The sequence below is a fragment of the Catellatospora bangladeshensis genome, assembly GCF_016862575.1.
Taxonomy (GTDB): domain Bacteria; phylum Actinomycetota; class Actinomycetes; order Mycobacteriales; family Micromonosporaceae; genus Catellatospora; species Catellatospora bangladeshensis.
The window spans coordinates 328633-385410 of the sequence record NZ_BONF01000009.1 but is presented as its reverse complement, the minus strand read 5'-3'; the positions used below and the strand labels follow the sequence as shown (position 1 = coordinate 385410).

52 protein-coding genes (2 of these 52 cut by a window edge) are annotated in these 56778 nt (G+C 72.1%); 32 read left to right on the top strand and 20 right to left on the bottom strand.

The window, feature by feature from the left end; genetic code table 11:
• Positions 1-767, bottom strand: partial view of a M23 family metallopeptidase gene (locus tag Cba03nite_RS09190; protein WP_203744055.1) — the 5' portion only. 64 nt of this gene lie to the left of the window's left edge; only the first 767 of its 831 coding nucleotides appear in the window; it begins with the start codon at positions 765-767; the stop codon falls past the left edge of the window.
• Between the two features lie 297 nt (positions 768-1064).
• Here Cba03nite_RS09190 and Cba03nite_RS09185 point away from each other — a divergent pair, with 297 nt between their 5' ends.
• Positions 1065-1916 (top strand): DUF3152 domain-containing protein, encoded by an 852-nt coding sequence (locus Cba03nite_RS09185; protein ID WP_203744053.1) that lies wholly within the window; start codon positions 1065-1067, stop codon positions 1914-1916.
• A 5-nt stretch (positions 1917-1921) separates the two neighbouring features.
• Here Cba03nite_RS09185 and asnB read toward each other — a convergent pair whose 3' ends face one another.
• On the bottom strand, positions 1922-3817 hold the full coding sequence (gene asnB / locus Cba03nite_RS09180) for an asparagine synthase (glutamine-hydrolyzing) (RefSeq protein WP_203744051.1): 1896 nt from the start codon (positions 3815-3817) through the stop codon (positions 1922-1924).
• Positions 3818-3985: 168 nt separating this feature from the next.
• Between asnB and Cba03nite_RS09175 the strand changes: the two genes are divergently transcribed.
• The 3 genes from Cba03nite_RS09175 to Cba03nite_RS09165 are packed head-to-tail and all read left to right on the top strand — an operon-like array spanning position 3986 to position 7203.
• Complete coding sequence (locus tag Cba03nite_RS09175; RefSeq protein WP_203744049.1) at positions 3986-4678, top strand: response regulator transcription factor; 693 nt, start codon at positions 3986-3988, stop codon at positions 4676-4678.
• Entirely contained in the window at positions 4675-6351 is a 1677-nt protein-coding gene (locus Cba03nite_RS09170; RefSeq protein ID WP_203744047.1) for a sensor histidine kinase, read from the top strand. The genes Cba03nite_RS09175 and Cba03nite_RS09170 overlap by 4 nt, the downstream gene beginning before the upstream one ends.
• A gap of 15 nt (positions 6352-6366) precedes the next feature.
• Positions 6367-7203: an alpha/beta fold hydrolase gene (locus Cba03nite_RS09165; RefSeq protein ID WP_203744045.1), complete on the top strand. Its 837-nt coding sequence runs from the start codon at positions 6367-6369 to the stop codon at positions 7201-7203.
• Between the two features lie 22 nt (positions 7204-7225).
• Here Cba03nite_RS09165 and Cba03nite_RS09160 read toward each other — a convergent pair whose 3' ends face one another.
• Positions 7226-8290 carry an oxidoreductase gene (locus Cba03nite_RS09160; protein WP_203744043.1) on the bottom strand — a complete coding sequence of 355 codons (1065 nt, stop codon included), beginning with the start codon at positions 8288-8290 and terminating at the stop codon, positions 7226-7228.
• A 61-nt stretch (positions 8291-8351) separates the two neighbouring features.
• On the opposite strand from Cba03nite_RS09160, the gene Cba03nite_RS09155 reads away from it, so the two are divergent.
• Positions 8352-8693 (top strand): MerR family transcriptional regulator, encoded by a 342-nt coding sequence (locus Cba03nite_RS09155; protein WP_203744041.1) that lies wholly within the window; start codon positions 8352-8354, stop codon positions 8691-8693.
• A gap of 144 nt (positions 8694-8837) precedes the next feature.
• On the opposite strand, the gene Cba03nite_RS09150 is transcribed toward Cba03nite_RS09155, so the two are convergent.
• Positions 8838-9827 carry an NAD(P)-dependent alcohol dehydrogenase gene (locus Cba03nite_RS09150; RefSeq protein WP_203744039.1) on the bottom strand — a complete coding sequence of 330 codons (990 nt, stop codon included), beginning with the start codon at positions 9825-9827 and terminating at the stop codon, positions 8838-8840.
• A 105-nt stretch (positions 9828-9932) separates the two neighbouring features.
• Entirely contained in the window at positions 9933-10622 is a 690-nt protein-coding gene (locus Cba03nite_RS09145; RefSeq protein WP_239125578.1) for a TetR/AcrR family transcriptional regulator, read from the bottom strand.
• Positions 10623-10699: 77 nt separating this feature from the next.
• Here Cba03nite_RS09145 and Cba03nite_RS09140 point away from each other — a divergent pair, with 77 nt between their 5' ends.
• Both Cba03nite_RS09140 and Cba03nite_RS09135 read left to right on the top strand, forming a co-directional pair.
• A complete protein-coding gene (locus Cba03nite_RS09140) occupies positions 10700-11122 on the top strand; it encodes an MmcQ/YjbR family DNA-binding protein (protein WP_239125577.1) in 423 nt (140 codons plus the stop codon).
• A gap of 176 nt (positions 11123-11298) precedes the next feature.
• A complete protein-coding gene (locus tag Cba03nite_RS09135; protein WP_203744182.1) occupies positions 11299-12522 on the top strand; it encodes a multidrug effflux MFS transporter in 1224 nt (407 codons plus the stop codon).
• Positions 12523-12538: 16 nt separating this feature from the next.
• Here the strand turns inward: Cba03nite_RS09135 and Cba03nite_RS09130 are convergent, their stop codons facing one another.
• Positions 12539-13450, bottom strand: a complete 912-nt coding sequence (locus tag Cba03nite_RS09130; protein ID WP_203744035.1) for a hypothetical protein — start codon at positions 13448-13450, stop codon at positions 12539-12541.
• A gap of 53 nt (positions 13451-13503) precedes the next feature.
• Entirely contained in the window at positions 13504-14673 is a 1170-nt protein-coding gene (locus tag Cba03nite_RS09125) for an endonuclease (RefSeq protein ID WP_203744033.1), read from the bottom strand.
• Between the two features lie 321 nt (positions 14674-14994).
• On the opposite strand from Cba03nite_RS09125, the gene Cba03nite_RS09120 reads away from it, so the two are divergent.
• Positions 14995-15639, top strand: a complete 645-nt coding sequence (locus Cba03nite_RS09120) for a SnoaL-like polyketide cyclase (protein WP_203744025.1) — start codon at positions 14995-14997, stop codon at positions 15637-15639.
• A 57-nt stretch (positions 15640-15696) separates the two neighbouring features.
• On the opposite strand, the gene Cba03nite_RS09115 is transcribed toward Cba03nite_RS09120, so the two are convergent.
• Genes Cba03nite_RS09115 through Cba03nite_RS09095 form a run of 5 tightly spaced genes read right to left on the bottom strand, consistent with a single transcriptional unit; the run spans position 15697 to position 20176 of the window.
• On the bottom strand, positions 15697-16500 hold the full coding sequence (locus Cba03nite_RS09115; RefSeq protein ID WP_203744024.1) for an S-methyl-5'-thioadenosine phosphorylase: 804 nt from the start codon (positions 16498-16500) through the stop codon (positions 15697-15699).
• Positions 16497-17351: a hypothetical protein gene (locus Cba03nite_RS09110; RefSeq protein WP_203744023.1), complete on the bottom strand. Its 855-nt coding sequence runs from the start codon at positions 17349-17351 to the stop codon at positions 16497-16499. Before Cba03nite_RS09110 ends, Cba03nite_RS09115 begins: the two co-directional genes overlap by 4 nt.
• A 15-nt stretch (positions 17352-17366) precedes the next feature.
• Entirely contained in the window at positions 17367-18431 is a 1065-nt protein-coding gene (locus Cba03nite_RS09105) for an ABC transporter permease (protein ID WP_203744022.1), read from the bottom strand.
• A complete protein-coding gene (locus Cba03nite_RS09100) occupies positions 18428-19336 on the bottom strand; it encodes an ABC transporter ATP-binding protein (RefSeq protein WP_203744021.1) in 909 nt (302 codons plus the stop codon). The genes Cba03nite_RS09105 and Cba03nite_RS09100 overlap by 4 nt, the downstream gene beginning before the upstream one ends.
• Entirely contained in the window at positions 19337-20176 is an 840-nt protein-coding gene (locus Cba03nite_RS09095; RefSeq protein WP_203744020.1) for a galactosyltransferase-related protein, read from the bottom strand.
• A gap of 137 nt (positions 20177-20313) precedes the next feature.
• Between Cba03nite_RS09095 and Cba03nite_RS09090 the strand changes: the two genes are divergently transcribed.
• From Cba03nite_RS09090 to Cba03nite_RS09025, 14 genes are read left to right on the top strand one after another with little or no spacing between them, the layout of a single operon-like run.
• On the top strand, positions 20314-21096 hold the full coding sequence (locus Cba03nite_RS09090) for a nucleotidyltransferase family protein (protein ID WP_203744018.1): 783 nt from the start codon (positions 20314-20316) through the stop codon (positions 21094-21096).
• Positions 21093-22223 (top strand): glycosyltransferase, encoded by a 1131-nt coding sequence (locus tag Cba03nite_RS09085; protein ID WP_203744016.1) that lies wholly within the window; start codon positions 21093-21095, stop codon positions 22221-22223. The genes Cba03nite_RS09090 and Cba03nite_RS09085 overlap by 4 nt, the downstream gene beginning before the upstream one ends.
• Before the next feature lie 5 nt (positions 22224-22228).
• The gene (locus Cba03nite_RS09080) at positions 22229-23992 is read left to right on the top strand and encodes a B12-binding domain-containing radical SAM protein (protein WP_203744014.1); all 1764 of its coding nucleotides are present in this window, start codon (positions 22229-22231) and stop codon (positions 23990-23992) included.
• A 28-nt stretch (positions 23993-24020) separates the two neighbouring features.
• Positions 24021-24329, top strand: coding sequence for an Os1348 family NHLP clan protein (locus tag Cba03nite_RS09075; RefSeq protein ID WP_203744012.1), 309 nt, complete (start codon positions 24021-24023; stop codon positions 24327-24329).
• Between the two features lie 29 nt (positions 24330-24358).
• A complete protein-coding gene (locus Cba03nite_RS09070) occupies positions 24359-25285 on the top strand; it encodes a radical SAM protein (protein WP_203744010.1) in 927 nt (308 codons plus the stop codon).
• Positions 25285-25962 carry a hypothetical protein gene (locus Cba03nite_RS09065; RefSeq protein ID WP_203744008.1) on the top strand — a complete coding sequence of 226 codons (678 nt, stop codon included), beginning with the start codon at positions 25285-25287 and terminating at the stop codon, positions 25960-25962. The genes Cba03nite_RS09070 and Cba03nite_RS09065 overlap by 1 nt, the downstream gene beginning before the upstream one ends.
• Positions 25959-27206, top strand: a complete 1248-nt coding sequence (locus Cba03nite_RS09060; RefSeq protein ID WP_203744006.1) for a DUF6365 family protein — start codon at positions 25959-25961, stop codon at positions 27204-27206. Before Cba03nite_RS09065 ends, Cba03nite_RS09060 begins: the two co-directional genes overlap by 4 nt.
• Entirely contained in the window at positions 27203-28405 is a 1203-nt protein-coding gene (locus tag Cba03nite_RS09055) for a DUF6365 family protein (RefSeq protein ID WP_203744004.1), read from the top strand. The genes Cba03nite_RS09060 and Cba03nite_RS09055 overlap by 4 nt, the downstream gene beginning before the upstream one ends.
• Positions 28402-29817: a hypothetical protein gene (locus tag Cba03nite_RS09050; protein ID WP_203744002.1), complete on the top strand. Its 1416-nt coding sequence runs from the start codon at positions 28402-28404 to the stop codon at positions 29815-29817. Before Cba03nite_RS09055 ends, Cba03nite_RS09050 begins: the two co-directional genes overlap by 4 nt.
• A complete protein-coding gene (locus Cba03nite_RS09045) occupies positions 29814-30722 on the top strand; it encodes a radical SAM protein (RefSeq protein WP_203744001.1) in 909 nt (302 codons plus the stop codon). Before Cba03nite_RS09050 ends, Cba03nite_RS09045 begins: the two co-directional genes overlap by 4 nt.
• A gap of 4 nt (positions 30723-30726) precedes the next feature.
• A complete protein-coding gene (locus tag Cba03nite_RS09040) occupies positions 30727-31410 on the top strand; it encodes a hypothetical protein (RefSeq protein WP_203744000.1) in 684 nt (227 codons plus the stop codon).
• Positions 31411-31415: 5 nt separating this feature from the next.
• Entirely contained in the window at positions 31416-32636 is a 1221-nt protein-coding gene (locus tag Cba03nite_RS09035; protein WP_203743999.1) for a DUF6365 family protein, read from the top strand.
• Positions 32637-32649: 13 nt separating this feature from the next.
• Entirely contained in the window at positions 32650-33843 is a 1194-nt protein-coding gene (locus tag Cba03nite_RS09030) for a cytochrome P450 (protein WP_203743998.1), read from the top strand.
• Complete coding sequence (locus tag Cba03nite_RS09025; protein ID WP_203743997.1) at positions 33840-34655, top strand: SAM-dependent methyltransferase; 816 nt, start codon at positions 33840-33842, stop codon at positions 34653-34655. Before Cba03nite_RS09030 ends, Cba03nite_RS09025 begins: the two co-directional genes overlap by 4 nt.
• A 10-nt stretch (positions 34656-34665) precedes the next feature.
• Here Cba03nite_RS09025 and Cba03nite_RS09020 read toward each other — a convergent pair whose 3' ends face one another.
• From Cba03nite_RS09020 to Cba03nite_RS09010, 3 genes are all read right to left on the bottom strand, one after another.
• Complete coding sequence (locus Cba03nite_RS09020; protein WP_203743996.1) at positions 34666-35403, bottom strand: AfsR/SARP family transcriptional regulator; 738 nt, start codon at positions 35401-35403, stop codon at positions 34666-34668.
• Positions 35404-35622: 219 nt separating this feature from the next.
• Positions 35623-36669 carry a questin oxidase family protein gene (locus Cba03nite_RS09015; RefSeq protein ID WP_203743995.1) on the bottom strand — a complete coding sequence of 349 codons (1047 nt, stop codon included), beginning with the start codon at positions 36667-36669 and terminating at the stop codon, positions 35623-35625.
• Positions 36670-36714: 45 nt separating this feature from the next.
• Entirely contained in the window at positions 36715-37743 is a 1029-nt protein-coding gene (locus Cba03nite_RS09010; RefSeq protein WP_203743993.1) for a LacI family DNA-binding transcriptional regulator, read from the bottom strand.
• A gap of 186 nt (positions 37744-37929) precedes the next feature.
• Here Cba03nite_RS09010 and Cba03nite_RS09005 point away from each other — a divergent pair, with 186 nt between their 5' ends.
• From Cba03nite_RS09005 to Cba03nite_RS08975, 7 genes are all read left to right on the top strand, one after another.
• Complete coding sequence (locus Cba03nite_RS09005) at positions 37930-39831, top strand: glycoside hydrolase family 127 protein (RefSeq protein ID WP_203743991.1); 1902 nt, start codon at positions 37930-37932, stop codon at positions 39829-39831.
• 87 nt (positions 39832-39918) lie between these two features.
• Positions 39919-41208, top strand: coding sequence for an ABC transporter substrate-binding protein (locus Cba03nite_RS09000; RefSeq protein ID WP_203743989.1), 1290 nt, complete (start codon positions 39919-39921; stop codon positions 41206-41208).
• Between the two features lie 69 nt (positions 41209-41277).
• Positions 41278-42237 (top strand): carbohydrate ABC transporter permease, encoded by a 960-nt coding sequence (locus Cba03nite_RS08995; protein WP_203743987.1) that lies wholly within the window; start codon positions 41278-41280, stop codon positions 42235-42237.
• A gap of 10 nt (positions 42238-42247) precedes the next feature.
• Positions 42248-43057, top strand: coding sequence for a carbohydrate ABC transporter permease (locus tag Cba03nite_RS08990; RefSeq protein WP_239125574.1), 810 nt, complete (start codon positions 42248-42250; stop codon positions 43055-43057).
• Between the two features lie 162 nt (positions 43058-43219).
• On the top strand, positions 43220-46531 hold the full coding sequence (locus tag Cba03nite_RS08985; RefSeq protein ID WP_239125573.1) for a discoidin domain-containing protein: 3312 nt from the start codon (positions 43220-43222) through the stop codon (positions 46529-46531).
• Positions 46532-46737: 206 nt separating this feature from the next.
• Positions 46738-47574 carry an MEDS and STAS domain-containing protein gene (locus Cba03nite_RS08980; RefSeq protein ID WP_203743985.1) on the top strand — a complete coding sequence of 279 codons (837 nt, stop codon included), beginning with the start codon at positions 46738-46740 and terminating at the stop codon, positions 47572-47574.
• Complete coding sequence (locus Cba03nite_RS08975; protein WP_203743983.1) at positions 47571-48560, top strand: anti-sigma factor RsbA family regulatory protein; 990 nt, start codon at positions 47571-47573, stop codon at positions 48558-48560. The genes Cba03nite_RS08980 and Cba03nite_RS08975 overlap by 4 nt, the downstream gene beginning before the upstream one ends.
• 260 nt (positions 48561-48820) lie before the next feature.
• Here the strand turns inward: Cba03nite_RS08975 and Cba03nite_RS08970 are convergent, their stop codons facing one another.
• The 5 genes from Cba03nite_RS08970 to Cba03nite_RS08950 all read right to left on the bottom strand — a co-directional run bounded on the left by Cba03nite_RS08970 (position 48821) and on the right by Cba03nite_RS08950 (position 54263).
• Entirely contained in the window at positions 48821-49255 is a 435-nt protein-coding gene (locus Cba03nite_RS08970; RefSeq protein ID WP_203743981.1) for a hypothetical protein, read from the bottom strand.
• Between the two features lie 51 nt (positions 49256-49306).
• Positions 49307-50053, bottom strand: a complete 747-nt coding sequence (locus Cba03nite_RS08965; protein ID WP_203743979.1) for a hypothetical protein — start codon at positions 50051-50053, stop codon at positions 49307-49309.
• A 9-nt stretch (positions 50054-50062) separates the two neighbouring features.
• Positions 50063-50833 carry a phytanoyl-CoA dioxygenase family protein gene (locus Cba03nite_RS08960; protein WP_203743977.1) on the bottom strand — a complete coding sequence of 257 codons (771 nt, stop codon included), beginning with the start codon at positions 50831-50833 and terminating at the stop codon, positions 50063-50065.
• A 107-nt stretch (positions 50834-50940) separates the two neighbouring features.
• Entirely contained in the window at positions 50941-53466 is a 2526-nt protein-coding gene (locus Cba03nite_RS08955; protein ID WP_203743975.1) for an ABC transporter permease, read from the bottom strand.
• On the bottom strand, positions 53466-54263 hold the full coding sequence (locus Cba03nite_RS08950; RefSeq protein WP_203743973.1) for an ABC transporter ATP-binding protein: 798 nt from the start codon (positions 54261-54263) through the stop codon (positions 53466-53468). The genes Cba03nite_RS08955 and Cba03nite_RS08950 overlap by 1 nt, the downstream gene beginning before the upstream one ends.
• 160 nt (positions 54264-54423) lie before the next feature.
• Here Cba03nite_RS08950 and Cba03nite_RS08945 point away from each other — a divergent pair, with 160 nt between their 5' ends.
• The 3 genes from Cba03nite_RS08945 to Cba03nite_RS08935 all read left to right on the top strand — a co-directional run.
• Positions 54424-55701 (top strand): sensor histidine kinase, encoded by a 1278-nt coding sequence (locus Cba03nite_RS08945; RefSeq protein ID WP_203743972.1) that lies wholly within the window; start codon positions 54424-54426, stop codon positions 55699-55701.
• A complete protein-coding gene (locus Cba03nite_RS08940; RefSeq protein WP_203743970.1) occupies positions 55698-56360 on the top strand; it encodes a response regulator in 663 nt (220 codons plus the stop codon). The genes Cba03nite_RS08945 and Cba03nite_RS08940 overlap by 4 nt, the downstream gene beginning before the upstream one ends.
• A 101-nt stretch (positions 56361-56461) precedes the next feature.
• Positions 56462-56778 carry the start of a hypothetical protein gene (locus Cba03nite_RS08935; RefSeq protein ID WP_203743968.1) on the top strand. Its footprint extends 700 nt past the window's final position, so 317 of the gene's 1017 nt are visible here — the first part of the coding sequence; it begins with the start codon at positions 56462-56464; the stop codon falls past the right edge of the window.

Below are 56778 nucleotides of genomic sequence, written 5' to 3'. Positions count from 1 at the left end.
ACGGGTATCCCGGAGGCGGCGGCATTGCTGTCGCCGCCGAGGACCACCGCCCGCGGCTTGTTGGTGCCCTGGGGGACGACGAGATACCAGTTGCCTCTCACGTTCGCGATGAACACTTCATCTACCTCCTGGTCGGGTGGGTTCGGGTTGGCGACGTCTCCGGCGTAGGTCTCGAAGTCCACCGTCGCGGCGAAGTTCGTGGGGCTGCCCGTGTTCAGCCAGAGACTGGTGTGCACATGTGGCCCGACACCGCTGTCGCTGCCGTTCGCCGAGGCGCCGGAGTAGGCGATGGTCTGGCCGCGCGACACACGCTGACCGGTGGAGACGCTGATCCGCGACAGGTGCAGGTGCCGGGTGTAGTTGCCGTCGTCATGGGCCATCCCCACGACGCGGCCGGTCGCGGTGGAGGTGTCTGTCTTCACGAAACGGATCGTGCCGCTCGCGGCGGCCATGACGGGCGTGCCGATGCCGACCGCGTAGTCGGTGCCCGGCTCGCCCGAAGGCGGCGTCCGGTTCCGGTGGTCCTGCCAGGAACTCGAGATCCGGACGATTCCGCACGGACGCTGGTAGCTGCCGGCGGCCTGAGCGGAGTCGGGCAGCAGCGCGAAGGCGGCCGACACCCCGGACGCCGCCAGCGCGGCGCTGGTGAGGAATCCCCGTCTCGAAAGTCCCCGCAGGTAGGCGATGCCATCTAGCTCCTCGGGCCGCAGCTCGCCGTGGCCGACGTCCCGAGGAGGGTCAGGGGAAGGCCGTTCACTGAGGATCATCAATGCAACCTAAGGCTGCTTCCGTTTCAGGGCAAGGGTTTCCGCAGGTTCTTTCAGGACCAAGGCCTGTCCCCGCAGTTTCCTTTCAGGCGGATTCCAGGACGAAGTAGAGGAAGCACATGAAGCGCCCGGAGCCCACTACCAGTTGCCGAGGCCGCGTGGGTGCCCCGAACAGGCACGGGCTCGGGCAGGTGGGCCGGGATCCGGCCTCCCGTCCGCTGTTGACCAGGCAAGACGCCATCAGTGCCGGATCGGATCTTCAAAAGTTCTTGATCAGCCGGTGCCTAGCGTGCCCGCGTGACTTCGCAGACCGATCAGGCTTCCCGAGGTGCCCGGACGGGGCAGCGGCGCCGTACCCGCGGCACGGTGGGCCGGTGGTGGGCCGTGCTGTTGCTGCTCGGCGGGGCGGTGCTGGTCGGGTTCGGGTTGCTGCGCGGGACGGCCGGGCCGGCAGCCGTCCCCGTGCCCGTCCCGCCGAGCGAGGCGGCGAGCCCGTCCCCGAGTGCCGCCCCGCGCACCTCTCCGTCACCCGCGCCGGTGTACCGGCTGGACGGGGAGTTCCCGGCGTCGGGGCCGGGCACGTGGCGGTACGCCGGTGGGCGCAGCAAGGTGTTCGGCAGCGCGGGCGGGCTGCGCCGGTTCCGGGTGGCCGCCGAGACCAACGTCGCCGATGCCGAGCTGGCCGGGTTCACCCGCACCGTCGAGCAGACGCTCGGCGATCCCCGCAGCTGGATCGGCAGCGGTGAGCGGCGGCTCCAGCGGGTGGCCGGCGGGTCGGCGTACGACTTCACGATCCTGCTCGCGACCGGGGAGACCACCCGCCGCCTGTGCGCGACCGGCTACATGGACACCCGCGTCGACGGCGTCTCCTACACCTCGTGCCGCCTGCCCGGCCGGGTCGTCATCAACCTCAACCGCTGGCGGCTGTCCGTGCCCGACTACGTCGACGGCGGCACCGAGCTGTCGGTCTACCGCGCGTACGTCATCAACCACGAGGTCGGGCACGAGCTGGGGCGCAACCACGAGAAGTGCCCCGGCAAGGGCAGGCCCGCCCCGACCATGCAGCAGCAGACGTTCGGCCTCAAGGGCTGCACCGCCAACCCCTGGCCCTACCTGGACGGCAGGCGCTACACCGGGCCGCCGGTGTGACGGCCTCACCGGGCCGCGCCCGCGACGGGCACCGGCCGGGCCGTCCCGGCGAACGGGTCGATCGAGCGCTCGACGAAGATCGCGTGCCACAGGCAGAACATCAGCACGGTCCACACCTTGCGCGAGTGGTCGGCCTCCCCGCGCTGGTGCGCCACGAGCAGGCTGCGGGCGTACGCCAGATCCAGGTGCGCCCCGGCCGCGGAGCGGGACAGCAGCTCGTGCGCCCAGTCGCCGATGTCGCCGCGCAGCCACACCCGGGCGGGCGTGGCGAAGCCGAGTTTGCGCCGCTGCGCGACGGGCGCCGGGAGCAGGCCCGCCACGGCGGCCCGCAGCAGCCGCTTCGTCTGGGGACTGTCGGGGGAGACCCGCAGCGCGGCGGGCACGCTCGCGGCGGCCTCCCACACCCGCTGGTCCAGGAACGGCACGCGCAGCTCCAGCGAGTGCGCCATGGACATGCGGTCGGCCTTGGTGAGGATGTCGCCGGGCAGCCAGGTGTGCAGGTCGACGAGCTGCATCCGGCTCACCGGGTCGAGGTGCGCGGTCTCGGCGTACACCTCGTCGGTCACCGCCGTGCGCGGGACCGCCGGCCGCCCGTGCAGCAGCCGCGCCTTCTGCTCGGCGTCGAAGATCCGGGCGTTGCCGTAGTAGCGCTGCTCCAGCGGGGTGGTCGCCCGGTCGAGGTAGCTCTTGCCGCGCACCCCCTCCGGCATCGCCCGCGACACCTGCCGCAGCGTGCCCTGCACGGCGCGGGGCAGCCGCTGCACCGGCGCCGTCGCGAACGGCTCGCGGTAGATCTCGTACCCGCCGAACAGCTCGTCGGCGCCCTCACCGGACAGCACCACCCGCACCTGCCGGGACGCGGTGCGCGCCAGGAAGAACAGCGGGATCAGCGACGGGTCGGCCAGCGGGTCGTCCAGGTGCCAGGCGATGCGCGGCAGCTCCCGCAGCACGTCGGCGGCGGTGACCACGGTCGGTGTGAAGCGCAGCCCCAGGCCCTGCGCGGTCTCCGCGGCCAGGTCCAGCTCCGAGTATCCGGGGATGTCGAACCCGGCGGAGAACACCTGCAGGTCCGGCTTCACCTCGCTGGCCAGCGCCACGACCGCGCTGGAGTCGACGCCGCCGGACAGGAACGCCCCGACCGGCACGTCGGCGACCATGTGCGCCCGCACGCTGTCCCGCAGCGCGTCCCGCACCCGTGTCGTCAGCTCCTGCTCGCTCACCCCGGCACGCGGCGCGAACCCCGGCCGGAAGTGCCGGTCCAGCCGCACCTGCCCGCCCGGCTCCCAGGTCAGCGCATGTCCGGCGGGCACCCGGCGCACCGCCCGGTCCATCGTGTACGGCTCGGGCACGTACTGCAGCGACACGTAGTGCGCCAGCGCGTCCGGGTCCACCCCGCCCCCGCCGGGCAGCGACTTGCGCTCGCTGGCCAGCCACAGCCCGGCCGGCGTCACCGCGTAGTGCAGCGGCTTGATGCCGAACGGGTCACGCCCGGCGTGCAGCCGCCGCTCCTGCCGGTCCCACAGCGCGTACGCGAACATGCCCCGCAGCCGCCGCACCGCCCCCGGACCCCAGTGGTGGAACGCCGCCGCGAGCACCTCGGCGTCACCCGCCGTCGCGAACACCGCACCGAACTCCCGCGCCAGCTCCTCGCGCAGCTCGCGGTAGTTGTACACCTCGCCGTTGAAGCACAGGTCCCAGCGCCCGGCGTGGGTCAGCGGCTGGCGGCTGCCCGCCACGTCGATGATGGCCAGCCGCTGGAAGCCCATCGTCACCCCGGGCTGCGGGACCGTCACCACCGAGTCGTCCGGCCCCCGGTGCCGGATCGCGCACAGGCCGGCATGCACCACCTCCCGCGCGTCCCCCACACCCTCGGCGCTGATGAAGACCACAAAGCCGCACATACGATGCCTCCGTCCAGTCCGGCGATCGAGCGGACGGTATGGGCCGGCTTGTTAAGACCCGATCAAGAGCCGATGTGCGGTCGATGTGGCCGCCCGGGGCTCGGCCTTAACGGGTTCTTCACACCGGTGCGGGCACACTGCCCTGGCCGGACGCACGGAGGTGACGCGATGACGGCGAGGATCCTGGTCGCGGAGGACGATCCCAAACAGGCGAACGTCATCCGCATGTACCTGGAGCACGAGGGCCACAGCGTGCTGTCGGTCGCCGACGGGCGGGCCGCGCTCGACCAGTGCCGGGCGCGCAAACCCGACCTGGTCGTGCTGGACGTGATGATGCCGCTGGTCGACGGGCTCGACGTGTGCCACATCCTGCGCGGCGAGTCGGACGTGCCGATCATCCTGCTCACCGCACGCAGCACCGAGAACGACATCCTGCTCGGCCTCGACCTGGGCGCCGACGACTACATCACCAAGCCGTACAGCCCCCGCCAGCTCGTCGCCCGGATCCGCGCCCTGCTGCGCCGCTCCGGCGTGCTCACCGGCGGGACCAGGACGCCGCTGGTCGTCGGCGACCTGGTCGTCGACCCCGACCGCTTCGAGGTGCGGGTCGACGGGCGGCTGGTCACGCTGACCGCCAAGGAGTTCGGCATCCTGGAGGTGCTCGCCGCCGAACCCGGCCGCGCCTTCACCCGCGCGCAGATCATCGACCGCGCCTTCGGCTTCGACCAGGACGTGCTGGAGCGGACCGTGGACGTGCACGTCATGAACCTGCGCCGCAAGATCGAGCAGGACCCGGCCGAGCCGCGCTACGTGCAGACGGTCTACGGGCGAGGCTACCGGATCCCGGAGGCGGCCGGATGACGTTCCGGGTGCGCGTGTTCGTCCTCGTCGCGCTGGTCGCGCTCGTCGCCACCGGCGCGAGCACCTACGTGACGCTGGCCTTCGCCAAGAGCGAGGTCGCCCGGTCCGCCGAGACGCAGCAGCGGGTGATGCAGCAGATCGCCGACGAGATCACCCGCTACGGCCAGGACCACGGCACCTGGGAGGGCGTGGCCAACCTGGCCGAGCGGCTCGCCCGGCAGACCGGCCGCCGGATCCGCCTGGACACCCAGCAGTTCCGGGAGGGCATCGTCGACACCGCGCTGCTGCTGGACCAGCCGGTCGAGCCGATCACGGATCTGACCACGCTCATCGACGCCCGCCCCCGGTTCGAGGTGCCCGTCTGGGTCGGCGCCAAGATGCGCGATCAGGTGGCCGACTCGATGGAGGGCTACCGGCGGGAGGTGCGCTTCGCGGCCTGCGTGACCAGGCACGGCTACGATCCCAGGCTCCTCACGGTCGCCTACGGCGTGCCTTCCTTCACCTACCCCGCCGTGCCCCACGATGTTCTGCAGACCTGCGGGCTGGGGACCGGCAGCACTCCGGAGTCGCTGCGCCGCGACGAGGCCGAGGTCGCGCAGTGCGCGTCGGCCGCGGCCGCGCCGGCCGTGGCGCCTTCATCCGCCGCCACGCCCGGCGCCGCCGATCCGGTCCGCTCTGAGCTGGCCTGTATGCAGGAGGCGTTCCTGGCCCGGATCGGCACCACCGGGCCCGAGCCGCTGCGGCTGGCCGTGGACGCGCCCGAGGGCACCATCTCGGCCACCCCGATCGCGCTGGCGGTCGGCGTGGTCACGGTGCCCATCATGCTCGGCACGCTGCTGCTGAGCCGGCACGTGCTGCGCCCGATCCGCGGGCTGACGGTCGCCGCCCGGCGCTTCGGCGAGGGCGCCCTGGAGCAGCGGGTCACCGTCGCGGGCGGCGACGAGCTGGCCCGGCTCGCGGTCACGTTCAACCGCATGGCGGACTCCCTGCAGCGCAGCGAGGAGCGGCAGCGCCGGATGATCGCCGACGTGGCGCACGAGCTGCGCACGCCGCTGGCCAACCTCAGGGCATACCTGGAGGCACTGGAAGACGGGCTGGTCACCGCAGACGCGGCGCTGTTCCGCTCGCTGCACGAGGAGACCCTGCTGCAGCAGCGGATCGTCGACGACCTGCAGACCCTCGCCCTGGCCGAAGCGGGGGAGCTGCGGTACCACCGCGCCCCGGTCAGCCTGGGCGACCTGCTGGAGAGCTGCCGCACGGCCCACCAGCCGTCGGCCTCGGCGGCCTCCGTCGAACTGGACGTCGTCGCCGACCCCGCCGTCGTGGTGGAGGGCGACCCCGACCGGCTGCGCCAGGCGCTGGGCAACCTCGTCACCAACGCGGTGCGGCACTCGCCGGCCGGTGCGACGGTGACCCTGGAGGCGGTCCGGGTGGGCCGCGAGGTGCTGCTGAAGGTCGTCGACCGGGGCAGCGGAATCGCCGACGCCGACCAGGGGCGGGTGTTCGACCGGTTCTGGCGGGCCGACCCGGCGCGGCGGCGCAGCAGCGGCGGCAGCGGCCTGGGGCTGGCCATCACCCGGCAGATCGTGCTGGACCACCAGGGCTCGATCTCGCTGACCAGCGCGGTCGGCGCGGGCACCACCTTCACCATCCGCCTGCCCGCGCCGCGCTAGCCGTATCATCCTCCGATGCGGATGGTCGCCATGGACGACGGCGTACGGCTGCGCACCTGGACCACCGGCACGCCGAGCACCCTGTCGCCCGTGGTGCTGCTGCACGGCGGGCCGGGCATGTGGGACTACCTCGCGCCCGTCGCCGACATGCTCGCGCCGTACACCGTCGTGCACCGCTTCGACCAGCGCGGGTGCGGCGGCTCCGACCTGTCGGACGGGTACACCATGGCCAGGTTCGTCGACGACGTCGAGCAGCTGCGGCGGCACTGGGCGCACGAGCGCTGGGCCGTGCTCGGCCACTCCTTCGGGGCGACGCTCGCCTTCGACTACGCGGTCGCACATCCACGGCACACCAGCGCGCTGGGCTATCTCAGCGGCGTCGGTGTGGGCGACTGGCGCAGCGCGTACCAGCAGGAGAAGGCGCGGCGGCTGACCGCGGCGCAGGCGGCGCGGCTGGCGGACCTGACGGCGCGGCCGGCGCGCTCGCGCGACGAGGAGGCCGAGTGGCGGGCGCTGAACTGGTGCACCGACCACGCCGACCCGGTGTCCGGGTGGGCGCTCGCGATGGCTGACGCCTGCCCCGACGTGCCGATCAACACCGAGGCGCACCGCCTGCTCAACGGCGAGACGAAGCGCCGCGCCGACGCAGCGGTCCTGGCGCAGGCCGCCGCGCTCGATCTGCCCTGCTGGTTCGTGCACGGCGCGGCCGACCCCCGGCCCGCGAGCGCCGTGGCGGCACTCGCCGCCGCCGTGCCGGGCGCGCGGATGCACGTCATCGACGGCGCGGGGCATCAGCCGTGGCACGAACGCCCGGCTGAGCTGGCCACGGTCCTACGCAGGATCATCGAGTGAAGTCGAGCGGCCGCGACCGGCTTCAGAAGAACGTGTCCTCGTCGCTCTTGCGGTAGTCGCGGATCTCGCCGAACCGGCCGGCGGCGGCGTGGCTCACCCAGGCCGGGTTGCCGAGCAGGATGCGCCCCAGTGCGGCGACGTCGAACTCGCCCGCGTCGTGGCGGCGGACCAGCTCGTCCAGCGCGCCGGAGGTGAAGAAGGCACCGTCCAGGCCGATCGAGCCGACGGTGATCGTCGGCAGGCCGGTCAGGCGTCCCGCCCAGCCCGCCAGGTTGAGCGCCGAGCCGCCGAACACCGGCTCGGCGAAGCGGCGCTGCGAAGCGTGCAGCACGTCGGCCCCGGCCGCGGCGAACGCGTCGAGGATCACCGCCAGCTCGGCGGGCGACTCCGCGATCCGCGCCGTGAAGTCACGCTCCTTGAACTGCGAGAACCGCACGATCACCGGCATCGCGGCGGGCACCGCGCCGCGTACCGCCCGGATCACCTCGGCCGGGAACGCCGCGCGGGCGGCCGGGGATCCGCCGAAGCGGTCGGTGCGCCGGTTGGTGTGCGGCCACAGGAACTCGTCGAGCAGGTACCCGTGCGCGGCGTGGATCTCGACCGCGTCGAACCCGGCCCGCACCGCCCCGGCCGCCGCCTCGGCGTACGCGGCCAGCAGCGTGTCGATGTCCGCGAGGGTCATCGCGCGGCTGCCGCCGGGCTCGCCCGACGGCGTCCACGCCGCCACCCCGTCCACCGGCTCGCGGGCGCTGCCGAGGTGCCAGAGCTGCGCCGCGATCCGGCCGCCGCCGGCGTGCACCTCGTTGGTGACCCGCCGCCAGCCGTCCTCGGCCGCTCCGGCGGTCAGGCGCGGGACGGTCGTCTCGTGACCGGCGCTGGGATGGTCGACGAGCACGCCCTCGGTGATGATCAGGCCGACGCCGTGCTCGGCCCGGCGCCGGTAGTAGGCGGCCACCTCGGGCGTGGGCACTCCGCCGGGGGAGCGGAAGCGGGTCATCGGCGCCATCGCGAAGCGGCTGCTCAGCGGCAGCCCGGCGAGCGTGGTCGGGGTGAGCAGGGAACCCAGCAGGGTCGTCGTCGCGGTCATGCGGGTACGGTAAAACCTGACATTGACGTCAGGGTCAAGTGTTGTGACGGGAGCGACATCCATGCGTATCGGCGATCTGGCCGCCGCGACCGGCGCGAGCGCCCGCTCGCTGCGCTACTACGAGGAGCAGGGGCTGCTCGCCAGCGAGCGCAGTGGCGGCGGGCAGCGGCACTATCCCGACGGGGCGGTCGAGCGGGTCCGGCTCATCCAGTCGCTGCTCGCGGCGGGTCTGTCCAGCGGCACCATCCACGACGTGCTGCCCTGCATCACCGAGCGCGCGATCCGTACCCCCTGGCTGGCCGAACGCCTGCGCACCGAACTGGACCGGGTCGAGGCGCAGCTCACCGCGCTGCACCGCACCCGCGACATCCTCTCCGGCCTGGTGGACGAGTACGCCGTCTGACCGCGCCGGTAGCCTCAGGCCGGTGGAGCCGACGACCGCGCCCGCGTACCCCCGGTGAGCCGCCGCCTGGCGAAGATCGGCGTCTCGTGTCAAAAAGCCGGGCCAGGCCGCACCTTCTGACACGAGACAGTGATCTTCACCGGCCTACTCGGAGGCGACGGTGACCACGACCTTGCCCGGCGCGTGCCCCGCCTCGACGAACCGGACCGCCGCGGGCAGCTCGGCGAACGCGTAGCCCCGGGCGATAACCGGGGTGACCTGCCCGTTCTCGAACAGCGGGGCCAGCTCGGTCAGGTGCCGTGCGCTGTCCGCGCCGATCCCGAAGCCGGTGACCGCCGACGGCTGCCTGGTCAGGGCACCGGTCAGCTGCACCGCCATGAAGTGGTCGATGGGCCGCAGCCAGCGCCCGGCATCGCCGCCGATGACGACGTACGCCCCACCGGGCCGCAGCACCCGCCGCGCGGCCCGGACCGGCGGGCTTCCCGCGATGTCGACCAGCGCGTCGAAGCCGCGGGCCAGCCGCGTGAAGTCCTGCTTGGTGTAGTCGTAGACCTCGGTGGCGCCGAGCGAGCGCACCAGCTCGGCGTTGCGGCCGCTGCACACCCCGGCCACCTCGGCGCCCGCGGCTCGCGCCAGCTGCACGGCGAACGTGCCCACGCCACCGCTCGCGCCGTTGACGAGGACCCGGCCGCCGGGTGCGGTCCCCGCGTTGTCGTGCACCGCGACCCGCGCCGTCACCCCCGCCATGGGCACCGCCGCGGCCTGCTCGAACGACAGCGCGGCGGGCTTGGCGACGAGGTTCTCCGCGGGGGCGCACATGTACTCCGCGAACGAGCCGTGCTTGACCAGGCCGTAGACCGCGTCGCCGAGCTGGAGTGCGCTCACTCCGGGGCCGAGCGCCGCGACCTCGCCCGCGACGTCGCAGCCGAGGATCGGGTGGGGCCGCCGGCCGAGCCCGCCGCCCATGAACCGGGCGACGAACGGCTCGCCGCGCATGTGGTGCCAGTCGTACGGGTTGATCGACGTGGCACGCACCCGCAGCAGCACCTCACCCGGCCCCGGCACGGGCTTGTCGACCTCGCTGAGCAGCAGGTTCTCCGGGGGACCGAAGGAGTTGATCACGTATGCCTTCATCGAACACTCCTGACCTTACGGCGTAAGTCTGTCTTACGCTGTAAGGTAGCCTTACGCCGTAAGGCGGTCAAGGGCCGGGCAGGAAAGGGATGTGCCAGAAAGGGGTCAGCGGCGACGGTCGAGGCCGTCGAGCAGCAGATCCAGTCCGAACTCGAACTCCGCCTGGTCGTCGCACCAGCCGAGGGTCGAATCAGGATCGTCGTGCGCGACCTCGGCCAGCATGCCCACCAGGTTGGGCAGCTGGGCGGCCATCGCGGCCATTGCCGGATCGGGCTCGCCGGTGGTCGGCCCGCCGGTCGGGCTGAACAGCTCCTGGCTGAAACCGATCGCCCGGCTGCCGAGCGCGTGCATGGCGTGGTGGGCCAGGTCGTTGGAGAAGCCGCCGGCCCGCATGATGCCGAGCAGGCCGTCGAAGTAGAGCAGCACCTCGGGGCTGGTCGTGGTCCGCGTCGAGAACACCGCGGGCGCCCACGGGTGGCCCAGCAGCACCTGCCGGGCGGTCAGGATGCGCCGCCGCGCGGCCTCCTTCCACGCCGGACCCTCGGCGGGCAGCGTGAGCCGGGAGACAGCCTCGTTGATCTCGGCGGCGACGGCGTCGACGACGCCGTCCAGCACCTGGTCCTTGTTGGCCACGTGGTGGTAGAGCGACATCGCCTCGGCGTCGAGCTCCTCGGCCAGACGGCGCATCGTGACGGACGCGATGCCGCCCTCGTCGGCGAGCTTCACCGCCGCCCGCAGCACCCGGTCACGGCTCAGCGGCGCCCGCGTCTCGACGCTCCTGCCCCGGCCAACCACGACATCAGCCCCTTCACTCGCGGGCCATCCTACAAGGCATCCCTGTGCCGCCGCCGTATGCCGCATATGCTGGGCCGGTGTCCGACGAGGCGAGGCCCGCGCGGGTCGAGGACGTGCACGAGCTGGCCGAGGCGATGCCGCACGTCACCGTCGTGTACGGCACCGGCGAGAACCCCGTCTACCAGGTCGGCGGCAGGTCGTTCGTCTTCTTCCGCAACCCGCGGCCCGACGCGTTCGATCCGGAAACCGGCGAGCGCTACCCCGACGTGATCGTGTTCTGGGTGCCGTCCGACGCGGACAAGCAGGCGATGGTGCAGGACGAGTCGTCGCCGTTCTTCACCACGCCGCACTTCAACGGCCATCCGTCGGTGCTGCTGCGGGGGAGCCGCATCGGCGAGCTGACCCGCGGTGAGCTGGCCGAGGTGGTGCAGGACGCGTGGCTGTCCCGGGCGTCGGCCCGCCGCGCCGCGACCTGGCTCAAGGACCGCCAGGGCGGCTGACCTGCGGATCTGGGCATCGGGGCCGGCGACGTTCCGTAAGACCTGGTTGTGATGCTCGACACCTACCGGCGTGTAGGGAAATCATCCGATGGTCGGGGGATTTGATGACAGACGTGACCTCGACCCTAGACGCGGCTCCGGCCATGGACACCGCCCCGGCGATGCCGGGGGACCTGATGACCGGTGCGCAACGGCTGCGCCTCGTGCTCGTGCTCGGCTCGCTCATCGCGATCGGCCCGCTCACCATCGACATGTACCTGCCGGCCCTGCCCGCCATCACCGACGCGATGCACACCACCTCCACCGCGGTCCAGCTCACGCTCACCGGCACCCTGGCGGGCCTCGGCCTGGGCCAGCTCGTGATCGGACCGCTGTCCGACGCGTACGGCCGCCGCCGCCCGCTGATCTACGGCCTCGTCCTGCACGTCGTCGCCTCCGCCCTGTGCGTCGTCGCCCCCGACGTCGCGACGCTCGGGGTGCTGCGCGTCCTGCAGGGACTCGGCGTCGCCGCGTCGTCGGTGGTGGCCATGGCCGTCGTACGGGACCTGTTCGACGGCTCGGCCTTCGCGAAGCTGTTCTCCCGGCTGATGCTGGTCATGGGCGCCGCGCCGGTGCTCGCGCCCACCCTCGGCGGCGCGCTGCTGCGCTGGACGCAGTGGCAGGGCGTGTTCGTCGCGCTGGCCGGGTTCGGCATCGCGCTGACGCTGGTCGCCACGTTCTTCCTGCGGGAGACCCTGCCCGTGTCCCGGCGGCAGTCCGGCGGTGCCGCGGGAACCCTGCGCATGTACCGCACGCTCCTGCGCGACCGGACCTTCGTGGGCCTGGTGCTGGTGGCGGGCCTGGCCATGGCCGCGCTGTTCGCCTACGTCGCCGGGTCGTCGTTCGTGATGCAGGGGCAGTACGGCCTGGACGAGCAGCAGTTCGCGATCGCGTTCGGCGCGGGGGCGGCCGGGCTCATCGGCGCCACCCAGCTCAACGTGCGCCTGCTGCGCCGTTACCCCCCGCAGCGAATCCTGCTCGGCGCGCTGGCCGGGGGCACCCTCGCCGGGCTCGCGCTGGTGCTGCTCGCCGCGACCGGGGCCGGCGGCCTGCCCGCGCTGCTCGCGGGGCTGTGGGCGGTGCTCGCCGCGGGCGGCCTGGCGCTGCCGAACGCGCCCGCGCTGGCCATGTCCCGCCACGGCGAGGCGGCCGGGACGGCGGCGGCGCTGCTGGGCGCGGTGCAGTTCGGCGTCGGGGCCGTCGCGGCGCCGATGGTCGGCGTGCTCGGCGCGGACGCGGTCGCGATGACCGTGGTGATCCTGTCCGGTATGGCCGCCGCGCTGCTCATCGCCGTGCCGGTGGTCCGGGCCGGTCGGTTCGAGGACGGTCCGGCCGAGCCGGCCCCCGTGCACGTGGGCTGAGGTTCGTCGGCCGGGCTCACGGCTGCTGGAAGTCGGGGGTCTGCCAGATCCGCCGGTCCAGGTAGTCCCTGACCCGGCCGACGTACTGCTCGCCCGGGGCGGTGTGCCAGCGGCCGGAGAACCAGCGGCCGACGCAGCCCCAGGCGTCGCCCGCGGCGTACTCCCGGCCGCGTTCCACCGTGTTGAGCCAGCCCTCCCTGCCCTCGAAGCAGCTGCGCCAGACGGCATACGCGAGATCGGCGCTCATCGCGGTGGACCGCATCGCGCCCGGGAACGCGCTCTTCATGTAGGGGTAGCGGTTCTGCAGGATGCCGTAACTCTGCGGGCACTTGCCGGCCTGGCCGTCCGCGCCGAGGCCGTGCCCGGCGGGGCAGGCGGCCGCGTCGGTGTCGAAGTCGCCGAGCGTGCCCTGCCGCCACCAGCTCTCGATGGCGGCCTGCGCCTTGACGATGTCCTCGTCGACGCCCCACTTGCAGGCGGCCCAGCGCAGGATCTCCTCGGTGGTGCCGGTGAACTGCCCGTCGACGCGCTTGGCCAGCGCGGCGCCGTCGCCGAACGCGGCCGGGTCGACCCTGTGCCCGGTGGTCCTGTTCGCGGTGCGGTTGGCGCCCTTGTTCTCCTTCTTCGGGCGGGCGCGCACCCAGGCCGCGCACTGGCTGCCCGAGGGCAGCTTCGACCCGGGCTTCAGCGTGGTGAACCGGCTAGGTGCGGCGGCGGCGCTCTTGGACGGACTCGGCCCGGCGCCGGCCGAGGCCGTGGGCGCCGTCACCGGGCTCGCGGCGGCCGAGCCGGCCGGGGCAACGGTCGTGGGCGCGGGTCCGGCGAACACCGGGTCGGTGCCGTTGGTGGCGGCCGTGGCGCATCCGGACAGGACGATCGTCACGGCGGTGACCGCGGCCAGGCGAGCCGCTAGGGGAAGGCGGAGCACGGTCGGGGACGCTATGGCCCCCGGCGGGCCGAGTCAATCCGGGGGTACGCCGTTCAGCCTCCCCAGATCGCCGTGGCCCACTCCGGGTGGTCGATGAACGGGTTGCGGTTGCCCTGCCAGCTGTCGTAGATGACCTGGTTGCGCCGCTTCTCGAAGGTGTCCGGCGGGTCCTGCAGGTTCCACTGGAGCAGCACCGACAGCCTGCCGAGGTAGGGGACCGATCCGTTGACGGAGTTGTTCATCTCCAGATTGGGCCAGCCGTCCTCGCCCTCGTACCGGATCGCCATATACATGATCATGCGGGCGACGTCGCCCTTGACCGCGTTGCGCGGCTCCCACGAGTCGGCGTCGGTGTAGTTGCCCGGCGCCTCGCTCACCGTGGAGCCGCCCAGGTCGAAGTCCTTGTTGCCGCGCGTGGAGTTGACGGTCACGTCCTCGGGCCGCAGGTGGTGCAGGTCGGTGCCGGGCCCGGTCGCGGTGCCGAAGCTGCCGTGCGACTGCGGCCAGACGTGCTCGCGGTTCCAGTCGTTCACGCCACCGCCGTTGGTGCTCTTGCTCTGGGAGCGCCCGCTGTAGATCAGGATCACGTTGCCGGCGTTGTTCGGGTCCTGGTCGGTGACCTTCAGCGCCTCCCACACCTGGTCGTAGGTGATCTTCGTCTGCACCTTGATGATGTTGTGCAGCGCGGTGCGCAGACTGCTCCCGGTCTTGCCGATCGCGCTGGCGTAGTACGTGTTGTCGTACGGCCCGCCCGATCCGGTCGGGCTGGCCGACGGCGCGGGGGAGGAGCCGGTGAGGCTCATCGCGGTCGGGTCCTTGAGCCCGCCGTGCGAGAAGTACGCCGTGAGCGTCCCGGTGACGGTCACCGACCGGCCCATCAGCCCCGGGTTGCTCTGCAGCCCGAAGGCGCTCCGGTAGGCGGCCGTGACCTGCACGTACAGCATCCGGGAGGTGCTGGACTCGGCGGCCGAGTCGGCGATGGCGAACGCGGTGTCGCCGGTGAACCCGGACTTGATGACCGTGTTCGTGGCGGTGGGCTGGCCGACGATGTAGCCGGTCACCGCCGCCGAGCGGCCGTCCTGGGCGGACAGGGCGGCGGCCACCGTCAGCGGCGCCGCGGCCGAAGCCGACATGGTGGCCGCGCCGGTGGTGACGGCGACTACGGCGGCCAGCGCCATTCCCGCCCGCCGCAGAGCGGCCGCGGACAGCTTCGATGCCCTCATGGACCGGAATGCTACGGGCATTCACGCGTTCGCTGAAGAGTCGTTCACTCGTGACGGGACGGTGTTCCGCTCCGGTTACGGCGATCATAAATAGTCTGGTTTGGACTTCCATGGATGTCGCGACATCGATACTCTCACTGCGACCATCGAGCGGGGGAGGTGTTGCGGTGGGCCATGACGCCTGCCCGTGCCGACCCTGCGTCGAGCCACCACCGCCGATGATCGCCGGTGGTTCGTGGCCGCATGCGTCCTTCCGTGGCTTCCGGCAGGCGGCCGGCCTGCCGTCACCCCTCATTGCTCGTGAAAGGGCGGAATTCCGTCATGTCTGAAACCCCCCTGTGGCTGCAAGGCCGCACCGCCGTCATCGAGGCCGCCGAGACGTCCGCCTGGCGTGACGGCACCACCCCCGACTACCACCTGTCCCACACCGTCATGCCGGGCCAGCGCACCACCCAGCACGCGCCCGACTCGCTCGAGGCGATCGTCGAGAGCATCGTCCAGGTCTTCGAGATGGAGGTCTCGTACAAGAAGGACCCGGCGACCTGGGTGTCGATGGTGACCGAGCACTTCCGCACCAACGTCAACGGCGGGCCGTGGGCCAGCGCGCAGGACATCGCCGACATCGGCAGCTACAACATCCTCATCGGGGACAGCCCGTTCTACCGCAGCGGCCAGGAGTCGTTCGACTCCTCGCACCACATCTTCCACAAGGCGTTCCCGAACGGGTTCTACTGGGAGGTCCTGGAGGTCATCAGCCCGCCCCCGGTGGTCACGTTCAAGTGGCGGCACTGGGGCGCGTTCGAGGGTGAGTACCACGGCCACCAGCCGGACGGTAAGACGATCGAGATGTTCGGGATCAGCGTGGCGAAGGTCAGCGACGACCTGAAGCTGCTGGAGGTCGAGCACTACTACGACCCGAACCAGTTCCTCGGCAAGCTCACCAACGGCTGCCCGGTCGCGCACTGACGACCGCCCGGCGGGGCTGTCCGGCACCACCCGGGCGGCCCCGCGGATCGCGGCCGGTCAGGGCAGATCGAAGGCCACCTGGAGGCCGTCCAGCGCGGCCGGGCAGGGGCAGTCACGCTGGCCGGGCAGGTTCGCGATGGTGGTCAGCAGCAGCGCCCGCATGCGTTCGGTGTTGTCCTTGAATACGCGGAACACCTCGTCCAGGGTGACGCCGTGGTCGCCGTCGACGCCCGCGTCGAGGTCGGTGACGAGCGCGATCGTCGTGTAGCACAGGGCGAGTTCGCGGGCCAGGGCCGCCTCGGGCGCGCCGGTCATGTTGATCACGGTGCCGCCGCAGGCGGCATACCAGCGGGACTCGGCGCGGGTGGAGAAGCGCGGCCCGTCGATGACGACCATGGTTCCGGTGCCGGTGAGGTCCAGGCCGGTGGCGGCGGCGGTGTCGCGGACCGTCTGACGCCCGGCGGGGCAGTACGGGTCGGCGAAGTTGACGTGCGCCGCTCCGGTGTCGACGTAGGTGCGTTCCCGGCCGCTGGTCCGGTCGATGAGCTGGTCTGGCAGCACGAACGAGCCCGGCCCGAGGCCGGCGGTGAGGCCTCCGACGGCGCAGGGGGCGAGGATCTGCCGTACGCCGAGCGCGCGCAGCGCCCACAGGTTGGCGCGGTAGGGGATGCGGTGCGGCGGGTGGCGGTGGTCCCGGCCGTGCCGGGGCAGGAACGCCACCCGCCGCCCGGCCACCTCCCCGACGGTGATCGCGTCGGACGCGGCGCCGTACGGGGTGTCCGGTCGCACCTCGTAGCCCCCGTCGAGCAGGCTGTAGAGGCCGGATCCGCCGATCACGGCGATGTCGGCTGCGGCGGTCATGGCGTCTCCTGCGGGTCGCGAAGTCGGCGGTAGTGGTTCCACAGCTCGAAGTAGGGGATCTGCGCCCCGGTGTCCCGGGCCCGCGCCCACTCGCCTGCCCAGTGCATCAGCAGATGCGGCGAATCCGGCACGACCACGCGGCCGTCCTCGACCACGTAGGAGGGATCGCCCGCCCAGCGCTCCATGGGAATGTGCCACGAGCGCGTCTTCGCCGCGATCGTCATCAGGCTGCCGTGGCGGACGCCCGAGGTCACGATGAGGTAGTTCAGCAGCGGCTGCTCGCAGCAGAACAGCTCCATGTGCTCGGCCAGCGCGACCGCGGCGGGCAGCCGCTCGTCGACCGCCGTACGCGGCAGACACTGCCTGCGGGAGACCAGGAAGCCGGTGTTGGCCGCGTAGGCGATCTGCCGCCCGGTGAGGACCTGCGCGTCGTAGATCGAGTCCTTCCACACCCACTTGCGGATCTGCGGGATGTTGGAGTGCGAGGCGACGAAGCCGAAGTCCTCCAGATGGGCGAACACGAAGCCGATGTCGGTCAGCACGACGGTGTCGGTGTCGATGTAGACGAACTCGTCGAACGGGCCCTCCCACATCGCCAGCTTCCGGTACTGGCCGACGGTGCGGTCGTGGAACCGCCGGCTCACGCCGTCGCACCAGGCCAACGTGTCGTCGTCGGACCAGATGCCGAAGTCGTACTCGCCGGCCAGCCGGACGAGGCCCGCCACGTCGTCGTTGTAGGGGATGAGGCACAGCGCGATCGTCGGGTTGTGCGCGCGGAAGCTGTTCAGGAAGGCGATGGCCTGGTCCAGGACGGCGTCGTTGGCGACGAAGTACACGCCTCGGCGGCTCACGTGTCCGGTGCCCTCTCAGTCGGCTTCGCGGCGGATCAGGCGGACGGCGACCGTGGTGAGCACGGCGGCGAAGCCGAGCAGCACGGCCAGGGGCACCACGACGTCGCCGATGCCCCCGCCGCGGCTGAGCACGTCGAGCACGCCCTCGTTGAACTGGCGCAGGGGCAGCACCAGCGAGGCGGCCTGCAGCCAGTCGGGCGCGAAGCTCAGCGGAACGAACGACCCGGACAGGAACGCCATCGGGATGACGACGATGTTGCAGACGGCGTTGCCGGCTTCGACGGATCTCGTGGTCGCCCCGGCGAGCAGCCCGACCGACAGGAACGCCAGGGTCGAGGCGAGGACGAGCGGGATCGCCAGCCACCACGCCCCGGTGAGCTGAAGATCGAAGAAGGCGGCCGCGATGCCGAGGAACAGCAGCGTCTGCGCCAGTGCCAGGCCGAGGCTGACCAGGATCCGCGCGCCGACAACCGCCGGGACGCCGACGGGGCTGAGCGCCAGCCGCTGGGTGAGCCTGCGCTGGCGCCAGACGACCAGGGTCGACGCGGCGCCGAAGGTGGCGCCGGTGGCGATGGCCCACCCGAGGATGCCAGGCGTGAGGTACTGGATCTGCTTGACGGACGCGTCCTGGACGGTGGTGACCGAGACGGTGAACCGGGGCGGCTGCCCGGTGGCGGCCAGGTTGGCCCCCTGCACCAGCGACTCCACGACGCTGCGCACGGTGGCGGCCGAGGACGGGTCGGCGGCCGAGTAGTGCACCTGCACCTGCGTGCCCTGCTGGACGATGGCGGCCGTCTCGTCGCCGGAGCGCACCTGGTCCAGCGCCGCGGCCAGGTCGGTGGTCCGGGTGATGGCGAGCACCTGGCCGATCTGGGCCCGCTGCCCGTCGGTCAGCGCGTCCAGCACGTCGACCGGGCCGACGACGGCGACCTTCACCTGCGGCGCGGTGTCGGCGCCGCCGAACAGCCCGCCGAGTAGGACCAGGAACAGCAGCGGGAAGGCCAGGGTGAAGAAGAGCGACGCCTTGTCGCGCAGGTAGCCGCGCAGCAGGATCTGCGACAGGGTTCCGAGGCCGTTCATGCGCGATACTCCCGCCCGGTCAGCGTCAGGTAGGCGTCCTCCAGGGTGGCGCCCTTGACCACCAGGTCGCGCAGCGCGCCGCGGGCTGCCAGCTCGGCGAGCACCGGCGCGGGATCGGGGCTGGCGATGACGATCCGGGTGTCATCCTCGGTGACGGTCGCCTCGGGGAACCGCCGGCGCAGTTCACCGGCGTCGACCAGGGCCGCCTGAGCGATGACGCGGGTGACCGCGTCGGCCTTCTGGATCAGCGTCTCGGGCGGTCCGCATTCGAGGATGCGTCCGTGGTCGATGATGGCGACCCGGTGGCAGAGCGCCTCGGCCTCGTCCATGTAGTGCGTGGTCAGCACGACGGTCCGGCCGGCGGCGTTGATGTCCCGGAGCAGGTCCCAGAGGTTGCGCCGGGCCTGGGGGTCGAGTCCGGCGGTGGGCTCGTCGAGGAACACCAGCTGCGGATCGTGGACGAGCGCGCAGGCGATCGCCAGGCGCTGGGCCTGCCCGCCCGACAGCTGCTCGACCCGGGTCCGGGCCTTGTCGGACAGGCCGACGGCGGCCAGCATCTCGTCGGCACGCACGGCGGGGACCCGGTAGAGCTTCGCGAACGCGTGGATCTGCTCGGCGGCCGTCAGCCGCTCGAAGAACGCCGGCGTCTGCGACTGCACGCCGATGCGCCGCATCAGGTCCGGGTTGGGCGGCCAGGATGGCGCACCGAACATCAGGGCCTGGCCGGAGTCGGGGCGCCGCAGCCCTTCCACGATCTCCAGGGTGGTGGTCTTACCCGCGCCGTTGGGGCCGAGCAGCCCGAAGAACTCGCCCTGGCCGACCTCGAACGAGACCCCGTCGAGGGCGGTGGTGGTGCCGTAGGTCTTCCGCAGGTCGGTGACCGCGATCGCGGCACTGGCGTCCATCTACCGGTCCTCTGCGATCATCGCGTCGACCCCGCGGTCCAGCCGCCGGGCCAGGATCTCCTGGTTGGCGGGCAGCGTCACGGTGTGCGTACGCGAGTGTTCGAAGTGCAGGCAGGCCAGCCCGCGCGCGGCGCGCCAGGCGCGCATCACCTCGATACGGCCCTCCAGCTTGGCGATCAGGTCGTCGTCCTCGCATCCCCAGCCGGAGTAGATGGTGCAGTAGCCGCCGACGTCGTCGAACAGCTTGCGCTCGACGAGGAAGCCGCCCCAGTGGTAGGGCGGCGGGAACCAGGGCGACCCCTCGCGGACGTTCCAGCCGACCCCCGGCGGGGGTTCGACGATCATGCAGTCGCGGCCCTGCCACAGGAACCGCTCCGGTCCGACGGGTTGCAGGCGGCCATCGGGGCCCGCGTCGACGTGGCAGACGCGGCCGAAACGGGGGTTCTCCAGGACGAGGTCGTCGCGGGTGCCGGACCTGTCGACGAGGCGGTAGAGCCAGGGCTGGATCACCACCCGATCCCGGCCCAGCTCCAGCGCCCTGGTGAGGTAGTCGGTGCCGAGCGGCACGATGTCGGCGTCGCCGAGGTAGAACGTCGATCCGCGGGCGGCCGCGGCCGCGAGGTTGCGCAACGGTCCGGCCGCGGACGGGCCCTGGTCGGCGAAGACCAGCCGGATGCGGTCGTCGGGCAGGTCGGGGACCTCCGTGTCCGGGCCGACGCCGATCACGATCTCGCACGGGACGTCCTGGGCGAGCCAGGCACGACAGACCCGCGGCAGCACCTGTGTGGCGCGGTGGTCGCCGAACAGCGGCAGCACGACCGACACCCGGGGCTCCAACATGGACCGATCGTAAGGACGATCGACGTAAATGTCAGTGGCCCCGCGACCACAACATATCCACAACATTAACACAACGAACCATCGATACATTCGCACAACTGCGTACATGGAAGCGCTACCACGTGGGGGTGTTTCGGGTGGGTCGGTTCGGTGTGGTGCCTGCGGCAGGCGCCGGGACGCGCCTCGCGCCGTACCGCGCGCCCAAGGAGCTGATCCAGGTCGGCTACCACGACGTCGGCGGCCGGGTGCTGCCGAAGGCGGCCATCGAACACGTCCTGACCGCGATGCGCGGCGGCGGCGTCGGGCGTGCCTTCGTCGTGCTGTCGCCGGCCAAGGCCGAACTGCTGCGCTACCTCGGCTCGGGCAGCTACCTGGGCATGGACCTGGCGTACGTGTGCCAGGAGGTGGCGCGCGGGCTGCCGCACGCGCTCGACCTGGCCACTCCGTTCCTGGCTGGCCGGACGGTGTGCATGGGTATGCCGGACACGATCATCACCCCGGACGACGGCTTCGCCAGGCTGCTGGACTTCCACGACGGCACAGGCGCGGACCTCAGCCTCGGGGTCTATCCGACGGCCACGCCGCAGTCGCTCGCGCCGGTCGTTGTCGAGCCCGGCTCGTACCGGGTGCTGGCCATCGTGGACAAGCCCGAGCACCCCCCGGCCGACAACACGTGGGGCATCGCCGCGTGGTCGCCGGTCTTCACCGAGCTGCTGCACGCGTGCGTGGCCGATGCGCCGCCCGGTCCGGAGCTCCTGCTCAGCGACATCTTCGTCGCCGCCATGACCGCGGGGTTGCGCGTACACGCGCTGACCTTCGCCGACGGCGAGTTCCACGACATCGGCACCCCGGCCGGTGTCCTGCGGGCCCGCGAAGCCCTCGAAGCCCCCGGCGGCGTACTGGCCCGGCGGCAGCCGTGACCAGTATCCTGCTCGTCCCCTTCCACCCGCCCGGCCACGCCGAGCCGATGGCGGCGCTCGCCGGGCAGCTGCGTGCGGCCGGGCACGAGGTCACCACGTTCAGCGAGGAGACCGCGAGCCGCTGGTGCCCCGACGCGCCCATTCCCCCGCACCTGTACTCCGCGGACAGCGCCACGCTGTTCCGGCACATCTTCCTCGGCGACCTCGAGGCGATGGTCCGCGACATCGTGGATCTCGCGTACGACTGCGGCGCGGAGCTGATCGTGGCCGACGTGATGGCCGCGGGCGGAGCGCTGGCCGCGCAGCGGATCGACCTGCCGTGGGTGTCGCTGTCGTTCAGCCCGGTCCCGGCGCTGGACTCCTACCGCACCTTCCTGCCCCCGCACGCCGTCGACAGCTTCGCCCCGCACCGGGTGCTGGCCGCGCTCGGCCTGCCCGACGACGACGTGAGCCTGCTCGGGCGCACGTCGCCGCAGCTGCACCTGATCCCGACGACCCCGCGCTTCGCCGGGGCCCACCGGCTGCCGGACGAGGTCGCCCTGGTCGGCCCCTTCACCGAGGTGCCCACGCCGCGGACCCGGCCCGGTGGGCGGCCGGTCGTGGTCGTCAGCGCCAGCACGAACGCGCCGATCAACCTAGGCGTGCGGGCGCTGGTCCAGGACCGGTACGTGGCCGCCGCTGTCCAGGCGCTGGCCGGGCTGCCCGTCGACGGCCTGGTCACCCACGGCGGCGCGGGCCTGGCGCCGACCGGGCCTATCCCGGACAACGTACGCCTGCTCGGGCGCACCCCCCACGACGAGCTGTTCGACCGGGCCTCGGCCGTCGTCACGCACGCCGGCTGGGGCACGGTCTGCCGGGCGCTGGTCCGGGGGCTGCCGCTGGTCCTCGTCCCGATCTTCGCCGACCAGCCCTACATCGCCACGCGCTGCGCCGAGCTGGGCCTGGGCATCGCGCTGGACGCCGACACGGTGACCGCCACGGAGCTGCGCGACGCCATACGCGCGGTCGTCGAGGAGCCCCGCTACCGCAACGCCGCCCAGGAGGTCGCCGGCGAACTGCGCGCGATGGCCCCGCTGGCGACCGCCGCTGACCTGATCACCGCCTCGCTGCAGCCCTCAGAAGGGTGACTACCATGGCCATCGCCCCGGCACGCAAGCCGACCACCCGGGTGCTGTTCCTCGTCGCACCGGGCGAACAGCCGATGTTCACCCGCATGAACCTGCCGCCCTTCGGGACCGGCATCGTGACCGCCAGCCTGCGCGATTCCGGCTGCGACGTGGACCTGCACGATCTCAACTCCGACCTGTGGCGGATGTGGCGGGCCGGCGAGTTCACCAAGGCCGACCTGCGCCCGTTCTACGACGAGCGGGCCGTGCTGGACTACGTGGGCGGCGCCCGCAACGACTTCCTGGACTCCTTCGCCGACCGCCTGCTGGCCGGCAAGGACATCGAGGCGGCCCAGGTGGTCGGCATCTCCGCCGGTGGCGACTTCTCGTTCCTGGAGATGCAGTCGGCCGTCGTGATCGGCGCCCACATCAAGCGGCACTACGGCAAGCCGATCGTGCTGGGCGGCAACAACCTGGACTACCTGATGCAGTTCCACGACGCGTTCCACAGCTGGTGGACCGCGGTCATCACGCACTTCGACGCGGCCGTGACCGGCCCGGGCGAGGACGTCTTCGTCGACCTCGTGGGCAAGCTGGCCCGGGAGCGGACGCAGCTGCCGATGGCCCGCCCCGCCCCCTCGCCCGGGGTCGCCCGGCTGCTGGGCGACACCGTCCTGCGCTCGCCCGACGCCGCGCACCGCATCCTGGCCCCCGACTTCGACGGGCTGCGCCTGGACGACTACCACAACTTCGTCCGCGACCGGCCCACGGCGAGCCCGCGTAAGCAGGAGGCCGACGAGATGTGGAACCGGATGCAGCTCTACCAGTTCCCGGCGTACCTGAGCTGGCTGGCCAACGAGACCAACGCGCAGCAGGCCGGCCAGGGCGTCTCCGGGAAGCTGGTGATGCCGTACGTGTTCAACTACAACTGCCCGTACAACTGCGCGTTCTGCACCGAGAGCCTGGAGCGGGTCAAGCTCGTGCACGCCACCGTCGACGACATCGTCGAGGACATGGCGGGGCTGTCCAGCAAGTACCAGACGCCGTACTTCTACCTGTTCAACAACTACTTCAACCTGGTCAACGGCTTCGTCGAGGAGTTCGCCAGCCGGGTCGTCCTCAACGGCGTCGAGCTGCACTGGTCCGACTGCGCCCGGTTCAACAGCCTCACCTACGAGCGTCTCGCGCTGATGGCCGAGTCCGGCTGCCGCAAGCTGACGTTCGGCCTGGAGACGGCGAGCACCAAGATGCTCAAGATCATCGACAAGCGGGTCAAGCTCGCCGAGGCCGAGCGGGTGCTGGGCTGGTGCAAGGAGGTCGGCATCTGGGCCGACCTGGAGATCATCACCGGCCTGCCGCACGAGGACGAGGACACCTTCGCCGAGACGACCGACTTCCTGGAACGCAACGCCGCGAACATCAACTACTTCAACGTCAACCGGTACTTCGTGGCGCCCAAGTCGCTGATGGGCGCGAAACCCGAGGCGTACGGGATGACGCTGCGCAAGTTCCCCGACGCCTACCAGCGGCTGCTCGACGCCAACTACCGCTGGCTGGCCGAGGACCTGGAGTTCTCCTACAAGCCGCAGAACTTCCGCGTCTACGAGTTCGACGAGATCGACGGCCGCAGCGCCGAACAGCTCGCGGACGTGATCGTGCCGAAGATCGCCAAGCTCAACGCGATCCAGAGCACCGATTTCAGCGACGCCTGGCGGGTGCTGAGCATGCGCCAGGACCGCGCGGGCCGCACCCCGGCCCGGTTCAACAACGAAACCATGTCGATGGCCTGACGATCCACCACCGGACAGGAGTGCACACGTGACTGCCGAAACCACCGCGAGCCAGGCTGAGCCGAGCCAGGTCAAGGACGTCCTGGAACGGGCCGTCGCCGACCCGGAGTTCGGCCGCCTGCTGCTCGACGATCCCGACGCCGCGCTGGCCGGCTACGACCTCAGCGAGGTCCAGCTGCTGCTGCTGCGCAGCCTCGACGAGGAGGACCTGGCCAAGCTGACGCCGGAGAACCTGGAGGAGTTCTTCGCCGTCGACTCGGCGGTCTACACGCCCGAGGACGCCGCGATGGTCCAGCAGGGCTACGAGATCTACGACGACGAAGACCTCGACGACTGATCGGCGACGAAGGCTAGGAGGCCGCGGCGATGAAGGGACTCAGCATCCACCTGACCGACGTGTGCAACAGCAAGTGCACGTTCTGCATCGTCGACTCCCCGTACATGAAGCAGGACACGGTCATGCGCCGGCGGATCTCGCGGTTCCTGCACGAGCACGCCGGCCAGGACTACGAGGCGGTCAACCTGCACGGCGGCGAGGCCACCATCCGCAAGGACTTCCTGGAGATCCTCGACGAGATCCGGGAACTGGGCTATCCGACCGTCTTCCTGCAGACCAACGCCCGCAAGCTGGCCCGGATGGCGTACGCCGAGACGGTGGTGGGCAAGGGCGTGAGCCTGTTCATCGTGTCCCTGCACGGGGCCACGGCGGCGACCCAGGACGGCATCAGCCTGGCGCCGGGCTCCTTCGACCAGGCGGTCCAGGGCATCCGCAACGTCAAGCAGCTCGGGGCGTCGGTCCGGACCAACTCGGTGGTGTGCAAGGACAACTACACCGAGCTGCCCGAGATCGTCGACCTGTGCATGGACCTCGGCGCCGACGTCGTCAACATCTCGGCGCTGCACACCTCGGGCACGGCGCTGCGCAACTTCTGGGACGTCACCCCGCGCTACGACGACATCCGGCCCTACGTCGCGGAAGCGTGCGACCGGGCCGTCGCCCGCGGGGTGGCACTGCGGCTGGAGGGCTTCCCCTACTGCGGCGTGCCCGGCTACGAGCGGTTCCAGATCGACTGGGAAGACAACAAGTTCAAGATGCTGTACCGCAGCTTCGTCATGGACGACTACGAGGGGCACATGGACGACTTCACCCGGGTCAAGGACGCACGCTGCGGCGGTTGCGTGTTCACCGACGTCTGCGGCGGGGTCTACAAGGAGTACGCGGAGATGATCGGCTGGGACGAGTTCCACCCGGTCACGCAGCGGCCCGCCGACAACCCGGCGCCGGTGTCGTGATGCTGCCCGTCACCCGCGCGGACGAGGAACTGTTCGGCACCGCGCTGATGGCCGCCCGCCTCGGCCGGGCCCGGCCGATCGTCGCGCAGCTGCGCAAGCGGTACGAGAAGGAGTGGGACGACCCGCTGTCCGGGTTCCCGTACGCCCTGTCCATGGTGGCGATGCTGGTGTCCGGCCGCGACGACCACCACGAGTTCGACTACACGGAGGTCGTCGAGACGCTCAGCGACCTGCTCTACCAGGAGCCCGGACACTGGCTGGCCCGGTTCCTGCGGATCCACACCCGCACCCTGCTGCCGGTCGAGACCGACGAGCACAAGGTCTACATCGCCGCCGAGCGCACCCGTGCCGCCGCGGACGTGGCGGAGCTGATCAGTCGGCAGGCCGAGACGGCGTGGCAGCCCTGGTTCGCCTGCGCGTACCTGCTGGCGGCCCGACTCGAATGGGAGGGCGACCGCGACGAGGCCACCGCGGCCGGCCTGATCGAGGCGGCCGCCGCGCAGCCCGCGTCGCCGATCGCGTTCCCCTCCCTCGGCGGGGTGCTGTGCGCGCCGTTCGTCTGGTACTTCGGCGAGCCCGACGCGCCCGCCCGCGAGACGCTCGGGCGGCTGATGGGCACGCTGTTCCCGGACCAGCCCACCGTCCGGCGTGTGATTACCGCCGGAGCGGCCCGATGAGGCAGCGGACCGTCCTGTTCATCGTCACCAGCTTCTGGGCGTTCGGGGAGCTGGCCATCGCCACGGAGTTCGCCCGGCGGATGGCCGGGACCGGGTTCACGCCGCTGTTCCTGATCCCGCCCACCCACCGGCGGCTGATGGCCGACAGCGGGCTGGCGTACCAGGTGATGATCCCCGGTGCCGGGAAGATCAACCGCATCCAGCTGCGCGACATCGCGCACGTGCACCAGCCCGCGCTGGTCGTGCTGGCCGACTTCATGAACTTCGACTTCTGCGACCGGCACTACGGGCTGGGCCGGGCCGACCTGGCCGCGTTCGACTGCCCGGTGGGCACCTTCGACGACTTCTCCTGGGGCCGGGACGGGGCCTGGCTGGACACCTACGGGTTCAAGGCCAAGTACGAGGGCGACATCACCCTCGACGGGCTGTCGTTCCGGCTGCGCCCGTGCCCGCTGAACAACCCGCTGGACGAGACCGGGCCGGACGTCTTCGCGTACCCGCTGCTGGAGGAGACCGCCGACGTGCCGACGGCGCAGCGGGACGACGTGCGCGCGGAGCTCGGCCTGACCGGCGGGCGGCCGGTGGTGATGGTCACCGGCGCCACCTGGCAGCGCATGCACGCCGCCTACCCCCGGGTGACCGCGTACGTCGACGCCAGCCACCGGATGCTCGAACGGCTGCTGGAGCGGATCCTGCCGCACGCCGACGTGCTCGCGGTAGGCCCGCAGCTGGTGTTCCACGACCGCACCCCGACTGGGTTCCACCCGCTCGGCCAGGTCGAACCGGAGCGGTTCCGCCGCCTGATCCAGGCGGTCGACCTGCACATCTCCAACAACATCGTCTCGGTGAGCCTGCACCGGCTCGCCCTGCGCGGCATCCCGTCGGTCGTCCTGATGAACTCGCTCAACAAGCGCCGCGGCAGGCTGCGCTGGGAGATCCCCGCCCCGCCGGAGCTGACCGAGCACGCCCGCGGCGTCGTCGACGGCATCGACTACCTGTACCCGTGCCGGATGTTCCCCGTCGGCTGGTACCACTTCCTGCGCTCGCTGCTGGACGGCAACCCGTTCAGCGCGGTCGTGGAGCACGTGGAGACGTTCGACGAGGACGGCTCGCTGGCGGCGATCCTGCCGCTGCTGGAGGACGGGCCGCAGCGGGAGCGCCTGGCCGAGGCCCGCGAGACGTACCTGGAAGCGCTGCGGAAACTGCCCGAGGTCGACACCATCCTGCATCAGGTGAGCGCATGAGAAGACTGCTGTTCCTCGCCCCGAGCACCCTGTCCAAAGGCGACGCCAGCCTGGCCGCCGACATGGCCCGCGCACTGCCGCGCAAGAAGTTCCAGGTCGGGTTCGTGGCCGCCGCCGACTCCGTGGCGCAGCTGCACGACCTCGGCATGCCGACGCTCGCGCTGACCGCCGGCTCACCGGCGCAGAACCTGGCCATGCTCGACCGGATCGTCGCCGGCTTCGCGCCCGACCTGCTCATCGCGGCCGACGCCTTCGCCGTGCACCAGTCCCGGGGCTGGACCGGGCTGGGCCTCGACGTCCTGCGCGAGCGCTACGGACGGCCGGTGGGCAGCCTGGACCGGCTCGGCTGGCCGGACACCGGATACGCAGTCGACGTCTACGGCGGGCCGCGTACGCAGTTCCCGCCGCTGCTCGACGACTGCGACGTGCTGATCCGCACCGGGCCGCCGCACCGGCCGGAGCCGGGGCCGCCGGGTGTCGTGGTGGCCCCGCTGCACCTGGGCGGGCTGCAGTACGGCGGCCTGCGCCCGGTGAGCGACGAGGACGCGCCCAGGGCCGACCGGCCGGTCGTGTTCCTGGTGAACTCCCGGTGGGAGTACACCGGCACCACGCCCGCCGCCCAGCAGCTGGCCGACGCGCTCCCGCGGCTGCTGCACAGCCTGCTGGCCGCGGTGGGCCGCCCGCTGCGCATCATCCACGTCGGCCCGCGCGGCTGGCGGTTCCCGACCGCCGACCACCTGGACTACCAGCACTTCAGCCGCTTGCCGTACCCGATGTTCCACGCCCGGCTGACCTCCGCCGACGTCTTCCTGACCGCCAACGCCCTGTCGTCCACCCTCGCCCGCGCCGTGCTGGCCGGGGTGCCGTCCCTGCTGCTGCACAACGACCGGACCTTGACCGAGCTGCCCGAGTGGACGGCCGCCTGCGCGCCGCAGCTGACGGCGGCGTACCCGTTCCGGGTGGCACCGCTGGGCTGGCACGAGCTGCTGACGCCGCTGGTGTCGGGCAACCCCTACTTCGGCTGCTTCGCCCAGGCCCCGCTCTTCGACCGGGCGGCCGTGGGGCAGGCCCTGACCGGGCTGCTCGACGGGCGTCCCGACCTGCTCGAACGGCAGCAGGACTACCGTGACCGGCTCGCCGCGCTGCCCTCGGCCACCGAGGCGTTCGCCGAGACGCTCGCCGCGGCGGTGGCCCGATGACCGGACAGCCGCCCCTGCACGAAGCCGTCGCGGCCCTGGCCGGGCGGCCGGCGCCCGACCGCCGCCGGGTCGCGCCGGACGCCGTGCAGCCGTTCCGGGCGACGATGCGCAACGACTTCCTGACCCCGCGCGGCACCCCGTACAAGTGGCAGGACGTCACCGCGAGCCTCACCCGCACCCTCACCGGCGGCAGCGTGGGCTCGCTCGTCCCGGTGCGCTACCAGTGGGACCGGGTAGACGCCGGCACCGGAAGCCCCGACGGCGAGGGCGAGCAGCGCGAGTGGACGTTCGCGCGGGGGCAGAGCTTCACCTCGGTGCTGATGCACACCGACGTCGCCGGGGTGGACCGCCCGCAGGACCCGCCGCCCGGCACCCCGCTGTCGCCGATGGACATCAGCTATCCGGGTCTGCCCAAGGCTCCCGCCGTCGACCTGCTGCTCATGCTCAGCTGGGACGTCGTCACGTTCGAGATGCTGTGCACGCACCTGACGACCACCCCGGCGCTGCGCACCCCCGGCAGCTGGGCCGAGCTGGACGGGATCTCGGGCAGCTGGGCGGAGCTGCGGTTCTCCGACCCCGGTGCGACCGCCGTGTTCCGCAACGCCCACGCGACCGCCCGGCACCTGGGCCACGGCACCTACGGCGGCCGCCCGAGCGTGGTGTATTCGATGGCCTGCCTCGACTGCGTCCTGGACGTCAGGTCCGGCCCGGTGCGCCAGCGCGGCCGCTCGTCCTACTGGATCACGCTGCAGGCCGACGCCGAGACCGGGGACCTGCTGTTCGCCGAGATGACCGAGATGATCGTGGCCACCGTCACCGGAGCGGACGGGCAGCGGGTGCCGGTGCAGAAGCGGCGCACGGTACGGATGTTCGCGGGCACCCAGCTCCCGGCGCCGACCGCCGCGGCCATCGCACCCGCCCGGCCGGAACCAGAACCAGCACCCCGCCCGACGGCGGACGGCGCCCAGCTGGCCGAGGCACTCCGGCTGACCGGCCGCGTGGCCGATCACCTGACCTGGCAGGTCTCCAGCCTCGCCCATCTCCCGCAGGGCATGGCCGACCTCACCCTGATGGGGTTCCGCAGCGTCGTCGGCGCCGACCTTCCCGGCACCTACCGCCAGGTCAAGGCGCTGCAGGCGGGGCTGCGCGCCGCAGCAGACGGCGACGGCGCCGTCTGGAGCCGCCTGCCCGAGTACCGCCGCAGTCTGGAAGGGCTGCTCGCGTTCGGCCAGTTCGCCGCCGACGGCGCCGACCGGCTGCTCGCCGGCGACCAGCCCGGCCGCGACATCATGACCGACCACATCAGGGTCGTCCGGGTCGACCTCACCGATCTTCTGGCGCTGCTGGACCGGCTGGCGCAGCCGGTGCCCGTGCCCAGCGCCACCGGCCACGAATCGGAGGCACAGCCGTGAAGGCGCTGAGCGTGCACCTCACCGACATCTGCAACAGCAAGTGCAACTTCTGCATCGTCGACTCCCCGTTCGTCAAGGACGACTCCATCTCCCGCAAGCGGGTCTCGCGATTCCTGCAGGAGAACGCGGACAAGGGATTCGAGGCCGTCAACATCCACGGCGGCGAGGCCACCATCCGCAAGGACTTCCTGGAGATCCTCGACGAGATCCAGGGGCTGGGCTACCCGACCGTGCTGCTGCAGACCAACGGCCGCAAGCTGGCCCGGATGGAGTACGCCAAGACGGTGGTCAGCAAGAACGTCAGCCTGTTCATCGTGTCCCTGCACGGGGCCCGCGCGCTGACCCAGGACCGCATCGCCAAGGCGCTCGGCTCGTTCCAGCAGGCCGTCACCGGCATCCGCAACGTGAAGGAACTCGGCGCGCTGGTCCGCACCAACTCGGTGGTGTGCAAGGACAACTTCACCGAGGTGCCCGACATCGTCGACCTGTGCCTGGACCTCGGCGCCGATCACGTGAACCTGTCCGCGCTGCACACCTCCGGCACCGCGCTGCGCAACTTCTGGGACGTCACCCCGCGCTACGACGAGATCCAGCCCTACGTCTTCGAGGCCGTCGACCGTGCGGTGCGGCGCGGCAAGATGGTCACCCTGGAGGGCTTCCCGTACTGCGCCATCCCCGGCTACGAGCAGTACATGATCGACTGGAAGCAGAACCAGTTCAAGATGCTGTACCGCAAGTTCGTGTTCGAGGACTACGAGAACTACATGGACAGCAACGCCCGGGTCAAGGACGAGAGGTGCGGCGGCTGCGCCCACAACGGCTCCTGCGGCGGTGTCTACAAGGAGTACGCCGAGTTCGTCGGCTGGGACGAGTTCCAGCCCGTCACCCCGACGGCGACGGCGTGACACCGTGCACCTGATCACCCGCGCCGACGACGAGCTCTACGGGCTGGCCAGCGCGGCCGGCAAGCTGGGCTGGGCGCCCAAGCTGCTGGCCCGCCTGGCCGACGCCCGCCGCGCCGACCCGGCCGACCCCGGCGCCGCCGCCCGATACGCCCTCGCGCTGATGGCGGCGCTGCCCAGCCTCGGCGTGGAGTTCGAGGCACACGCCCGGTTCACCGACACGATCGACGCCCTCGGGCAGGCGCTGCGGCTGGACCCGGACAACTGGCTGGCCCGCTACAGCCGGGCCCGGCTGCGCGCCTTGATCCCGAGCAGCTACGGCGCGTACTCGGTGCAGGCCTCGGGGGAGCTGAGCCTGGCCCAGGCCGACCTGGAGCTGCTCCTGGCGCGCCAGGGCGGCCTGCCGGCGCGGGCCTACTTCGTCAGCACCCACGCGCTGGCCGCCGTCGTCGACCACCTCGCCGGCACGCCGCCCGCCGACGGGCGGCCACCCCTGCTGGACGTGCTGGCAGCGTGCCCGCGCACGCCGGTGGGACTGCCGGCGCTGGGGGCGGTCCTGTGCGAGCCGCTGGCCACCATGCACGCGGGCGCCGTCGGCCCCGAACGGGAGGCGATCGGGGAAGTGATGGCGGTCCTCTACGGCGAGCAGCCCGCGGTCGTGGCCGCGCTGAGCCGGCAGTCGGTGTGGTGAGCGCGATGAACCCGCGGCGCCTGCTGTTCCTCGGGCTCGGCCACCTGTCCAACGGCGACGTGAGCATCGCCGCCGACTTCGCCCGCCAGCTGCCACCGGACCGGTTCAAGGTCCTGTTCGTGACCATGGCCGCGGTCGCGCCCTACGTGCGCGGGCTCGGGCTCGACGTGCACCCGCTGACCAGCCAGGACCCGGCCCGGAACCGGGCCGCGTTCGACACGCTCGTGGCGGACTTCCGCCCGGACATGCTCGTCGCGGCGGACTGCTTCACGCTGGACTACTCGACGGCGTGGTCGGGGCTGAGCATGAGCCTGCTGCGCGACCGCTACGACGTCGCCCTGGCCAGCTTCGACCAGTACGACTACCCGGCCGCGCAGTACGTCGTCGACTTCTACGGCGGGCACCGCACCCACTTCCCGCGCCTGCTCGACAGCTGCGACCTGCTGATCCGCAACAGCCCGCTGAACCGTCCCGCACCCGCCGAACCCGGCGTCATCGTGACCCCGATGGTGTGCGGCGGGACGGCGCCGATGCGCTCGCCCCGCCGGTCGGGGACGCCGACGGTGTTCCTCACCAACTCCCGCTGGGAGTACGTCAACGTGGTCCGCTCGCCCAGCATGGGGCAGCTGATGCGGTCGATGCCGAACATCATCCACAGCCATCTGGCCGCGCTCGGCCGGCCGCTGCGGGTGGTCCACGTCGGCCCGCACCCGTGGGAGTTCCCCGTCGCCCCGCAGATCGAGTACCGGCAGGTGCCGACGCTGACGCCGGTGGAGTTCCACGCCCAGCTGACCGCCGCGGACCTCTATGTCAGCGCCAACGCGGTGTCGGTGACGCTCACCCAGGCGGTGCTCGCCGGTGTGCCGAGCCTCGTGCTGCAGAACCACAAGATCCTTGACATCCGGCGGCTGATCGCCAGCGGCTCGGCACCCGCCTGGCTGGCCGAGGCCGCGCCCGAGCTGGTCATGGCCTACCCGTTCCGGGTGTACCCGTGGGGCTGGCACGAGTTCCTCACCCCGGTGCTGTCCGGCAACCCGTACCCGGACACCTTCCGCAGCGTCGGGGTGTTCGAGCGGCGCCGGGTGCTGCAGGCGATGACCGAGCTGCTGGACGACGAGACCGAGCGCGACCGGCTGCGCGAGCGGCAGGCGTTCCTGCTGGAGCAGCTCGGCCGCCTCCTGCCGCCCGGCGACGCCCTGGACGCCGCCAAACTCTCCGGTCGATGAGGAAGGCCACGCCATGACCGACCTGCCGTCCATGCCGTTCGAGCAGAAGCATCCGCTCGAACCCGCCCCGGTGCTGCAAGAGCTGCAGGAACAGGGGCCTGTTCATCGAGTACGCACGCTGACGGGCGACGAGGCCTGGCTGGTGACCGGATACGAGCAGGTCAAGGCCCTGTACTCGGGCGACCGCCTGGCACGTGCCCATCCGCGGCCGAGCCGGGCCCCGCGCCTGACCGCCTCGGCGCTGTTCGGGGGGCGGCCACGGGAGAACTATCTGTCCGAGGACGCCGACCGGGCCTGGTTCCGGGAGGTGCTGCACACGATCGTCTCCCCGGCCCGGCTGCGCGAGCTGCGCGGGTCCCTCGACGAGCTGGTGACCCGCCTGCTGGACGAGCTGGAGGCGGCCGGGCCGCCCGCCGACTTCGTCGACCTCGTGGCGGTCCCGCTGCCGACGATGGTCATCTGCCGTCTGCTCGGCGTGCCCGAGAAGGATCTGGCCAAGTGCCGCAGGTTCACCGAGGCGATCGCGGACGCCCGCGACGAGCAGCGGTCCGCGGCCGGCCTGGCCGCGCTCGTGGCGTACCTCGGCAAGCTGGCGGCGCGCGGCCGGGCCGAACCCGGCGGCCTGCTCATGCGCCTGCGGGAGGCCCCGTTCGGGGTCGACGACAACGTCATCGGCCACATCGGCGCATCGCTGATGTTCACCGGCCACCACACGACGGTCGTCGCGATCGGCTACATGGCGCTGCACCTGCTCACCAACCCCGACCAGCGGGACGCGGTCGCCGCCGACCCGGACAAGCTCACCGCCGCCGTCGAGGAGGCGCTGCGCGTCGGCAACGTCGGCGTGAACACCGGCGGCGGCAACGGCATCCCCACCTACGCCCGCTCCGAACTCGACATCGCCGGCACGCGAGTCCGCCCCGGAGAACTCGTCCTGCTCGACACCGGCGCGGCCAACCACGACCGGACGGTGTACGCCGACGCGTACCGGTTCGACATTGACCGGTCCGATGCCGCGCACCTGACCTTCGGGCACGGCCGGCACTACTGCCCCGGCGCGCCGCTGGCCAGGCTGGAGATGCAGGCGCTGTTCGCCCAGCTGATCCCGCGCTTCCCGGCGATGCGCCTGGCGGCCGAGGTTGCCGAGCTGCGGTCGCACCACGACCAGATCACCGGCGGGCTCGTCGCGCTGCCGGTCACGTGGTGAGCGCCGTTCCCGAGGGGGTCGGCCGGACCGCGCTCGGCGCGGCGATGGTCCGGGCGATGGAGAGCCGCCGCCGGGACCGCCTCTTCGACGACCCCTACGCGGCCGCGTTCCTGGCCGCGGCCCGGGATGTGTTCGGCCGGGAGAGCCAGGGCGCGGCCGCGTTCGTCGGCGGCGTGTCGGGCAGGGCGGCCGGTTTCTGGAACCAGGCTGTCGTGCGGACCCGGTTCTTCGACGACTACCTGCTCGCGGCGGCCATGGCCGGGGTACGGCAGGTCGTGGTGCTCGGAGCCGGGCTGGACACGCGGGCCTACCGGCTCGCGTGGCCGGCCGGCGTGCGGCTGTTCGAGGTGGACACCGCCGACGTCCTCGACTTCAAACGCGACGTCCTGCGGCGGCGGGGTGCGGCCACCCAGTGCGGCCACGCGGCCGTCGCGGCGGACCTGCGCGGCGATTGGGCGATCCCGCTGCTGGCGGCGGGTATGCGACCGGCCGAGCCGACCGCCTGGCTGCTCGAAGGTCTGCTGATCTACCTGTCGGCCGCGGAGGCGGCGCACCTGCTGGCGGTGCTGCACGAGCACTCCGCGCCCGGCAGCCGGGCGTCGTTCGAGGCCGGGGGACAGGTGCCGCGGCCCGCCGGGCTGCCCGTCATCGCGCAGTACACCGCGCTGTGGAAGGGCGGGCTGGACGACGCCCCGGGCGGGCTCGCGCGGCACGGCTGGCAGATCACCACACACGACGCGGCGGAACTCGCGGCCGGTTATGGGCGGAGTCAAGGATCCGGCGGGTTCGTCGTGGGCACGCTGCCCGGCTGAGGCGCCGGGCTCAGGCGGGATCTCCGCGCAGGATGGCGATCTGCAGCTGCCGGAGCCCGGCGCTCGGCTGCAGCCCGAGTTCGGCGTCCAGCCGGCGGTGGGTGGAGGCGTACACGCGCAGGGCCTCACCGGACCGGCCGGCCCGGTACAGCGCGAGCATCAGGTGGAAGGTGAGCTTCTGCCGGTGGGGGTAACGCGCCGCGAGGTCGGTCAGCTCGTCGACGAGCTGGCTGTCGCGGCCGAGCTCCAGCTCCGCGTCGAAGCGCTCCTCGACGGCGGCCATCCTCGCCTCGTCCAAGCCCCGGCACAGCTCGTCACGTACTTCGTGGGTGGCGGCGTCGGCCAGGGCAGGCCCGCGCCACAGCCCCAGCGCCTGACGCAGCAGACGCACCCTGTCGCGCGCGTCGTCGCTGTTGCGGGCCTGGTCGAGCAGCGACCGGAACCGATACGCGTCGATCCGCTCCGGGTCGCATTCGACCGCGTAGCCCATGCCCCGGCGGACCATCGTGACGTCACCGCTCGCGGCGGCCAGCGCGGAGCGCAGCCGGCTGACGTGCGACTGGACGACGCGCCGGGCGGTCGTCGGCGGGCTCTCCCGCCACAGGAGATCCACCAGGCGCGCGAGCGGGACGAGCTGATTGGGCTCCAGCAGCAGGACGGCGAGGACCAGCCGCTGCTTGCGGTCGCCGAGTTCGATCCGCCGATTCCCGACCGACGCCTGCACCGGGCCCAGCACCTGAAACTCCATGACACCCGTCCCGGCCGCGGAATGTGATCGGTCTCCATAGCGGTGCGCGCTCTGAAATTGTGTCCTGTTTGGAGAGAGTGCCGCAATGTATTCCCACAGGCAACTTTCTTTCCTGACCTGAAAGTGTTTCGGCCTGCGGGAACGGCGGTGCGGGCCTGTTATGTCGTCGCACTGCCCGGCTCATTTCGCCGGCCTGCTCGGGCCGGTCGGAAGCGCGGCCTAGCCCCGCACGATCAGATCATTGGCGTACGCCGCCACGTCGAGCACCGCCTGGTCACCGGTGCGCCGGTGTACGTCAAGAGCCGTGTCGATGAACTTGATGCCGTGCGAGTCCTGGTCGTGCAGGCCGCGAGCCATGAGGCCGGCGGCGTCGGCCGCGCCGGGGCCGGGCATCGGCCGTGCCGCCGCGGGCGAGTACGCGCTGGTCACCGCTGCGGTGGCGGCCCAGGCGGCCTGGAGGCTCGGCTCCCACAGCGCGGCGGGCAGCACGGGCAGGACACGGGCGATCGCGTTCGGCGCGGTGGCAGCGTGCACCAGCATCACCGGATTGCCGTGCCCGTGCGTGCCGTAGCGCAGCACGGCCGCCTCGACGATCGAGTCCAGCCGGGACGGCACCCCAGCCGCCTCGTCGCCGGGGACCGCCCCGGCCGACTCCGCCCAGCCGGGCAGGTCGGCGAGCTGCGCCAGCCGGGTACGGATGCCGGATCGCTGGTGCGGCACCCGCGGCACCGCGTCCAGTGCCGCCCGTGGATCGCCCGCCCGGTAGGGGCCCTTGCCCGCCGGAGCCAGCGGCTGCCAGCGAGCCGCCCAGTAGCCGAGGCCCGCCGCCAGCTCGGCCACCCGGGCCGGGGAGACCGTGCCGGTGGGTTCACCGTCGAGCAGGGCGCGCACGGCGTGCCCGACCCGGATGAGGCCGTGGGTCGCCCCGGCCGCCACCCCGGGCAGCAGGCGCGGCCACCACTCGATCAGCACCTCGCGCCAGGGGCGCTCGCCCAGCTGCCGCTGGAAGAAGGTGAGCCAGTCACCGGAGCGGACCGGGTCGCCCAGCGGCTCGCGCCATTCCCCGGCGGAGATGCGCTGGATGCCGCGCGGCCGCTCGGACAGCCGGTCGGCGTACCCGTCGAGCCAGGCGTGCACCTGCCCGCCGTGGCCGTGCCGCACCAGCGCCTCGGCCGCCATCGGCGCGTGGTTGGACAGCCAGCCGTCACGCTCCGGCCCGGTGTCGCGCAGCCGCTCGTAGACCTCGTCAAGAACCCCGTTCTCCATGCTCAGCAGCTTGCGACATCAAGCCCGCTTGAGGTCAAGCGCCGATCATGCCTGCTGGGGGAGGGGGCCGGTCGATTCGCGGACGACCAGTCGGCAGGGCTGGCGGATGACGCCGGAGCTGGGGGTGCCGTCCAGCGCGGAGAACAGGTGCATGACGGCGGTCGCGCCGAGCTGCTCCAGGTTGAGGTCGACGGTGGTCAGCGGCGGGCGGCAGTCGGCGGCCATCTCCTCCCAGTTGTCGTAGCCGATCACGGCCACGTCGTCGGGGATCCGGCAGCCGTGCTCCTGCAGCGCCTGTGCCGCACCAGCGGCGATCTGGTCGTTGCCGCAGAAGATCGCGTCGATCTCGGGGTGCGCGGTGATCAGCATCCGGGCCGCGTGCCGGCCCCAGCGCTGCGACCACTCGCCGTACAGCGGCTCGCCGCCGACGAGCGACAGGCCCGCCTCGGCGAGCACCGCCTGCAGGCCGGTGACCCGGTCGCGAGCGGCGCGGTAGCTCTGCGGGCCGGTGATGTGGGCGATGTGGCGCCGCCGCAGGCCGACCAGGTGCTCCATGGCCAGCCGGGCGCCGCCCTCGTCGTCGGCGAGCACGGACAGGTCGCCCGGGTCGGTGGACTGGCCGTACACGTACACCACCGGCACCGGGATGTCGCGGCTCAGCGAGGGCCGCAGGTCGTTGCTGTCGCCGAGGATGATGAACCCGTCCACCTGGCGGGCCAGCAGGGTGCGGATGTAGTGCTGGCGGCGGATGGCGTCGCCGCGGGCGTCGCACAGCAGCACCGACATCTGCTCGTTGCCGAGAGCGTTTTCGGCGCCGAGCAGGATCGGGATGGAGAAGCGCCCGCCCAGCTCGTCGGTGAGCAGCCCGATGGTGCGGGTGCGCCCGGAGATCAGCCCGCGGGCCAGCACGTTGGGCTGGAAGCTGAGCTGGTTGGCGGCCTGCAGCACCCGCAGCCTGGTGTCCGGCGCGACCTCGCCGCGCGCGTTGAGCGCCTTGGACGCGGTGGCCACGGACACGCCGGCCAGCCGGGCCACGTCGGTGAGGGTCACCGACGTCGATCGCCGCCTACCCACGGAAAGCCTTTCGCTCGAATTTCGACAACGTGTCGGACTGTACGCCCCAGCGTCAACCCGGGCTAGTGGGTCTCCATGTTATCGAGATGTAATCGAGCGGCCATCTTGCCGAAAAGGTTTTCGGCGTCCACAGTGGCTCCCAACGTCGAAGTGACCGCGGTCACGAGATTTACGTTGGAGGCGGAGATGACGGTGACGGCGCGGACCGCCGACCTCACCGGAGGTCGGCCCGTGGTGCCGTCGCGAGGAGTCCTGCGACCGCTGGGCCTGAGCGAGGTCCGGATCACGGGGGGCTTCTGGGCGCAGCGGCAGCAGACCAACAGTCGCGCCACGCTCGACCACGGTCGGGAGTGGATGGACAAGCTCGGCTGGACCGGCAACTTCACCGCGGAAGTGGGCCGGGGCAGCGCGGAGCGGCGCGGCCGTGAGTTCTCCGACTCCGAGGTCTACAAGCTGGTCGAGGCGATGTCGTGGGAGACCGGGCGGCAGGCCGACCCGGCCCGCGAGCGCGAGATCGCCGAGCTGATCGCGATGATCGCCGGGGCGCAGGCCGAGGACGGCTACCTGCACACCGCGTTCGGGCGTCCCGGGCAGCGGCCCCGCTACGGCGACCTGGCCTGGGGGCACGAGCTCTACTGCACCGGGCACATGCTGCAGGCGGCGGTGGCGCGGGCGCGGGCCGGCGGCAGCGACGACCTGCTCGCGGTGGCCCGGCGCGCGGCCGACCACGTGTGCGAGGAGTTCGGGCCGGGCGGCCGGGACGCGGTCTGCGGGCATCCGGAGATCGAGCCGGGCCTCGTCGAGCTGTTCCGGGTGACGGGGGAGCAGCGCTACCTTGACCAGGCGGCGCTGTTCGTGGCCCGGCGCGGCCGGCGCACCCTGCCGGCGCACGAGTTCGGCTGGAGCTACTTCAGCGACGACATCCCGGTCCGCGAGGCGAAGGTGCTGCGCGGGCACGCGGTGCGCGCCCTCTATCTCGCCGCGGGCGTGGTGGACCTGGCCGTGGAGACCGGCGACGACGAGCTGCTGGAGATCGTGGCCGCCCAGTTCGACCGGACCCTGGCCCGGCGCACCTACCTGACCGGCGGCATGGGCTCGCGCCACCAGGACGAGGCGTTCGGCGACGACTTCGTCCTCCCGGCCGACCGGGCGTACTCGGAGACCTGCGCGGGCATCGCCGCGATCATGGTGGCCTGGCGGCTGATGCTGGCGACCGGCCGCGAGCGCTACGCCGACGTCATCGAGCGCATCCTGTTCAACGTGCTGGCCACGGCGATCGGCGACGACGGCCGCTCCTTCTTCTACGCCCACACCCTGCACCAGCGCTCGCTGACCGCGGTGCTGCCCGACGACGTCGAGCAGCTCGGCTTCGGCGGCGGGCCGCGCGCGCCGTGGTTCGAGGTGTCCTGCTGCCTGGCCAACACGGCCCGCACGCTGGCCAGCCTGTCCACGTACGTGGCCTCGGTCGACGCGGACGGGCTGCGGGTGCACCAGTTCGCCGACGCCGACATTGACACCACCCTGGCCGACGGCCGGAAGGTCGGGCTGCGTATGCGCACCGGCTACCCGGACGACGGCACGGTCGGCTTCGAGGTCACCGCGGCCGAGCCCGGCCCGTGGACCCTGGCGTTGCGGCTGCCGGTGTGGGCGGCGGGCGCGACCGTCACCGTCAACGGCGAGCCCCAGGCTGTGGCGGGGGAGCGCGCGGTGATCCGGCGCGACTTCGCCGTCGGCGACCGGGTCGTGCTGGCGCTGCCGATGCGTCCCCGGTTCACCCGGCCCGACCCGCGCATCGACGCGGTCCGCGGCTGCGTGGCCGTGGAGCAGGGGCCGCTGGTGCTGTGCGCGGAGTCCGAGGGCGCGGCGCTCGACCTGGACAGCCTGCGCGTGGACGCGGGCACCGATCCGGCCGCCGACGGCGGCGTGACCGTGCGCGGGCTCACCGAGGAGCTGCCCGACGAGCCCTGGCCGTACACGGACGCGGGCCCGGTGGGCCGGCGCACCCCGCTGGACGTGCCGCTGGTGCCATACCACCGCTGGGCGCGCGGCGGCCCGTCCACGATGCGGGTCTGGCTGCCCACGACCTGAAGAAGCAAAGACGCTCTCACCGCAACCGAAACACCACCGCACCAATCCGCTCCACCGCTCATCCGCTTATCGATGGAAGGAGAGATTGTGAGATCTAGAGGGCTTCGGGCGCTGGCCGTCTCGGCGGCGGCGCTGCTGGTCGCGGCCGTCGCCGCGTGCGGCGGCGACGAGCCGGCGGGTCCCGGCGCGTCGGGCACCGCGGGTGTCGACGACGGCGCGCAGCTGACGCTGTGGACCCGCGCGGCGACCGAGTCGGTGTCGAAGGCGTACGCCGACGCGTACAACGCGACGCACAAGAACAAGGTGACCGTCACGTCCTACCCGAACGAGGAGTACCCGGCGAAGCTGGCCTCGGCGGCGGGCGCCAAGGCGCTGCCCGACCTGTTCGGCGCGGACGTGGTGTTCGCGGCGCAGTACGCCTCGCAGGGCCTGTGGACCGACGTCACCGAGCGCATGGCGGCCAGCGGCCTGAAGGACAAGGTGTCGCCCGGGCACCTCAACGCCGGCACCTGGGAGGGCAAGAACTACGCCGTCCCGCACACCGTCGACATGTCCGTGATGCTGTACAACAAGGACCTCTACGCCAAGGCGGGGCTCGACCCGGAGAAGGGCCCGGCCTCGCTCAAGGAGTTCGCCGAGCACGCCCGCAAGATCGACAAACTGGGCGGTGACGTCAACGGCACCTACTTCGGCGGCAACTGCGGCGGCTGCGTCGAGTTCACCTTCTGGCCCTCGGTCTGGGGCGCCGGCGGCGACGTGCTCGACGCCAAGGGCGAGAACGCCAAGGTTGACTCCAAGGAGATGGCGGACGTCTTCGCCCTCTACCGCGCCCTGTACGACGAGGGCGTGGCCGCCCCCGCGTCCAAGGACGAGGCCGGTCCGACCTGGCTCGGCGCGCTGCAGAGTGGCAAGATCGGCATCGCCCCCGGGCCGTCGGTGTGGCTCGGCCTCATCGAGGAGAAGGGCGTGAAGATGGGCGTCGCGCCGATCAGCGGGCCCGACGGCGGCGACTCCACCTTCATCGGCGGCGACGCCATCGGCATCGGCGCCACCAGCACCAAGGCCGCCCAGGCGTGGGACTTCCTGCTCTGGACCATGTCCGACGAGGCGCAGGTCGAGGTGATCGCCAAGAACAAGGGCGTGCCGATCCGCACCGACCTGGCGTCGAACAAGTACTCCTCGGCCGACCCGCGCATCGTGCTCATCAACAGCCTGGTCGCCAAGGGCAAGACGCCGTACGCGAAGAACTTCAACGCGTCCTTCAACGACCCGCAGAGCCCCTGGCTGCAGACGGTTCGCGGGGCGCTGTTCGGTGACGCCGCCAAGTCCCTGGCCGACGGCAACGCGGCCATCTCCAAGTCCCTCCAGCAAGGCTGACCCTCCCGGCCCGGCCGCCGCTTCCCCATACGGCGGCCGGGCCCCTCCCACCGACCCGGAGACGAGCAGATGTCGACGCTCACCCCGCCCCGCAGCGGACCGGCCCGCCCGGTGCCCGCCCCGCAGGCCGCCGCCCCGGCGCCGCGGATCCGGCGCAGCGCCGCCCGCGGGCGGGCCCTGCTCGGCGCCCTCTACGCGATGCCCACCGCCGTCATGGTCGGGCTGTTCTTCCTGGTGCCGCTCCTGCTGGTCGGCTGGATGTCGCTGCACCGCTGGCCGCTGCTGGGCGCGCCGACCATGAACGCCCCGGACAACTACGCCCGCATCGGCGAGAACGAGCTGGTCGGCTCGGCCGTCTGGTTCACCGTGAAGTACACGGTCGTGATGACGGTGCTGCTGTTCGCTGTAGCGTTCGGGCTCGCGCTGCTGGTGCAGCAGCGCCGGCGCGGGGTCGGCTTCTTCCGCACGGCGTTCCTGCTGCCCATGGCCGTCGGCTTCGCCAGCGCCTCACTGCTCTTCCTCGGCCTGCTGTCCGACGAGATCGGCCCGGTCAGCGACCTGCTGCGCAAGCTCGGCGTCATCGACGGGTACGTCTCCTGGACCTCCGGCAGCTCCGGCTCGGCGCTGGCCTCGGCGATCGTGCTGGTGCTCTGGCGCTTCGCCGGGTTCAACATGCTGATCCTGCTCACCGGCCTGCAGGCGATCCCGCTGGAGGTGTACGAGGCGGCCCGCATCGACGGCGCGAGCCGCTGGCAGACCTTCCGCCGGGTCACCCTGCCGCTGATGCGCCCGACCATCGCGCTGGTGCTCACCATGATGATCACCGGGTCGCTGCTGGCGTTCGACCAGTTCTGGATCCTCACCCGGGGCGGGCCGGACAACAGCACCACCTCGCTGGTGATGGTGATCTACCGGGAGGCGTTCATCCGCCTCGACCTCGGCTCGGCCGCAGCGATCTCCGTGGCCCTGCTCGCCGTCCTCGTCGTCTTCAACGTCATCCAGCTCGGCGTCCTGCGCCGTCGCTCCTAGGAGAGGCAACATGACCAGGTCTTCCGCGATGAGCCGGTGGAGCTACTACGTGACCGGCACGGCGTTGGCGATCCTGTTCCTGTCGCCGCTGCTGTGGAGCGGCTGGGCGTCGCTGCGCACCGGCACCGGCTTCGGGCTGGAGAACTACGACCGGCTGTTCACCTCCGACAACGGCATCCGGCTGCACCACGTGCTGAACAGCCTCACCGTCAGCGCGCTCACCGTCGGCGGCACCCTGCTGGTGGCCACCCTCGGCGGATACGCCTTCGGCCGGTTCCGCTTCCCCGGCCGGGACGTGCTGTTCCTGCTCACCCTGGCGATCCTGATGGTGCCGTACGCGACGATCCTGATCGCGCTGTACGTGCTGCTCGGCTGGATCGGCCTGCAGGACAGCCTGATCGGCCTCAGCCTCGTGCTGATCATGTTCCAGCTGCCGTTCTCGATCTTCATGATGCGCAACTCGTTCGAGGCCGTGCCGCGCGAGCTGGAGGAGTCGGCGCAGGTCGACGGGTGCAACAGCGTCTCCACCCTGATCCGGATCATGCTGCCGGCGGTCAGGCCCGGCCTGATCACCGTCGGCCTGTTCGCGTTCCTGACCTCCTGGAGCGAGTTCTTCGCGCCGCTGATCCTGCTGAACTCGACCGACACCTTCACCACCACCCTGGCCGTGGTCAACATGCGCACCGCCAGCCACGGCTCCATCGACTACGCGGCACTGGAGGCGGGGGTGGTCTTCATGGCCGTGCCCTGCCTGCTGCTGTTCGCCTTCATGCAGCGCAGCTACGTACGCGGCTTCACGTCCGGCGCGCTGAAGGGCTGACCGCCCCGAGACTCTCTCACCGCACTCCCGTCCCACGGAAAGGGCCCGACAGATGAGACTGCCCGGTCGCGCCCGCACCGCCTACCCGGCGGGCGCGGCCGGGCCCTACCGGCTCTCACCGCAGGAAATCCACAACCGTCCCCCTATGTGGAGGTGAACCCCATGCCAGTGCTCGTTAAGGCCCTACGCTCGCGCACCAAGCGCAGGAGCCTGGCACTCGGCCTCTCCGCCGTGCTCGCCGCAGGAGTGATCGCCGTCCAGGCGCAGTCCCCGGCGTACGCGGCGCAGCCCATCGGCTTCCCCACGTTCAGCGGCCCGGCCATCCCGGCCCCGCCCGTGGGCTACACCACCGGCAACATGATGCAGGCCATCTACAACGCGGAGTCGGGCGGCACCGACTTCTGGATGGACCGGCTGCTCGCCCGCCCCGGCAACGACCCCGCCGGCACCTGGCTGATGACCCGCGGCCGGGCCCTGTACATGAAGACGCACACCCCGGGCACGCTCGGCTTCGCCGGGCAGGCCGCGTACTGGGAGAGCATCAACAACGGCAACGCCTACACCATCGCCGTCACGCCCGGCACCTTCACCGAGCAGGTCGGCTCGCGCTGGCAGGCGCCCAGCCACTGGAAGAGCGTCCACACCAGCGGCTCGATCACGATCAACCAGACCAAGTTCATCACCGACAACAACGTCGCGGTGACGAACCTGTCGATCACCAACAGCGGCAGCAGCTCCACCACGCTGCAGCTGCGGGCCACCTCGCCGTTCGCCACCTCCGGCAGCGGCAGCGAGCTGACCGGCCAGGTCAACGCGTACAACAACCTGACCACGATCTACCCGCGGCTGTCGGGTGACAGCTTCACGGTCAGCAGCGGCGGCCTCAACCGGTCGGTGACCATCGCAGCGGGCGCCACGGTTACCGCGAAGGTCGTCATGGGCTTCGTCACCAACGAGATCCCGGCGTCGCTGACGGAGTACAACGCGTACAAGGGCTACACCAACGCGACCGCGTTCTCCACCCACGTGCGGGCGTACAACCTGTGGTGGGCGCAGAACGTGCCCTACATCGACGTGCCCGACGCGGCGATCAAGAAGAACATCTACTACCGCTGGTGGCTGATGCGCTTCAACCACCTCGACGCCGACATCCCGGGGCAGACGTTCCAGTTCCCGATCTCGACCGAGGGCGTGCTGGGCTACAACAACGCCATCGTGCTCACCCAGTCGATGCACATCGACGACCTGAAGTACCTGCGCAACCCGATCTACGGCTTCGGTGACTGGGTCAGCGCGGGGCAGGTCTCCAAGGGCGGCCGGTTCGTCGACAACCCGGGCGACCCCGAGAACTGGTCGAACAGCTACATCCAGTACATCGCAGAGGCGGCCTGGAAGAGCTACCAGATCCACGGCGGCCAGCCGGGCATCGTGCAGAACCTGGCCAAGTACGCCGAGGGTGACGTCAAGGGGCAGCTCGCCTACTACGACACCAACAACAACAAGATCATCGAGTACGACTGGGGCGCGCTGACCGGCAACGACGCCGACGCGGTGTCGTTCCACTACCGCTCGGGCCGGATGGACCGCACCGAGGGCGCCTACCAGTACAGCGGGGCGAAGGCCGCGGCCGCCGCGTACGCGCTGCTGGGCAACACGGCCAAGGCGAACGAGATGAACCAGCTCGCCACGGACATCGGCAACGCGCTGACCAACGTGCTGTGGAACCCGAACCGGCAGCTGTTCGAACACCGGTACCCGGACGGCACCTTCAACCCGTGGAAGGAGATCAACAACTACTACCCGTTCGCGGTGGGCGCGATCCCCAACACGGCGACCTACCGCCAGGCGCTGCGGCTGTTCGACGACGCCGCGCAGTACCCGATCTTCCCGTTCTACACCGCCAACCAGGCGGACAAGGCGGCCTCGGGCACCGGCAGCAACAACTTCTCCACCATCAACTCCACCGTGCAGTTCCGGCTGCTGTCGTCGGTGCTGCGCAACTACCCCAACCAGTGGATCACCAGCGACTGGTACAAGAAGCTGCTCTACTGGAACGTCTGGGCGCAGTACATCAACGGCAACACGCAGTACCCCGACGCCAACGAGTTCTGGGCGGACTGGAACGGCAGCTCCATCACCTACCGGTCCTGGATCCACCACAACATCCTGGGCAGCAGCAACTGGACCGTGATCGAGGACGTGGCGGGCCTGCGCCCGCGCACCGACGCCCAGGTGGAGCTCAGCCCGATCAACATCGGCTGGACCCACTTCACCGTCAACAACCTGCGCTACCGCAACAGCGACCTGACCATCGTCTGGGACGACCCGGCCGACGGCATCGTGCGCTACAGCGGCGTGCCGGAGGGCTACTCGATCTACGTGGACGGCGTGCGCCGGGCGACCATCAACCAGCTGGCGCCCATGACGTACAACCCGGCCACCGGCGCGGTCACCACCGGCGCCACGGTCAACTACAGCAGCGCGGCGACCTCCATGCAGGCTCCGGCGCAGGTCGTGCACACCGACGCGCGCATGGTGGACATGATGGCCAAGGCCGGCGTCGACCTGACCGCCAACCTGACCAACCTGGCCGCCCTGGGCACCGCCAGCGCGTCCTACACCGGCTCCGGATCCTCCGTGGCCGGCGCGCGGGACGGGTACCCGATCAACGAGCCCTTCTGGGGCGCGGGCGGCTCGGCAAACAGCCAGGACTGGTACGAGGTCAACTTCGGCTCGCCGCAGACCTTCAACGAGGTCCGGCTGTACTTCAAGGACAGCCGCCCGGCCAGCGCCACCTACCGGGCGCCGTCGGCGTACGACGTCCAGTACTACAACGGCAGCGCCTGGGTCACCGTGCCCAGCCAGGTCAAGAGCCCGTCGGCGCCGCGCGCGAACTACAACGTGGCCACCTTCACCGCGGTCAGCGCGCAGCGGGTACGCGTGCTGGCCACCAACGCCTCCGGGGCGAAGACCGGTCTCACCGAGATCAAGATCTTCAACCGGGGCGGGGTCCAGCCGCCGGACCCGCCGGTCTCGGACAACCTCGCGCTGTCCGGCTCGCCGGTCTGCTCGTACACCTCCACGTGGGAGAGCTGCGCGGCGATCAACAACGGTGACGAGCCGACCAGCTCCAACTGGGGCGGCACCAACCAGGGCAACCGCTGGGGCACCTGGCCCGAGACGGGCACCCAGACGGCCGAGGTGCAGTGGTCCGCGGCGAAGTCGGTCAGCCGCGCCCAGGTGTACTTCTTCGACGACGAGCAGGGCATCGACATGCCGTCGGCGTGGAAGCTGCAGTACTGGAACGGCAGCGCGTACGTGGACGTGCCCGGCGCGAGCGCGTACACGCTGACGAAGAACGCGTACAACACCGTCACGTTCACCGGGGTCAGCACGACCCGGCTGAGAGTGTCGCTGACCGCCACCGGCACGGCCTCGCTGGGCCTGCTGGAGGTCAAGGCCTTCGCCAGCTGACGTGTGGATCGAAGGCGGGCGGGTCCGGCCACGGGCCCGCCCGCCCGTTCTCCGCGAAGGGACCAACCTTTGTGGACGGTCAGCCGATCGGGAAGGGTGTGGGGAGGGCGGCGTCTGGGGGGCCGCCCTCCCTCCCCCCGGCGGGTGCACGTGAGCGCGGCTCGCGAGCCAGGAGGGCGGCCTGTGCAGCGTGCTACGTTGGGACGATGCGCCGGAGTGGGTTCGTCGACGCGGTCGGCGGGCTCGGCCGCCATGATCATGTGTGCTGGGCGTTCGAGACGCCCGGCGAGTTCCGCGCCAGCGCGGGCCGCTTCCTCGCCGACGGGCTCGCGGCCGGGCTGCGGGTGCTCTACCTCGCCGAGGCGGCCCGGCAGACCGACCTCGACCACGTCGGCGGATTCGCCGCCGCCCGCGCCACCGGCGCCGCGCAGGTGCAGGACCTGGGCATCTACGACACCGGACTCCAGCTCGACCCGGCGGCGCAGGTGCGCGCGTACGCACAGGCCACCGAGCAGGCGCTGGCGGCCGGCTACCGCGGGCTGCGGGTCGCGGCCGAGGCCACCCCGCTCGTGCGCACCCCGGCCCAGCTGGACGCCTTCACCCGCTACGAGCACCTGGTCGACAGGTACATGACCGCCCACCCGTTCTCGGCGATGTGCGGTTACCACTGCGGCGAGCTGAGCGCCGCCGCGATCGCCGAGCTGGCCGGCATGCATCCGGTGGCCAGCCGGGCCTCCGCCCCGCTGCGGCTGTTCGCCTCCGCGGAGCCGGGGGTCGGCGCCGCGCTCGCGGGCGAGATCGACGTCTCCGGGCACGCGCTGCTGCGTACGGCGCTGCACCGGGCCGACCCCGCGCCCGACGGCGACGAGCTGGTCATCGACGCGCGGGAGCTGGCCTTCATCGACCACCGCGGGCTGTTCCAGCTCGTCGAGCACGCCCGCGGCCGGGGTGCGCGCACGGTGCTGCACGTCGCCCGCGACAGCATGGTGCGCCTGCTGGCGGACACGCTGCGGCTGCCGGACGTCAGGCTGGTGGAGTCGTGAGATCCGGCCCGCCGGCCGGGCATGACGGCATCTACCACGAGACCGCCTTCTTCGGCTCCGACGAGGAGTTCCTGGCGGTCGTCGTGCCTTTCCTGCGCGACGGCGTCGCGGCGGGCGAGCCGACCGTGTCCCTGTTCGGCGAGCGCCACCAGGGGCTGGTCCGTTCTGCGCTCGGCACGGGCAGCGGAGTCGTGTTCATCGACGGCGACCGGCACTACCTGCGCCCCGCCGTGGCGATCAAGCGGCACCGCGAGATGCTGGGCGGCTACGTGGCCGAGGGCGCCACGCAGATCCGCATAGCCGGAGACGTGCCCCACCCGGGGGTGGGCGTGCCGTGGGAGTGGTGGGCGCGCTACGAGGCGGCGGCGAACACCGTCTACAACGAGTTCCCGATGTACGGGCTCTGCCCCTACGACACCCGCACGGCCCCAGCCGAGGTGCTCGACCACGCCCGGCGCACCCACGCCTACGTCGTCATGCCCGACGGGCGCCGCGAGCGCAGCCCGCTCTACCAGGATCCGCGCGACTTCCTCGCCACCGCGGTGAACTCGTGGGAGGACCCGCTGGAGGCCCTGCCGCCCGCCGTCGAGCTGGTCGACCCGGTGGTGCGCCACGCCCGGCTCGCGGTCGCGGGCCTGCAGGACATCGCCGGCCTCGCTGTCGACGACCTGAACGGCCTGGTGCTGAGCACCAGCGAGGCGGTCACCAACGCGCTGCTGTACGGGCGGGCGCCGGTGCGCGTGCGGGCGTGGGCGGTGCCGGGGCGCATCGTGGTCACGGTCACCGACAGCGGGCCGGGCCCGGCCGATCCGTCCTCGGGCCTGATGCCGGGCTCGGGGCCGGGCGGGCTCGGGCTGTGGCTGGCGCACCAGCTGTGCTCGTACGTCTCCCTGCGGCGCGCACCCGACGGCTTCACCATCCGCCTGGTCGGTGGCGAGCCGACCATGGACGGGCAGGGCTGGGCACCCGCGCTCGGCGAGCCGTGAACCTCGCCGCTCCCGTCCCCATGACCTGGGCATCGTCGCCAATGTCCTACCGGAGATCGGTACGGGTGTCGGCGGCCGGGAGGTCCGGGCCGGGCTCCGCCACTTCGCCCCCGGCGCCCGGCTCCGGGTGCTGCGCGCGGGCTTCCAGACGCGTACGAGCGGGTGACCGTGGTCGGGCGGCACCGTGGGCGCGGGCACCGGTACATCAACATCACCATCGAACAGCGCGGGCTCACCGGCTACCGGGTGCGCCGGACCGCTCAACCGCTCAGGCGATCCCAGCCGCTCGATATGCCGGTCAGGCCCCATCGGCCGGTTTCTTCGTCGTAAGCACTCAGCGTGCAGGTGTAAAGGTATCTGCCCTTCGAGCCGTCGGCCTCGACGAGTTCTCCCGCGCCGTCCACCACGGCGAACGGACTGCCGAGTTCGTTGTATCCGCCGACCGCGTGGTTCTCGCTGAAAGCGATCGGCCGGCCTCCTCGACCGTCGCGCATTGCCTTCCTGGTCACCTGGTGGTGGCATTGATCGATAGCGCCCGCCAGGGCCTCCACCTGCGAAGCCTTGTCCGGATCGGCCCGGTGCCGTCCGATGAGCACACCCACGGCAGCTCCGGCCAGCAGCGCGCCCAGGCTGACCGCGACCACGAAGTAGGTGCCGAAGCGTTTCCGCGGCACCTCGTCGTTGTTCTCCGACATGTGCGGGAGCGTAGCGGCGTCCGCCAAACGCGCCAGGCCGACCGGATCGGATCAGGTGGAGTAGGTACCGCTCCAGGGCGGAGAGAACATGATGTCCATCGGGTAGAAGCAGACCCGAGGCAGGCCGTGCGTGACGGTCCGGTCGACCAGCTCCCAGGTCACGTCACCGGGGCGGACCGAGAACGTGCGCACCGCGATGTCGCCGTACGCCACCTCCGCGAGCTGCCCGACGAGCTGCTCGCGCAGCGCGTGAGCCTGTTCCAGCGGGACGTCGTCGTGCACCTCCGAGCGCACGTACGTGCCGTCGTGGCCGAACAGGAACAGCGCCACCCCGATCTCGCCAGGCCGGTTGCGCCTGGTGCCGTGCACGACGGCCCAGAACTGACCATCCAGGTACCGGCCGATGCACTCGGTGCGGCCGGAGCGCGGCTCGTAGGCGATGCGGATCAGCTCCGGCGGCGTGTCCGGTTGCGGCGGTCGCGGGGCCGGCCGCCAGGCGCACGCGTCGCGCCAGTCCGGGCGGCCGAGGTTCCAGGCCAGCAGCGCGCCGAACGCGGCGTCGAAGCCGACGGGGTGTGCGAGCAGCGGTTCCCGGTCCGCCTGGGCGAACAGGCGGTAGCCGTCGGCCAGCCGCCAAGCCTGCATGAACTCGTTCTCGGCGCCGGTTCGGATCAACGTCACGCTGTCACCGCCGGGCAGGTCGCCGAGCTGGTGCAGCAGGACCCACAGCAGTCCGCCGGAGGGCTGCTCGTGGACGGTGCCGTCGGGGTCGTACAGGGTGATGCGCGGGCTGGTCACGACAGGAGGTTAGAGGTCGGCGCCGAACCCGGCGACGATGGCACGGGCCACCGGCGACGGGTCGGAGCCGTCGATCGCGAAGCCGTCGGCGACGTGCACGGCGGGCTGGGCCATCATCCGCGGGGTGGTGCCCCGGTGCGGCCAGGTCGCGGTGTGCACGATGAACGGATGGCACAGGAACACGTCCCCGGCCCGCCCGGTGGCGTGCACGACGGTGCGGCACAGCAGCGACGGCCGTACGCGCGTGACCGGCTCGTCGCCGCTCATCCCCGCCTCGCCCGCCGGGCGCAGGATGCGGGGGATCGCCAGGTGCGATCCCACCACGAGCCGGGTGGGTGCGTCGTCCTCGCCCACGTCGGAGAACAGGAACAGCGCGAGCAGCCCGCGCGCCCGGGAGCGCACGTTGGCCCAGTACTCGCCGCCGACCTCGTAGCTGCCCTCGATGTGCCAGCCCACGTCGCCCGGAAACTCCTCCGACGGGAAACGCACCGGCACCGAACCGCCGACCCCGGCCCGCGGCGTCCACCGTCCGGGCCCGATCAGCGCGTCGTACGCCGCGTGCAGCGCGGGAGCCGTCCCGGCGGCCTCGAACGGCCCGCCCTCGGGGCACGCGACCCGGACCACGGGCCGGGCCCACGTCGCCCGGTCCCGCGTCACACCCTGCTCGGCGAGCGCCGCCCAGATCGCGTCGCGGCAGGCGGCCGCCGTGTCCGGAGCCACAGCCCCGCGCACCGCGAGGTGACCGTCCCGCTCGAACCGCTCGATGTCACCGCTGTCCATGCCACCAGTCTGGCCGAACCCGCCACATCGGACACCCGGGTTTACAACGGGCCGCAACGGCGGGAGGGCACCGGCGTCGCCAGGACGCGCGATGCCCTCCCGGCCGGTCACTCCGCGGCGATGGCGGCGAGGATGTCGGCGCGGGCGGCGCGGCGCGCGGGCCACAGCGCGGCCAGCACGCCGACCAGGGCCATGCCCGCCAGCGCCACTCCGGCCGTCGGCCACGGCACGGCCATCTCGAACACCGGGTTGGCCAGGATGACGTACTGCATCACCCCGCCCAGCAGCACGCCGGCGCCGATGCCGAGCAGGCCCCCGTACAGCGAGATGACCACGCTCTCCCGCCGGACGGTCCGCCGCACCAGCGTCCGCGACGCGCCCAGCGCCCGGAACACGCCCAGCTCGCGGGTGCGCTCCAGGACCGACAGGGCGAGGGTGTTCACCACGCCGAACACCGCGATGACCACGGCCGCGCCGAGCAGCACGTACACCAGGCCGAGCACCAGCTGGAACGCCTGCAGCAGGTCGTCGAGCAGCTGCTCGCGGTCCTGCACCACCACGTCCGGCCGCTGCGCGAACGCCTGCTCCAGCGCGTTGCGCAGCGCGCCGTGGTCGGGGCCGACGGCGTACACGCTGTCACCCCAGCCGTCCACCCCGTCCGGCACCAGCGCCTCGTCGATCAGCACACCGGGCAGCAGGTCGCTGCCCTCGTGCAGGCCCGCGACGGTCGCGGAGACCTCCACCGGGGCGACCGCACCGTCCTTGCCGGCGGTGCCGAACCGCAGCCGGACCGTGTCCCCGACCCGCAGGCCGGTGTCGGCGGCGAACCGAGCGTCGAGCAGGACGCCGCGGCGCAGATCACCGCTGCCGCTGGTCACGGTGGGCCGCAGCGCGGTGCCGAGCCCGGCCGGTTCGAGGCCGGTGAACCTGGCCTCTGCGTTTCTGCCGCGCGGCGGCAGCACCAGCAGCTCCCCGGTGCGCGGCGCGGCGAGCGCGCTCAGGCCCGGCACCGCCGCGGCCTTGGCCCGGACCGTGTCGTCGAGCTGCCCGAACGCCGCCGCCCGCAGCAGCACCGCGTCCTGCGGCACCGCCGCGCGCACCGACGAGGTCAGGTCGGCCGTCATCGTCTCGCCGACCGTGCTGAACGCGCAGACCAGCGACAGCCCGATCATCAGCGCGGACGCGGTCGCGGCGGTGCGCCTGGGGTCGCGTACGGCGTTGCGCATGGCGATGCGGGTGACCGGGCCCCGGCGCAGCACCCGGGCCAGCGGGCGCAGCACGCCCAGCGCCAGCACCGGCGCCATCAGCAGCACGCCGAACCAGGCGAGCACGGCACCGGCCATAGCCTGGATCCGCTTCGGCTCGGTCAGCTCCTCAGGGGAGGTCAGCGCCACCAGCGCGACGCCGGCCGCGACGGCGACCAGGCCCAGCGCGGTGCGCAGCACCAGGGAGCGCCGCGGCACGGCGGCGTCGGTGCGCAATGCCGCCATCGGTGACACCCGGGCCGCCCGTCGCGCGGACCCGTACGCCGACACGACCGTCACCAGCAGGCCGACGGCATACCCGAGCAGGATCGCCCACGGCGACACCGCGTACGCCACCGTCCCGGCAACCGGCAGCAGCCGCATCGCCAGCAGGCCCAGCCCGACGCCGAGCGCCACGCCGAGGGTCGCGCCGACCAGGCCCAGCACCACCGACTCGGCCAGCACCGCCCGGCGCACCTGTCCCCGCCGCGCGCCGACCGCGCGCAGCAGCGCGAACTGCCGGGTGCGCTGGGTGACCAGCATGTTGAACGTGTTCGCGATGACGAATACGCCGGCCAGCAGCGCCACCGCGGCGAACGCGAGCAGCGCCTTGCGGATGATGTCGCCGTCCTCGGCGGCGTTGTCCGCCTGCTCCTGGCGCAGCGCCGCACCGGGGTCCACGGTGAAGCCCGCGCCCAGTTCCGCCCGGGCGGCAGCGGCCACGGCCTGCTCGTCGGCGCCGAACAGCTCGACCCGGGCGAAGCCCGGCACGCTGCCGCTCGTTGCGCCGTCCGGGGCGCCCTCCGGGCGCAGCAGGCGCGTGGCGGTGTCGGCGTCGTACGCGACCGCCGGGTCGAACTCGCGTCCTGCGGGCCGGTAGGCGAACACGCCGACCACGGTCGCGGTGTCGGACCGGTCCCCGCCGAGCAGGACCCGCGCCGGGTCGCCGACCGACAGTCCGGCCTCCTCGGCGGCCTGCTGCTCCAGCGCCACCTCCCCGGCGTGCTGCGGGCCGCGCCCGGCGACGAGGTCGAAGCGCTGCGACGGATCCCAGTCGGTGCCCGCGGTGGCGGGCCAGGACGTGGTGCCGAGTTTGCCGTCCCGGCCCACCAGGGCGGCATACCCCTCCACCACGCCCTCGGCGCGGCTCACCCCGGGCAGCGCACCCAGCCGGGCCACGGTGCCGGCGGGGATCACTGCGTCACCGGTCCGGGCCTGGGCCAGCGCGGCCAGGTCGGTCCGCTGGGCGCCCCCGCGCACCGTCGCGGCGGCGGAGTCGGAGACCACCCAGGTCGCGACCACGAAGGCCACCCCGAGCACGATCGCGGCCAGGGTCATCGCGACCCGGCCCAGGTGCGCGCGCAGGTCGCGCAGCATCGCCCGCAGCATCAGGCACCCGCCCCGGCGCTCACGCGGCCGCCGTGCGCCACCGACTCCAGCGAGCGGACCCGGTCCAGCACCCGGTCGGCCGAGGGCTCGCGCAGCTCGTCCACGATCACGCCGTCGGCCAGGAACAGCACCCGGTCGGCGTACGAGGCGGCGACCGGGTCGTGGGTGACCATGACCACGGTCTGGTGCAGCTCGTCCACGCTGCGCCGCAGGAAGCCGAGCACCTCGGCCCCGGCCCGCGAGTCGAGCGCGCCCGTCGGCTCGTCCGCGAAGATCACGTCCGGCCGGCTGATCAGGGCACGGGCGCAGGCCACCCGCTGCTGCTGGCCGCCGGACAGCTGCGCGGGCCGGTGGCTCAGCCGGTCGCGCAGCCCGACCGCGTCGATCACCTGGTCGGCGAACGCGGCGTCGGCCCGCCGCCCGGCCAGGTCCATGGGCAGGGTGATGTTCTCCCAGGCGGTCAGGGTCGGCAGCAGATTGAACGCCTGGAACACGAACCCCATGCGGTCGCGGCGCAGCTCGGTCAGCGCGTCGTCGCGCAGGCCGGTCAGCTCGACCCGCCCGGCCCCGTCCCGGCCCGAGCCGTCCAGCCACACCCGGCCGGAGGTCGGCGTGTCCAGCCCGGCCAGGCAGTGCATCAGCGTGGACTTGCCCGACCCGGACGGGCCCATGATCGCGGTCAGCTCGCCACGCCCGAAGGCGACCGTCACCCCGGCCAGGGCGGTCACCTGCGCGTCGCCCGAGCCGTACCGTTTGGTCAGGTCCTCCGCGCTCACCGCGGCGTCGAATGTCGTCATGCCCGACACGCTGCCCGGCCGCGGCGGCCCGGCCGTCGGGCGGAAGTCGATCTCCGCCTGCGACTTAAGTAGCGGTCCGGCGTGACGGAAGTAGCATCCGATCCGGCCGCCCGCCTGCCTAAGCTCGTCGGCGACAGCGGCACGCGGGAGAGGGGACGGGATGAGGCGGGATGCGGCGGCGGTGCCGGGGCTGCCGTCCTGGCTGCAACCGGGCAGCCTGCTGCGGCGTATCGCGCACCGGCTGTTTCCGTTCGCGCTCGGCTTCGGGGTCCTGGTGTTCTCGCTGAGCACACCGTTGCGCCCGCCGATGTTCCTGTTCGGCGACAGCGTGCTGGACCCGCCGGTGCCGCTGATCGCGCTGTCGATGATCTCCGCGGGCGTCAGCGCGGCGCTGGTCCGATGGCGGCGCTGGCCGCTGTTCGTGATCGCGCTCGCGGTGTGGCTGGCCCTGGCCATGCCCGCCGCGCTGTTCGTCGCCGCTTACTACGCCGGAGCGGGCCGCCCCGCCCGGCCGCAGGATCCCGGCCGGTCCTGGCCCTGGTTCCTGGTGTTCGCGCCGCTGGTCGGCGTGCCCGTAGCCTGGAGCGCGATCAACGACGACCTGCTCTACGAGGGCATGACCGGCGGCGTGATCACCGGAGCCGTGATCACCGGCCTGTTCTGGATCGGCATGATGGTGCTGCTGCCGTTCGTGTTCGGGCTCTGGGTCCGGGCCCGCCGCCAGGTCGTGGCCCAGCTGCAGGAACGGGCCGAACGGCTGGAGCGCGAGCAGCACGAGCGGGCCGAGCACGCCCGCGCCGAGGAGCGCCGCCGCATCGCCCGCGAGATGCACGACGTGGTCGCCCACCGGGTGGCGCTCATGGTGCTGCACGCCGGGGCGCTGGAGGTGAGCACCGCCGACGCGCGCACCGCCGAGGAGGCCGCGCTGATCCGCACCACGGGCCGCGAGGCGATGCAGGAGCTGCGCGAGGTGCTGGGCATGCTGCGCGCGCCCGACGCGTCCCCGGCGGAGCTGACGCCGCAGCCGACGCTTGACGAGCTGGACCGCCTGCTGGACAGCAGCCGCGCGGCCGGGCTGCCCGTGCGGCGGGTGGACGTCGGCGAGCCGCGGCACGTGTCGCTGTCGGCCCAGCGCACCGCCTACCGGGTGGTGCAGGAGGGCCTCACCAACGTCGCCAAGCACGCCGGGGCCGCGCCCACCACGGTGACCCTGCACCACGGGCCGTACGAGCTGGTGGTCGCCGTGGAGAACGCGGCCCCGCCGCAGCCCGCGCCGAAGCTGCCGAGCAGCGGCCTTGGCCTGGTCGGGCTGACCGAACGGGTGGCGCTGGCCGGTGGCGCGGTGCAGGCCCGGCCCCGCCTGGACGGCGGGTTCCTGCTGCACGCCCGCATCCCGGCCGACCCGCCGGAGCCCGTACGGCAGGAGGTTTCGGCGTGATCCGCGTGCTGGTGGTCGACGACGAGGCGCTGGTGCGCTCCGGGCTGCGGATGATCCTGGAGGCCGCGGGCGACATCGCGGTGGTCGCCGAGGCGCGCGACGGCGCCGACGCGGTCGACGCGACCCGGCGGCACCGCCCGGACGTCGTGCTCATGGACGTACGCATGCCCGGCACCGACGGCCTGGCCGGGGCCGCGGCGCTCGCCGCCCTGCCCGAACCGCCCCGGGTGATCATGCTGACCACGTTCGACCAGGACGAGTACGTGCACGCCGCGTTGCGCGCCGGGGCCGTCGGCTTCCTGCTCAAGGACACCCCGCCCCGGGACCTGGCCGAGGCGGTGCGCACCGTGGCGGCCGGCAACGCGATGCTCGCCCCGACGGTGACCCGCCGCCTGATCAGCTCGTTCGCCGAGCGCGGCCCGTCCGTGGCCGACCAGGCGCGGGCCCGGCTCGGTGTGCTGACCGAACGGGAGCGGGACGTGGTGCGGGCGGTGGCCCGCGGCCTGTCCAACGTCGAGATCGCCCGCGAGCTGGACATGGCTGAGGCGACCGTCAAGGCGCACGTGAGCCGGGCGCTGGCGAAGCTGGGGATGACCAACCGGGTACAGGCGGCGATCCTGGTCCACGACGCCCGCCTGGATCCCGGCGCGCCGTCCTGAGCACGCCCGGCCCGCGCACTGTTGCCCGCTTGTAGCCCGGCTGTAGCCGATATCAGCAGGATGGTGCCGTTACCGTCACCGCCGAGCAGAGGACCCACCCCATGCCCTCGCCACTTCGCAGGTTACGCGCCGCCGCCGTGGCCGTGGCCGCCGTGCTGGCCACCGCCGCCGCACCGGCCGCGGCCGCGCCCGAGCAGGCCGCGGCAGCCGCCGACCGGGTGCTGCGCGTCTACAACAACAACATCGAGAACCTGGTGGTCAACAACTCCGACGGCTCCTGCACCCGCGTCTCCGGGCCGGACCACCTGACCTCGATGCTGGTCGACGACGCGGGCCGGACCGGGACCAGCGGCGTCAAGGCGCCCGACATCCTGATCGTGCAGCAGGTGCGCGGCACCGGCCAGATCACCGCGTACGC

Coding starts and splice junctions, on each gene's coding strand:
- asnB (WP_203744051.1), bottom strand. CDS start 3,817: ATGTGCGGCTTTGTGGTCTTCATCAGCGCCGAGGGTGTGGGGGACGCG.
- Cba03nite_RS09175 (WP_203744049.1), top strand. CDS start 3,986: ATGACGGCGAGGATCCTGGTCGCGGAGGACGATCCCAAACAGGCGAAC.
- Cba03nite_RS09170 (WP_203744047.1), top strand. CDS start 4,675: ATGACGTTCCGGGTGCGCGTGTTCGTCCTCGTCGCGCTGGTCGCGCTC.
- Cba03nite_RS09165 (WP_203744045.1), top strand. CDS start 6,367: ATGCGGATGGTCGCCATGGACGACGGCGTACGGCTGCGCACCTGGACC.
- Cba03nite_RS09160 (WP_203744043.1), bottom strand. CDS start 8,290: ATGACCGCGACGACGACCCTGCTGGGTTCCCTGCTCACCCCGACCACG.
- Cba03nite_RS09155 (WP_203744041.1), top strand. CDS start 8,352: ATGCGTATCGGCGATCTGGCCGCCGCGACCGGCGCGAGCGCCCGCTCG.
- Cba03nite_RS09150 (WP_203744039.1), bottom strand. CDS start 9,827: ATGAAGGCATACGTGATCAACTCCTTCGGTCCCCCGGAGAACCTGCTG.
- Cba03nite_RS09135 (WP_203744182.1), top strand. CDS start 11,299: ATGACCGGTGCGCAACGGCTGCGCCTCGTGCTCGTGCTCGGCTCGCTC.
- Cba03nite_RS09125 (WP_203744033.1), bottom strand. CDS start 14,673: ATGAGGGCATCGAAGCTGTCCGCGGCCGCTCTGCGGCGGGCGGGAATG.
- Cba03nite_RS09120 (WP_203744025.1), top strand. CDS start 14,995: ATGTCTGAAACCCCCCTGTGGCTGCAAGGCCGCACCGCCGTCATCGAG.
- Cba03nite_RS09115 (WP_203744024.1), bottom strand. CDS start 16,500: ATGACCGCCGCAGCCGACATCGCCGTGATCGGCGGATCCGGCCTCTAC.
- Cba03nite_RS09105 (WP_203744022.1), bottom strand. CDS start 18,431: ATGAACGGCCTCGGAACCCTGTCGCAGATCCTGCTGCGCGGCTACCTG.
- Cba03nite_RS09100 (WP_203744021.1), bottom strand. CDS start 19,336: ATGGACGCCAGTGCCGCGATCGCGGTCACCGACCTGCGGAAGACCTAC.
- Cba03nite_RS09095 (WP_203744020.1), bottom strand. CDS start 20,176: ATGTTGGAGCCCCGGGTGTCGGTCGTGCTGCCGCTGTTCGGCGACCAC.
- Cba03nite_RS09080 (WP_203744014.1), top strand. CDS start 22,229: ATGGCCATCGCCCCGGCACGCAAGCCGACCACCCGGGTGCTGTTCCTC.
- Cba03nite_RS09070 (WP_203744010.1), top strand. CDS start 24,359: ATGAAGGGACTCAGCATCCACCTGACCGACGTGTGCAACAGCAAGTGC.
- Cba03nite_RS09065 (WP_203744008.1), top strand. CDS start 25,285: ATGCTGCCCGTCACCCGCGCGGACGAGGAACTGTTCGGCACCGCGCTG.
- Cba03nite_RS09060 (WP_203744006.1), top strand. CDS start 25,959: ATGAGGCAGCGGACCGTCCTGTTCATCGTCACCAGCTTCTGGGCGTTC.
- Cba03nite_RS09055 (WP_203744004.1), top strand. CDS start 27,203: ATGAGAAGACTGCTGTTCCTCGCCCCGAGCACCCTGTCCAAAGGCGAC.
- Cba03nite_RS09050 (WP_203744002.1), top strand. CDS start 28,402: ATGACCGGACAGCCGCCCCTGCACGAAGCCGTCGCGGCCCTGGCCGGG.
- Cba03nite_RS09035 (WP_203743999.1), top strand. CDS start 31,416: ATGAACCCGCGGCGCCTGCTGTTCCTCGGGCTCGGCCACCTGTCCAAC.
- Cba03nite_RS09030 (WP_203743998.1), top strand. CDS start 32,650: ATGACCGACCTGCCGTCCATGCCGTTCGAGCAGAAGCATCCGCTCGAA.
- Cba03nite_RS09020 (WP_203743996.1), bottom strand. CDS start 35,403: ATGGAGTTTCAGGTGCTGGGCCCGGTGCAGGCGTCGGTCGGGAATCGG.
- Cba03nite_RS09015 (WP_203743995.1), bottom strand. CDS start 36,669: ATGGAGAACGGGGTTCTTGACGAGGTCTACGAGCGGCTGCGCGACACC.
- Cba03nite_RS09005 (WP_203743991.1), top strand. CDS start 37,930: ATGACGGTGACGGCGCGGACCGCCGACCTCACCGGAGGTCGGCCCGTG.
- Cba03nite_RS08995 (WP_203743987.1), top strand. CDS start 41,278: ATGTCGACGCTCACCCCGCCCCGCAGCGGACCGGCCCGCCCGGTGCCC.
- Cba03nite_RS08990 (WP_239125574.1), top strand. CDS start 42,248: ATGACCAGGTCTTCCGCGATGAGCCGGTGGAGCTACTACGTGACCGGC.
- Cba03nite_RS08985 (WP_239125573.1), top strand. CDS start 43,220: ATGCCAGTGCTCGTTAAGGCCCTACGCTCGCGCACCAAGCGCAGGAGC.
- Cba03nite_RS08980 (WP_203743985.1), top strand. CDS start 46,738: ATGCGCCGGAGTGGGTTCGTCGACGCGGTCGGCGGGCTCGGCCGCCAT.
- Cba03nite_RS08970 (WP_203743981.1), bottom strand. CDS start 49,255: ATGTCGGAGAACAACGACGAGGTGCCGCGGAAACGCTTCGGCACCTAC.
- Cba03nite_RS08960 (WP_203743977.1), bottom strand. CDS start 50,833: ATGGACAGCGGTGACATCGAGCGGTTCGAGCGGGACGGTCACCTCGCG.
- Cba03nite_RS08955 (WP_203743975.1), bottom strand. CDS start 53,466: ATGCTGCGGGCGATGCTGCGCGACCTGCGCGCGCACCTGGGCCGGGTC.
- Cba03nite_RS08950 (WP_203743973.1), bottom strand. CDS start 54,263: ATGACGACATTCGACGCCGCGGTGAGCGCGGAGGACCTGACCAAACGG.
- Cba03nite_RS08945 (WP_203743972.1), top strand. CDS start 54,424: ATGAGGCGGGATGCGGCGGCGGTGCCGGGGCTGCCGTCCTGGCTGCAA.